This window comes from Duganella sp. BJB1802 (assembly GCF_013369445.1).
GTDB lineage: Bacteria > Pseudomonadota > Gammaproteobacteria > Burkholderiales > Burkholderiaceae_D > Rugamonas > Rugamonas vulcania_A.
On the sequence record NZ_JABWEF010000031.1, the window covers coordinates 1 to 48,051 of the forward strand.

Annotated in this window: 45 protein-coding genes and 1 pseudogene; 24 read left to right on the plus strand and 22 right to left on the minus strand. The window is 66.8% G+C overall.

All coding sequences use genetic code 11. The annotated features are described in order from the left end of the window. A partial coding sequence (locus HUX88_RS30615) for a pyridoxal-phosphate dependent enzyme (RefSeq protein WP_176364210.1) occupies nucleotides 1-1,197 on the minus strand: 1,197 nt, incomplete at its 3' end. Nucleotides 1,198-1,392: 195 nt separating this feature from the next. Between HUX88_RS30615 and HUX88_RS30620 the strand changes: the two genes are divergently transcribed. From HUX88_RS30620 to HUX88_RS33420, 3 genes are all read left to right on the plus strand, one after another. Beyond that, nucleotides 1,393-1,953, plus strand: coding sequence for a thymidine kinase (locus tag HUX88_RS30620; RefSeq protein WP_117010199.1), 561 nt, complete (start codon nucleotides 1,393-1,395; stop codon nucleotides 1,951-1,953). A gap of 131 nt (nucleotides 1,954-2,084) precedes the next feature. Beyond that, nucleotides 2,085-2,357 (plus strand): DUF1778 domain-containing protein, encoded by a 273-nt coding sequence (locus tag HUX88_RS30625; protein WP_176364211.1) that lies wholly within the window; start codon nucleotides 2,085-2,087, stop codon nucleotides 2,355-2,357. Nucleotides 2,358-2,596: 239 nt separating this feature from the next. Further along, nucleotides 2,597-2,821, plus strand: coding sequence for a GNAT family N-acetyltransferase (locus HUX88_RS33420; protein ID WP_373886605.1), 225 nt, complete (start codon nucleotides 2,597-2,599; stop codon nucleotides 2,819-2,821). 45 nt (nucleotides 2,822-2,866) lie between these two features. Here the strand turns inward: HUX88_RS33420 and HUX88_RS30635 are convergent, their stop codons facing one another. After that, a complete protein-coding gene (locus tag HUX88_RS30635) occupies nucleotides 2,867-4,258 on the minus strand; it encodes an MFS transporter (RefSeq protein WP_176364212.1) in 1,392 nt (463 codons plus the stop codon). Nucleotides 4,259-4,389: 131 nt separating this feature from the next. On the opposite strand from HUX88_RS30635, the gene HUX88_RS30640 reads away from it, so the two are divergent. From HUX88_RS30640 to HUX88_RS30670, 7 genes are all read left to right on the plus strand, one after another. Next, the gene (locus tag HUX88_RS30640; protein ID WP_176364213.1) at nucleotides 4,390-4,920 is read left to right on the plus strand and encodes a hypothetical protein; all 531 of its coding nucleotides are present in this window, start codon (nucleotides 4,390-4,392) and stop codon (nucleotides 4,918-4,920) included. A 137-nt stretch (nucleotides 4,921-5,057) separates the two neighbouring features. After that, nucleotides 5,058-6,392: a sensor histidine kinase gene (locus HUX88_RS30645; RefSeq protein WP_176364214.1), complete on the plus strand. Its 1,335-nt coding sequence runs from the start codon at nucleotides 5,058-5,060 to the stop codon at nucleotides 6,390-6,392. Then, a complete protein-coding gene (locus tag HUX88_RS30650) occupies nucleotides 6,392-7,132 on the plus strand; it encodes a LytTR family DNA-binding domain-containing protein (protein ID WP_176364215.1) in 741 nt (246 codons plus the stop codon). Before HUX88_RS30645 ends, HUX88_RS30650 begins: the two co-directional genes overlap by 1 nt. Nucleotides 7,133-7,182: 50 nt before the next feature. Continuing rightward, a complete protein-coding gene (locus tag HUX88_RS30655) occupies nucleotides 7,183-8,229 on the plus strand; it encodes a S41 family peptidase (RefSeq protein ID WP_176364216.1) in 1,047 nt (348 codons plus the stop codon). Nucleotides 8,230-8,231: 2 nt separating this feature from the next. Beyond that, nucleotides 8,232-8,957 carry a MotA/TolQ/ExbB proton channel family protein gene (locus HUX88_RS30660; RefSeq protein ID WP_176364217.1) on the plus strand — a complete coding sequence of 242 codons (726 nt, stop codon included), beginning with the start codon at nucleotides 8,232-8,234 and terminating at the stop codon, nucleotides 8,955-8,957. Then, nucleotides 8,947-9,375: a biopolymer transporter ExbD gene (locus HUX88_RS30665; RefSeq protein ID WP_176364218.1), complete on the plus strand. Its 429-nt coding sequence runs from the start codon at nucleotides 8,947-8,949 to the stop codon at nucleotides 9,373-9,375. The genes HUX88_RS30660 and HUX88_RS30665 overlap by 11 nt, the downstream gene beginning before the upstream one ends. Next, nucleotides 9,372-10,805 (plus strand): hypothetical protein, encoded by a 1,434-nt coding sequence (locus HUX88_RS30670; protein WP_176364219.1) that lies wholly within the window; start codon nucleotides 9,372-9,374, stop codon nucleotides 10,803-10,805. Before HUX88_RS30665 ends, HUX88_RS30670 begins: the two co-directional genes overlap by 4 nt. A 50-nt stretch (nucleotides 10,806-10,855) precedes the next feature. Here the strand turns inward: HUX88_RS30670 and HUX88_RS30675 are convergent, their stop codons facing one another. From HUX88_RS30675 to HUX88_RS30690, 4 genes are all read right to left on the minus strand, one after another. After that, nucleotides 10,856-11,284 carry a copper chaperone PCu(A)C gene (locus tag HUX88_RS30675; RefSeq protein ID WP_176364220.1) on the minus strand — a complete coding sequence of 143 codons (429 nt, stop codon included), beginning with the start codon at nucleotides 11,282-11,284 and terminating at the stop codon, nucleotides 10,856-10,858. After that, nucleotides 11,281-11,889: an SCO family protein gene (locus HUX88_RS30680; RefSeq protein ID WP_117010210.1), complete on the minus strand. Its 609-nt coding sequence runs from the start codon at nucleotides 11,887-11,889 to the stop codon at nucleotides 11,281-11,283. The genes HUX88_RS30675 and HUX88_RS30680 overlap by 4 nt, the downstream gene beginning before the upstream one ends. Before the next feature lie 80 nt (nucleotides 11,890-11,969). Next, entirely contained in the window at nucleotides 11,970-12,344 is a 375-nt protein-coding gene (locus HUX88_RS30685) for a DUF2946 domain-containing protein (RefSeq protein WP_176364221.1), read from the minus strand. 33 nt (nucleotides 12,345-12,377) lie between these two features. Next, nucleotides 12,378-14,366, minus strand: coding sequence for a methyl-accepting chemotaxis protein (locus HUX88_RS30690; RefSeq protein ID WP_176364237.1), 1,989 nt, complete (start codon nucleotides 14,364-14,366; stop codon nucleotides 12,378-12,380). Between the two features lie 354 nt (nucleotides 14,367-14,720). Between HUX88_RS30690 and HUX88_RS30695 the strand changes: the two genes are divergently transcribed. Continuing rightward, nucleotides 14,721-16,979, plus strand: a complete 2,259-nt coding sequence (locus tag HUX88_RS30695) for a carboxy terminal-processing peptidase (RefSeq protein ID WP_117010213.1) — start codon at nucleotides 14,721-14,723, stop codon at nucleotides 16,977-16,979. Between the two features lie 132 nt (nucleotides 16,980-17,111). Here HUX88_RS30695 and HUX88_RS30700 read toward each other — a convergent pair whose 3' ends face one another. Next, nucleotides 17,112-17,411, minus strand: coding sequence for a hypothetical protein (locus HUX88_RS30700; RefSeq protein ID WP_176364222.1), 300 nt, complete (start codon nucleotides 17,409-17,411; stop codon nucleotides 17,112-17,114). Nucleotides 17,412-17,685: 274 nt separating this feature from the next. Here HUX88_RS30700 and HUX88_RS30705 point away from each other — a divergent pair, with 274 nt between their 5' ends. From HUX88_RS30705 to HUX88_RS30720, 4 genes are all read left to right on the plus strand, one after another. Then, nucleotides 17,686-19,206 (plus strand): catalase, encoded by a 1,521-nt coding sequence (locus tag HUX88_RS30705; protein ID WP_176364223.1) that lies wholly within the window; start codon nucleotides 17,686-17,688, stop codon nucleotides 19,204-19,206. 86 nt (nucleotides 19,207-19,292) lie between these two features. After that, entirely contained in the window at nucleotides 19,293-21,431 is a 2,139-nt protein-coding gene (locus HUX88_RS30710) for a gluconolaconase (protein ID WP_373886860.1), read from the plus strand. A gap of 52 nt (nucleotides 21,432-21,483) precedes the next feature. Next, entirely contained in the window at nucleotides 21,484-22,368 is an 885-nt protein-coding gene (locus tag HUX88_RS30715; protein WP_176364224.1) for a phosphatidate cytidylyltransferase, read from the plus strand. A gap of 1 nt (nucleotide 22,369) precedes the next feature. Continuing rightward, nucleotides 22,370-24,163 carry a bifunctional alpha/beta hydrolase/class I SAM-dependent methyltransferase gene (locus HUX88_RS30720; RefSeq protein WP_176364225.1) on the plus strand — a complete coding sequence of 598 codons (1,794 nt, stop codon included), beginning with the start codon at nucleotides 22,370-22,372 and terminating at the stop codon, nucleotides 24,161-24,163. Here the strand turns inward: HUX88_RS30720 and HUX88_RS30725 are convergent. Together HUX88_RS30725 and HUX88_RS30730 are read right to left on the minus strand one after the other, a co-directional pair. Beyond that, nucleotides 24,114-24,725 carry a CDP-alcohol phosphatidyltransferase family protein gene (locus HUX88_RS30725; protein ID WP_176364226.1) on the minus strand — a complete coding sequence of 204 codons (612 nt, stop codon included), beginning with the start codon at nucleotides 24,723-24,725 and terminating at the stop codon, nucleotides 24,114-24,116. The two genes, HUX88_RS30720 and HUX88_RS30725, sit on opposite strands and share 50 nt — an antisense overlap. After that, nucleotides 24,722-25,885, minus strand: coding sequence for a phosphatase PAP2 family protein (locus HUX88_RS30730; RefSeq protein WP_176364227.1), 1,164 nt, complete (start codon nucleotides 25,883-25,885; stop codon nucleotides 24,722-24,724). Before HUX88_RS30730 ends, HUX88_RS30725 begins: the two co-directional genes overlap by 4 nt. A gap of 104 nt (nucleotides 25,886-25,989) precedes the next feature. Here HUX88_RS30730 and HUX88_RS30735 point away from each other — a divergent pair, with 104 nt between their 5' ends. The 4 genes from HUX88_RS30735 to HUX88_RS30750 all read left to right on the plus strand — a co-directional run bounded on the left by HUX88_RS30735 (nucleotide 25,990) and on the right by HUX88_RS30750 (nucleotide 30,435). Next, a complete protein-coding gene (locus HUX88_RS30735; protein ID WP_229219621.1) occupies nucleotides 25,990-27,051 on the plus strand; it encodes a patatin-like phospholipase family protein in 1,062 nt (353 codons plus the stop codon). Next, nucleotides 27,048-27,776: an SDR family oxidoreductase gene (locus tag HUX88_RS30740; protein WP_176364228.1), complete on the plus strand. Its 729-nt coding sequence runs from the start codon at nucleotides 27,048-27,050 to the stop codon at nucleotides 27,774-27,776. The genes HUX88_RS30735 and HUX88_RS30740 overlap by 4 nt, the downstream gene beginning before the upstream one ends. A gap of 216 nt (nucleotides 27,777-27,992) precedes the next feature. After that, the gene (locus HUX88_RS30745; RefSeq protein ID WP_176364229.1) at nucleotides 27,993-29,801 is read left to right on the plus strand and encodes a glycoside hydrolase family 16 protein; all 1,809 of its coding nucleotides are present in this window, start codon (nucleotides 27,993-27,995) and stop codon (nucleotides 29,799-29,801) included. A gap of 157 nt (nucleotides 29,802-29,958) precedes the next feature. Further along, nucleotides 29,959-30,435, plus strand: coding sequence for a hypothetical protein (locus HUX88_RS30750; protein ID WP_176364230.1), 477 nt, complete (start codon nucleotides 29,959-29,961; stop codon nucleotides 30,433-30,435). On the opposite strand, the gene HUX88_RS30755 is transcribed toward HUX88_RS30750, so the two are convergent. Beyond that, nucleotides 30,407-31,624 carry an MFS transporter gene (locus HUX88_RS30755; protein ID WP_117010563.1) on the minus strand — a complete coding sequence of 406 codons (1,218 nt, stop codon included), beginning with the start codon at nucleotides 31,622-31,624 and terminating at the stop codon, nucleotides 30,407-30,409. The genes HUX88_RS30750 and HUX88_RS30755 overlap by 29 nt on opposite strands. A 95-nt stretch (nucleotides 31,625-31,719) precedes the next feature. Between HUX88_RS30755 and HUX88_RS30760 the strand changes: the two genes are divergently transcribed. The 4 genes from HUX88_RS30760 to HUX88_RS30775 all read left to right on the plus strand — a co-directional run bounded on the left by HUX88_RS30760 (nucleotide 31,720) and on the right by HUX88_RS30775 (nucleotide 35,080). Beyond that, complete coding sequence (locus tag HUX88_RS30760) at nucleotides 31,720-32,172, plus strand: helix-turn-helix domain-containing protein (RefSeq protein WP_117010223.1); 453 nt, start codon at nucleotides 31,720-31,722, stop codon at nucleotides 32,170-32,172. Nucleotides 32,173-32,288: 116 nt separating this feature from the next. Further along, nucleotides 32,289-33,479 (plus strand): acyl-CoA dehydrogenase family protein, encoded by a 1,191-nt coding sequence (locus tag HUX88_RS30765; RefSeq protein ID WP_176364231.1) that lies wholly within the window; start codon nucleotides 32,289-32,291, stop codon nucleotides 33,477-33,479. 9 nt (nucleotides 33,480-33,488) lie between these two features. Further along, nucleotides 33,489-34,628: an acyl-CoA dehydrogenase family protein gene (locus HUX88_RS30770; RefSeq protein ID WP_117010225.1), complete on the plus strand. Its 1,140-nt coding sequence runs from the start codon at nucleotides 33,489-33,491 to the stop codon at nucleotides 34,626-34,628. After that, nucleotides 34,628-35,080, plus strand: coding sequence for a MaoC family dehydratase (locus HUX88_RS30775; RefSeq protein WP_117010226.1), 453 nt, complete (start codon nucleotides 34,628-34,630; stop codon nucleotides 35,078-35,080). The genes HUX88_RS30770 and HUX88_RS30775 overlap by 1 nt, the downstream gene beginning before the upstream one ends. 7 nt (nucleotides 35,081-35,087) lie before the next feature. Here the strand turns inward: HUX88_RS30775 and HUX88_RS30780 are convergent, their stop codons facing one another. From HUX88_RS30780 to HUX88_RS30795, 5 genes are all read right to left on the minus strand, one after another. Then, nucleotides 35,088-36,026: a diguanylate cyclase domain-containing protein gene (locus HUX88_RS30780; RefSeq protein ID WP_117010227.1), complete on the minus strand. Its 939-nt coding sequence runs from the start codon at nucleotides 36,024-36,026 to the stop codon at nucleotides 35,088-35,090. Further along, nucleotides 36,023-37,618, minus strand: coding sequence for a response regulator (locus tag HUX88_RS32860; RefSeq protein WP_229219623.1), 1,596 nt, complete (start codon nucleotides 37,616-37,618; stop codon nucleotides 36,023-36,025). Before HUX88_RS32860 ends, HUX88_RS30780 begins: the two co-directional genes overlap by 4 nt. After that, nucleotides 37,545-40,649: a PAS domain-containing protein gene (locus HUX88_RS32865; protein WP_373886861.1), complete on the minus strand. Its 3,105-nt coding sequence runs from the start codon at nucleotides 40,647-40,649 to the stop codon at nucleotides 37,545-37,547. The genes HUX88_RS32860 and HUX88_RS32865 overlap by 74 nt, the downstream gene beginning before the upstream one ends. 87 nt (nucleotides 40,650-40,736) lie before the next feature. Continuing rightward, nucleotides 40,737-41,804, minus strand: coding sequence for a phosphotransferase (locus HUX88_RS30790; protein WP_117010229.1), 1,068 nt, complete (start codon nucleotides 41,802-41,804; stop codon nucleotides 40,737-40,739). A gap of 67 nt (nucleotides 41,805-41,871) precedes the next feature. After that, entirely contained in the window at nucleotides 41,872-42,762 is an 891-nt protein-coding gene (locus tag HUX88_RS30795; protein ID WP_176364232.1) for a LysR substrate-binding domain-containing protein, read from the minus strand. Between the two features lie 81 nt (nucleotides 42,763-42,843). Here HUX88_RS30795 and HUX88_RS30800 point away from each other — a divergent pair, with 81 nt between their 5' ends. Further along, a complete protein-coding gene (locus HUX88_RS30800; RefSeq protein ID WP_176364233.1) occupies nucleotides 42,844-43,449 on the plus strand; it encodes a LysE family translocator in 606 nt (201 codons plus the stop codon). A 14-nt stretch (nucleotides 43,450-43,463) separates the two neighbouring features. On the opposite strand, the gene HUX88_RS30805 is transcribed toward HUX88_RS30800, so the two are convergent. The 7 genes and pseudogenes from HUX88_RS30805 to HUX88_RS30835 all read right to left on the minus strand — a co-directional run. Continuing rightward, nucleotides 43,464-44,018, minus strand: a complete 555-nt coding sequence (locus tag HUX88_RS30805) for a prepilin-type N-terminal cleavage/methylation domain-containing protein (protein WP_117010232.1) — start codon at nucleotides 44,016-44,018, stop codon at nucleotides 43,464-43,466. 83 nt (nucleotides 44,019-44,101) lie between these two features. After that, nucleotides 44,102-44,833, minus strand: a complete 732-nt coding sequence (locus HUX88_RS30810; protein WP_176364234.1) for a hypothetical protein — start codon at nucleotides 44,831-44,833, stop codon at nucleotides 44,102-44,104. Between the two features lie 67 nt (nucleotides 44,834-44,900). Beyond that, nucleotides 44,901-45,665 (minus strand): ABC transporter permease, encoded by a 765-nt coding sequence (locus HUX88_RS30815; protein ID WP_176364235.1) that lies wholly within the window; start codon nucleotides 45,663-45,665, stop codon nucleotides 44,901-44,903. Next, nucleotides 45,662-46,366 carry a type II secretion system protein gene (locus HUX88_RS30820; protein ID WP_117010235.1) on the minus strand — a complete coding sequence of 235 codons (705 nt, stop codon included), beginning with the start codon at nucleotides 46,364-46,366 and terminating at the stop codon, nucleotides 45,662-45,664. The genes HUX88_RS30815 and HUX88_RS30820 overlap by 4 nt, the downstream gene beginning before the upstream one ends. Nucleotides 46,367-46,398: 32 nt before the next feature. Further along, nucleotides 46,399-46,728, minus strand: a complete 330-nt coding sequence (locus tag HUX88_RS30825) for a hypothetical protein (protein WP_176364209.1) — start codon at nucleotides 46,726-46,728, stop codon at nucleotides 46,399-46,401. A 134-nt stretch (nucleotides 46,729-46,862) separates the two neighbouring features. Beyond that, nucleotides 46,863-47,111, minus strand: a pseudogene (locus HUX88_RS30830) (sodium:dicarboxylate symporter); the annotation flags it as partial. A 27-nt stretch (nucleotides 47,112-47,138) separates the two neighbouring features. Then, a partial coding sequence (locus HUX88_RS30835; protein WP_308937161.1) for a transporter substrate-binding domain-containing protein occupies nucleotides 47,139-48,051 on the minus strand: 913 nt, incomplete at its 5' end.

Consider the following 48,051-nt stretch of genomic DNA (forward strand, 5'->3'; position numbering starts at 1 on the left):
GACCAGGCTGGAGAATTGTTCGGCGTGGTTGTCGACCTTGAGCAGCAGGTCCGATTCGTCGATGATGCCGACCAGCCTGCCGTTCTCCAGCACCGGCAGCTGCGCCACGTCGGTGCTGCGCATGCGGTTGAAGGCGGTCAGCAGCGTGTCGCCGGGAGAGACGCTGACGACATCGCCCTCGTCGTGGCGGCGGCCGATCAGGTCGCGCAGGTCGTGCAGCGGTTCGCGCCGCAGCAGGCCCTGGTCGTGCATCCAGCCGTCGTTGTAGACCTTGGACAGGTAGCGCGTGCCGGTGTCGCACACGAAGGTGACCACGCGCTTGGGCGTGGTCTGCTCGCGGCAGTACTTGAGCGCGGCGGCCAGCAAGGTGCCGGTCGACGAGCCGCCCAGGATGCCCTCGGCGCGCAGCAGGCTGCGGGCGCTGTCGAAGCTTTCCTGGTCGGTGATGGTGTAGGCCTTGCGCACGCCGCTCAGGTCGGCGATCGCGGGGATGAAGTCCTCGCCTATGCCTTCCACCGCCCACGAGCCGCTGGTGTCGGACACGCGGCCGGTGTCGACGTATTCGGTGAGGATGGAGCCCTTGGGATCGGCTAGCACGAAGCCGACCTGCGGCGCGGCTTTGCGGAAGTAGCTGGTCAGCCCGGCCAGCGTGCCGCCCGAGCCGACGCCGACCACGATGGCGTCCAGCTCATGGCCCATCTGTTCCCAGATCTCCGGGCCGGTGGTGGTCTCGTGCGCCAGCGGGTTGGCCGGGTTGTTGAACTGGTCGGCGAAGAAGGCGCCGGGCAGTTCGCGCGCCAGGCGGGCGGCGTAGTCCTGGTAGTAGTCGGGATGGCCCTTGCCGACGTCGGAGCGGGTGGTGCGTACCTCGGCGCCGAGCGCCTTCAGGTGCAGCACTTTTTCGGTGGACATCTTGTCCGGCACCACCAGCAGCACGCGGTAGCCCTTGAGGCGGCCCACCAGCGCCAGGCCCAGGCCGGTGTTGCCGGCGGTGGCCTCGACGATGGTGCCGCCCGGCTTGAGTCGGCCGTCGGCCTCGGCCGCTTCGATGATGGACAGGCCGATGCGGTCCTTGATCGAGCCGCCGGGGTTCTGCGATTCGAGCTTGAGGAACAGCTGGCAGGGGCCGGTGTCGAGGCGGGTGACCTGGACCAGCGGGGTGTTGCCGATGAGTTTGAATAATGCGGGGGTGGGCATACGATTCTCCTTGCGAACTGTCGGCACGGGAGGATTGTGTCCGTCCGTGCTTTTTTGTAAAGAGCGGATGGTAGGCCGCTCGATAAGCGCTGGAAAGGAATGTTTTCGAGTTTCTATATGCGAAAAGCACAACGGCCAGTATGCGCCTTTTTCAAAGACGACGGTTTATAATCGCGCTCTTCAAAAGGGACAGTAGTGGCTAAACTTTATTTCCGATATTCTGCGATGAACGCAGGCAAATCCACCGCGATGCTGCAGGTGGCGCACAACTATGAAGAGCAGGGCCAGCAGGTGCGCCTGTTCACCGCCGCCATCGACAACCGCTACGGCGTGGGGCAGGTGACGTCGCGGCTGGGGCCGCAGCGTCAGACCGAGGTGTTCGACGCCGACACCAATTTCCTTGACGCGATCGACCGCAAGATCGCCTGCCTGCTGATCGACGAGGCGCAGTTCCTCAGCACGCGGCAGGTGCAGCAGCTGCACCAGCTGGCGCAGGTGCGCGGCATCCCCGTGATCACCTACGGCCTGCGCACGGACTTCCGCGGCGAGCCGTTCCCCGGCTCGGCCTACCTGCTGGCGCTGGCCGACGATATCGAAGAGCTCAAGAACATCTGCACCTGCGGCAAGAAGGCCACCATGAACATCCGCGTCGACGAGAACGGCAAGCGCCTGAAGGAAGGCGAGCAGATCAGCATCGGCGGCAATGAAAGCTACCGCCAGGCTTGCGGGCGGTGCTTCTACACGGACAGCTACTAGCCCAACAGCACTTTCACCACTCGCTGCCTTCCGGCGTGGCCGATCCCCGTCTACGCCCGACAGTCACTAAATCTTCATGTCTTGCCGATGCGTGGGGTGTGCAGTAAGATCCCATACAAAAGGAGTCTGCCATGACGTCTGCTACCGTTCGTCTTGATCTTCGCCTTGAGTCCCGCGAGAAGGATAGGATCGCCAAAGCCGCCGCGTTGCAAGGAATGGCCGTGTCGGCCTTCGCACGCGATGCCGTACTGCGCGAAGCGGATGCCACCATCGCGGCCGATGGCGTTGTCGTGCTGTCTGAGCAGGAGTCGCGCCGTTTCCTCGCCGCGTTGGATGAACCATTCCGCCCGAATGATCGTCTGAAAAAGGCAATGGATGGGGCGTCTGGTCTAAAGCGGCGCTGAACTATGGCGCTCGCCATCGCTGTCCTGGATACTTCCCACCATGACCGCGACGCTTTCACCTGTGGAGTCGCCGCGTTGGACGATTATTTGCGTCAACGCGCCGGGCAGCATCAGCGGGACGGTATCGCCACCACACATGTCCTGATCGACGATGCGCAACCAACTTGCATCCTGGCTTACTGCGCTTTGTCCGCCGAGATCGCAAGCGATTGCCCACCTACCCAATACCCGCCGTACGTGTGGGGCGCCTGGCTGTGTCTCAGTCCGAGCAAGGCAAAGGCTATGGGCAACTATTGTTGGGCCACGCAGTCAATCTGGCGCTGTCCGTACGGCGGACAATGGGCGTACGCGTATTGGTCGTGGATGCGAAGGACGCTCAGATAGCGGCATTTTACGAAGGATTTGGATTCCGTCCTACAGTAGATACCGCGTTGACTTTGTATTTGCCTCTTGGTCGTGCCTGATAACTGCGCGGCGGCGGACAAGTCCGCCGCCAAGCCAGTGCTGCATCAGTTGATGTTCGTCGAGGGAAGTGGAGCGCCTGCATCCGGCGCCGCGCCGCCGATGTGCTTCAGCACCGGCGTCTTGAACTCGAAGCGCTTGATCTCGCCGACCATCAGCACGTAGCACAGCACGGTGACGGCGGCGTTGGCGCCGACGAATACCAGCGCGCCGGCGAACGAGCCGGTCTCCTGCAGGATGTAGCCGATCACGATCGGCGTGGTGATGCCGGCCGTGTTGCCGAAGGTGTTGAACAGCGCGCCGCTCATGCCGCCGGCTTCCTTGGGCGAGGTGTCGGCCACCACCGCCCAGCCCAGCGCGCCGATGCCCTTGCCGAAGAAGGCCAGCGACATCACCAGCACCACCAGCCAGTCGGCGTCGACGTAGTTACAGACGATCATCGACATCGCCAGCAGCATGCCGCCGACGATGGGGGTCTTGCGCGCTATCGACAGCGACTTGCCGGACTTGATCAGGCGGTCCGAGATCAAGCCGCCCAGCACGCCGCCGAGGAAGCCCGCCACCGCCGGCAGCGCGGCCACGAAGCCGGCCTTCAGGATCGTCATGTGGCGCTCGCTCACCAGGTAGACCGGGAACCAGGTCAGGAAGAAGTAGGTCAGCGTGTTGATGCAGTACTGGCCGATGTACACGCCCAGCAGCATGCGGTTGCCCAGCAGCTGGCGGATGCAGGACCAGGTGTCGAGCCTGGTGGTGGCGACGGCCTTGTCCTTGCTCTCCAGGTCCACCAGCGCACCGCCCGCTTCGATGTAGGCCAGCTCGGCCGCGTTGATGGCCGGATGATCCTTGGGCCCGTAGACCGTCTTGCGCCAGATGAAGGACATGACGATGCCCAGCCCGCCCATCACGTAGAACACGCTTTCCCAGCCGAAGCTGTGGACCAGCCAGCCCATCAGCGGCGCGAACAGCACCGTGGCGAAATACTGGGCCGAGTTGAAGATGGCCGCCGCCGTGCCGCGTTCGGCCGTCGGGAACCAGGCCGAGGACAGCCGGCTGTTGCCGGGGAAGGAGGGGGCCTCGGCCGCGCCGATCAGCAGCCGCAGGCAGAACAGGGTCGAGACGGCGGCGGCGCCGGTCAGGAAGCCCACGGTGCCCATCAACATGGTGAAGCTGGACCACAGGAAGATGCTGAAGAAATACGTGCGCTTGGAACCGAAGCGGTCCAGCAGCCAGCCGCCCGGCAGCTGCGCCAGCACGTAGGACCAGGCGAAGGCCGAGAACACAAAGCCCATCTGCACCGGCGACAGGCCCAGCAGTTTCTTGAGCTCCGGCCCGGCGATGGCGATGGTGGCGCGGTCGGCGTAGTTGATGGTGGTGACGGCGAACAGGATGGCGAGTATCAGCCAGCGTACCCGGCTGGCCTTGGTCGGAAGAGGGGTCATGCGGTCTCCTTGCTATGGTGGTTTTGCAGCGATCATAACGCAGATGTCAGACATCGTACAACTTTAATCGGGACAATTGACGCGCTTTCGCCTCCGTGCGACGATGCGGCCATACCCGACAAGAGGCCAGAATGTTCTCGCTAAATCACCTGGGCCTGACGGTTGGCTCCATCCCATCCCTCGTTTTGATATTTGTGTGGTTCTGCTTGCTGCGCTGGGTGAGGTATTCGGGTTGGGGAATCGCGATCCTGACGTTGATAGGGACGATCAGTCACGAGGTCTTGCACGCGGCGGTGGGCTGGGTGGTGTATGCGAAGCCCACGTCGTTTTCCATCATTCCGAGACGGGGGAAAAACTATTGGATGCTGGGTTCCGTGGGCTTTAGAAACCTGAATATCTGGAACTCCGCGCCGGTGGCCTTTGCCCCGCTTCTGTTGGCTTGGGTGAGCTGGTTGATCTTTAACTATTGGACGCAGTCGGCTTTCCAGAACGGCGACTACATGAGCTGGATAGTGTCCGGCTATGTCGCGGCGGTCGCCTTGTTCTCCTGCCTTCCCTCCCATATCGACATCAAAATGGGGGCGCTGTCCGCCCTGATGTATGGCTGTATCGCTGGTTTGATTTGGCTGGGCGTTTTCCAGTTCAATCGATTGCTTGCGTAGCCGGTACGCATCTTCCCGCCGGCATTCATCCCGCCAGCACCGGTTTCCTCCCCGATTTGCGGGCATTCGTCGCATAGGCGAAAACACGCGCGCCCCTGCCGCTAGAATGGCGGTGCCAGTTCAACACGAGGAATGTAATGCGTTCTCCCCCATTTCTGCCATTTAACGCGCCTGCCGTACCGGAAGTCGGGCACGACCGCCGCCTGGTGCGCCGCTACCTGCTGCAGTCGGCGCTGCGCTTCAACGCCGGCTCACTGTTGTTCCTGTCGCTGGCGATCGCGCTGCTGCCGCTCTGGCTGAAACTCGGCCCGGCCGCGCCGGGAGACGTGGAGGCCCGCAAGCTGACGCCGTACATTATTGCCGGCGCGGTTGTGCTGGCGGTGATGATCTGGCTCGCGCTGATGTCCAGCGGGATCGCCCGCGGCTTTCTTGCGCGGCTGGTCGAGGAGGGCAAGGCACTGAGTGCGGAGGCCATGGCTTCCTCGGTGACGCGTCGCATCGATGCGCCGTTCAATCCCTTGACCACCTTTGACCTGTGCACCGAGTCCTTGTCGGGGCTGGCGCTCGGCACCGCGCTCGGCTATTCAGGCCCGCCGGCGTTCTTCCACGACCCTTTCAAGGGCCGGATCGTGCTGGGCCGCTGGCGTCCGTTGACGCTGGGGCGCCATGTCGAGGTGAGGGTATCGTCCGATCTGGGCCCCAGTTGCCACATCGATGTCCGCTGCCGCCCGGGCCTGGCCTGGTTCACGATCCAGCAGGGCGAGTCGCTCAAGACCGCCGAGCTGGTGTCTGCCCAACTGCGCCAGCACCTCGCGCGCCATGCAAGCGCACTGGACGCGGCCCGGCGCGAGCGCGAGCTGGAGCGCACCTCGCTGCAGGCGCGCCTCTCGGCCCTGCAGGCCCAGGTCGAGCCGCACTTCCTGTTCAACACCCTGGCCAATCTGAAGTACCTGATCCGCACCGACCAGCACGCCGCGCAGGACATGCTCGACCACCTGGTCGGCTACCTGCAGAACGCGATGCCGGATATGCGCTCGGTGTCCTCGACCCTGGGGCGCGAAATGGATCTGGTGAGCGACTACCTGGCGGTGATGCGCATCCGCATGGGCGCGCGCCTGCGCTTCGCGGTCGAAGTGGCCGAAGAATTGCGCGGCCTGCCGTTCCCGCCGGCGATGCTGATCTCGCTGGTGGAAAACGCCGTCAAGCACGGTTTGGAGCGGGCCAGCCGGCCGGGCCTGATCACCATCGGCGCAAGGCACGAGAGCGACGGGAAGGACGGGCTGCTGATCGTGTCCGTGGTCGACGACGGCGTCGGCTTGACCGAACAAGCCGGGCAAGGCACGGGGCTGGCGAATATCACGGAGCGCCTGCTGCTGCTCTACGGGCGGAAGGCCAGCCTCTTCGTGGAGCCGGGCGACGCACACGGAGTACGCGCCTTGTTGACCGTGCCTATTGTTGGGAGCCCCGCCTGATGCCGCGCGCCCTGATTGTCGAAGACGAACCCCTGCTGCGGGCGGAGCTGGCGGACCAGCTGCATGCCTTGTGGCCCGAACTGCACATCGCCGGCCAAGTCGAAAACGGCATCGAAGCGGTGGCGGCCATCGATGCACTGAAACCGGACATCGTATTCCTGGACATACAGATGCCCGGCCTCAACGGCATGGAGGTGGCGCGTCATATTCCCGAGTCGTGCCAGGTCGTGTTCGTGACGGCGCATGCGGAGTATGCCTTGGCCGCTTTCGACGCCGGCGCGTCCGACTATCTGGTCAAGCCGTTGACGACCGCTCGCCTGCTGCAGACGATCCGCCGCCTGAAGTCGCGCACCGCCGCCAGCCCGCCGCCGGCGGTGTGGGAACAGCTGTTCGAGCAGGAGAGCGCGCCGGTGTACCTCAAGTGGATCAAGGCTTCGAGCGGCAATTCGGTGCGGCTGGTGATGGTGAGCGAAGTGCTGTACTTCCAGTCGGACGAAAAGTATACGCGGGTGGTGACGGAGAACGGCGATTCGCTGATCCGGCTGCCTCTCAAGTCCCTGCTCGAGCAACTCGACCCGCAGCTGTTCGCGCAAATCCACCGCAGCACCATCGTCAATCTGCAGGCCATCGACCGGATCGAACGGAGCGAATACGGCGCCGGGCTGGAGGTCGTCCTGAAAGGGCGGACCGAGCGCCTGAGCGTTAGCGAAGGATTTACCAGGCAGTTCCGCCAGATGTAGCAGGGCTGTTAATCGTTTCCACAAATCGATGTGAGAGGAAAATAATGAACATGAAATGGATGATCGCACTGTCTTTGTTCTCGCTGACCGTGACGGCGGCAATCGCCGGCACGCCCCCGTCGCCGCCGACGGTGGAGGTCGATCGGGCGACCCGGCTGGAGGTCATCGATACGCTGATCGCCAAGCTGAATGCCAACTACGTTTTTCCAGACAAAGCCAAACAAGCCGAGGTCGTCTTGCGCCAGCACCAGCGCGAGGGCAAGTACGATGGGATCACGGACGGCAAACAGTTGGCCAGACAGCTGTCGGATGACATCGATGGCGTTGTGCACGACAAGCACATGCTAGTGGATGCCAGCGCCCGCCCGGTGCCGCCCGATGATGCCATGCCGCCGCCACCCCAGACGCGGGCGGAATGGGAAAAACAGGTGCCGCCCGCGGTGCTTGAAAGGGTCCTCGCATCCAACCTTGGCGTGGAAAAGGTCGATCACCTCAGCCCCAACATTGGCTATCTGCAGCTATCCTCCTTCGCGCCGGCTTTCCTCGTATCCGACAAGTTCGCCGCATCGATGAATGCGCTCGCCGACACCGATGGCCTCATCATCGATCTGCGCAACAACGGTGGCGGCGGGGGAGAATCGGTGGCGCTATTGATCAGCTATTTTTTTGACGAGCGCACCCGCCTCAACGACAGCTGGGAACGTGCTACCGGCATCGCCACGCAGTATTGGACGCAGGATAAGCTTGACGGCAAACGCTACGGTGGCAAGAAGCCGCTCCTGATCCTGGCAGGCCCCGATACGAAGTCCGCCGCCGAATCGTTCGCGTACCAACTGCAGGCGCTGAAACGCGCCACGGTGATCGGCGAACGCACCTGGGGCGGCGCCAACGCCTCGCGCCCCTATCGTCTCAGCGAGCACTTTGCCGCGTTTATACCAAGCAGGCGCTCGATCAGCCCGATCACCCATACCAACTGGGAGGGCGTGGGTGTCATCCCGGATGTTGCGGCGAAGGTGGATGATGCGCTTGTGGCGGCCAAGGACCTGATGCAGCGACAACTTGGTGGCGGCGCACCACCTGTCGCCACGGGGCGCTAAGTATGCGAAAACTCTACCGCACCGCGCCGTTGGTCGCCCTCGCGGCACATAACATCGCGCTCGGCGCCGACTTCAATATCATTGCGCAGGTCGCTGACGGCGGTGGAGCCATCGTGTTCACGCTTGGATTGTCGATTCTGTTCCTGGCGGTCACGATCGAGCGCCTGGTCAATTTCCGCGCGCGAAACATCGTGCCCGACGGGCTGATCGAGCGCGTCAAACCGCTGTGGGCGGCGCAGGAATTCGGCAAGCTGCAACAACTGTTGGCCGAGCAGGACAGCACGCTGGCCCGCGTGATCGCCTACATCGTCGCGCATCGGCACCACGGATACGCCGTCGTCAGCAGCGGCGCCGGCGACCTCGCCTCGATCGAATTGCGCCACCAGCAGCAAAAGGCCTATGCGTTGGCGATCGTGGCGACGGTTGCTCCCATTGTCGGCCTGCTTGGCACCGTGGTCGGCATGATTGAAGCATTCCATGTCATCGCCTTCTCCGAAGGCATGGGCAATCCGGCTTTGCTGGCCGGTGGCATATCGAAGGCCTTGATCAACACTGCCTGCGGCCTCGTCGTTGCGCTGCCGTCCCTGGCCATGCACCATTTCTTTAAGAATCGCCAGGCGTTCTTCGGGTTGGCGCTGGAAAAAAACGTCGGCGGACTGATCAACGAGTGGTTCCTTGGAAGCGAAGCGCCACCGCAGTCTTTGCATGTGGTGGCCCATGCGAATTAAGCTGGGCGAAGAGGAGCAGCCGGAAATCGGCCTGATCGCGCTGATCGACTGCATTTTCTTCCTGCTGATGTTCTTCATGGTGGCGACTTCGTTCAGGCAGCCAAGCAATCCGAAAAAGCAGGCCGAGCTGCCGATTTCCCTGCCCGCCGCCCAGGCCAGTCTTCAGGCCGATGAAGCGGGGGAGGCGTCGCTCGTCATCGGCGTGGACAAGAGCGGCCAGCTGTTTCTCGACGGCGCGCCTGTGTCCACCCAGGTTCTGCATGGCCGTCTCAAGATCGAGGCGGCGGCCAATCCCGGGCGCCGGGTCCGCATTGATGGCGACCAGCTGGCCAGGTATCAGGACATCGTGCATGTGCTCGACTTGTGCCAGTTCGAGCGGCTGACCAATATTTCCATGCACACGCGTGGCGCGCAATGAGGTTCGGCTCCGTTGATGTTTCGCGGCCGCTGCGCCGCCACATGGCAGCGCTGGGCAAACGGCACAGATTCATGCTGGTGTCGCTGTCCGTGCATGCCGCGTTGATTTCACTGTGCTACTACTTCGGCTCCTACCGTATCGAGCTGGTGCGGCAACAGGACCTTGTGCGCGCCGGCGCTGAATTGTCGAAGCAGTCGAGCACGGAGAAGCGCGTGCTGGACATGAAACAGATCCGCGACTTGCTGGAACAGAGCGGTCGCGCCACTGTCCCGGCCGATACAGCCGGGGACCAGCCGAGTTTCAGCGCCACGTCGCTCCCGAAGACACCGACCGAGTTGCTTGAGCAAGCCAGGCAGTTATCAAAATCCATCGCCGAGGTGGAACAGCGTCTCAAGGCCGGCGAACTGGCACGCATCGAAGGGATCTCGAAGGACCAGGCGCGTAAGCAACTTGACGCAACGGCACCCAAGCCGGCGCCGGCTTCAGCGCCGGCGGCGGACGCCAAGCCGGAACAGTTGGCGAAGGAGATCGAGCAGCTTGCGGCGCGCGCACGCGCCGCGCTCGTGCAACGGCAACAGGATCTGCGGCGCCGTGTCGATGGGGTTGCCGTGCAAAGCCCGGAGAGCACATCCGGCGACGCATACGGCGGCGGCCGGCATCCCGACGCGGTCCGAAAGGGCGCCGGCGGAGAACTGCCCAGCGATGGCCCGCTTAGCACCACCCCCGGCGGCAACGATAGCCTGGCCGTCGAACGGATCGGCAAGTTTATCAATCGCGATCTTGCGCTCCCCCGGCATGTCTCCGGATGGTATCGGCGTAGCGGAGAAAGCATCTTCAACCCTGGGACCGGCCAAATCCCGTCGGTCGATGCCGGCGCCATGCACAAAGGTGTCGGCCGCATGCTGGGGCGCGGCGGTGAATTCGCCGATCGCGTGTACATCAACAGTTGGTATCTGATCGGGCCGTTTGAAGGCAAACACGGCCGCGGACTATTTTCCAACTACCGCTATCCGCCGGAAGAGGGTGTCGTGTTGGACGCCGCCTATGCCGGCAAGGACAGTCGTGTGGTGAAGTGGCGCTACTTCAACGCCGACAGCTATCCGTTGGTGCCGCCCGATTTCGCCGAGGACGCCGTGTACTACGGCTATACCGAACTCATGCTCGACCGGGAGCAGGATCTGACGATGTGGATAGGGGCCGACGACGATGCCCAGGTATGGCTCAACGACGAGCAGGTTTGGGTCGGCGGCAACATCAACAAAATGTCGCTTTGGCGTGCCCTCTACGACACCCAGAATACCTATGCGCAGGACTTCAATATGACCGAGGGAAAACGCAGGGTGCGCTTCAAGAAAGGCCGCAACAAGGTGTTTTTCAAATTGGCGAACGGGCCCTTGCGCATGTATTTCTCATTGGTGTTGACGAAATAGAAGGGGCTGGTGGCCGCCACGGCAAGCGCTGTGACGGCCACCGTGCGCGCCTAGTGCGCGGCGTTCAGCGGCTTGACCACGGCATCCACCACGACCTTGCTGCGGACCTTGTGCGCGTCTTCAAACTCCAGCGTCAGCGGGATCTTCTCGCCGTTGGCCAGCGGCTGCTTCAGCTGCATCATCATCAAATGGTAGCCGCCCGGCGACAGCTGGACCGGCTGGCCGGCGGGCAGCGCCAGGCCGTCGATCTGGCGCATGCGCATGACGTCGTCGACCATCTTCATTTCGTGCACCTCGACCACGCCGGCCGCCGGCGAGCTGGCGCCGACCAGGCGGCTGTCCTGCGCCGAGGTCAGCGTCATGAAGGCGCCGGTGGCTTTTTGCGCGGCCACGGTGCCGCGCACCCAGGCCTCGCTGACGGTGACTTGCGCGAACGCGGGCAGGGCGGCGAGGAGCATCAGGTAGAGTATGCGTTTCATGAGAAGAGTCCTTTCAGGAAGCTGGTTTCTTTTTTAGGTTGCATCAGTTGGCGCAGATCGGCTGCGCATTGCTGGGCGGTTTGCTCGTGCTTGAAGGCCAGGCGTATCTTGCCGGTGGCGTCGAACACGTAGGTGATGGCCGTGTGGTCCATCGTGTACGAGCTGCCGCTGGGGACTTTTCGATAGAAGATCTTGAAGTCCTTGGCGGCCTTGGCGGTTTGCGCGGCGTCGCCGCGCAGGCCGATGAAGCCCGGGTCGAAGGCGCGCATGTATTCGGCCAGCAGCGCGGCGGTGTCGCGCTCGGGATCGACGGTGATGAACAGCACTTGCAGCTTGCCGCCATCGGCGCCCAGCAGTTTCTTGATTTCGACTGCGCGCGACAAGGCGGTCGGGCAGACGTCCGGGCATTGCGTGAAGCCGAAGAACAGCAGCACGTATTTGCCTTTGAAGTCCTGCAGCGAGGCGGGCTTGCCGTCGCCGTAGAACAGGCGGAAGTCGGGGCCGATGCTGCTGCCGGTGACGTCGATGCCGGTGTAGGCCGGCGGCGCGGCGTGCGCGGCCAGCGGCAGCGCGGCCAGCGCGGTGAGTAGGGTACGGCGTTGCATGATTGATCCTGTGATTCGTTGAACAGGCGCGGGCCGGCCGTCGCCGGTGCGGCGCGGTGGCTTGCGGACTTAACGGGATGTCAGGACAGGGCGGGCGGTCCGCGCGGCTGCGCGCTGGACCAGTTGAACAGCGGGGTGGGGGATTGGTAGTGCAGCGCAGGATAGGCGTCGTGGCCGCGCAGCACGGTCAGCGCGGACGACGGCGCGGGCGGCGGCGCGTAGGTGTCGGCATGGGTGGCGCACAGCGCGCAATGCTTGATCGCGTGCGTGGCCGGATCGCCCGGCGCCGGCTTGGTTGGCGCGCTGCTGCTACTGCTGCTGCAAATTTCCAGCACCAGCGGGTCGCCCGCCAGCGTGGCCATCGCGTGGCCGATCGCCGGGGCGAACAGGTTCAGCACGATCGCCATGCAGACGATCAGGCTGTAACCGCGCCGGTGCTTCAGAAATTTGCCCATGCCGCGATTATAGGACAAAGCCAGCGCCGCTGCTTACCTCAGCGCGAGGCGGGGCGCGGCCTGGGCATCGCCCAGCTTGAAGATACGCACCACCTGCTCCAGGTCGGACGCCTGGTCCTGCAGCGCGTGCGCCGCCGCAGCCGCTTGCTCGACCAGCGCGGCGTTCTGCTGCGTGACCTGGTCCATCTGCGCGATCGCCTCGTGCACCTGGCCGATGCCGGCGCGCTGCTCTTCGCTGGCGCTGCTGATCTCGGCCATGATGTCGGTCACGCGGCGCACGCTGACCACCACTTCCTGCATCGTCGTACCGGCCTGCGCCACCTGCTGGCTGCCGGTTTCGACCTTGCCGACCGAGTCGTCGATCAGCGCCTTGATTTCCTTGGCCGCCATGGCCGAGCGCTGCGCCAGGTTGCGCACTTCCGACGCCACCACCGCGAAGCCGCGCCCCTGTTCGCCGGCGCGCGCCGCTTCCACGGCCGCGTTCAGCGCCAGGATGTTGGTCTGGAAGGCGATGCCGTCGATGACCGAAATGATGTCGACGATCTTGCGCGACGACTGGTTGATCGAGCCCATGGTGTCGACCACCTGCGCCACCACATCGCCACCCCTGGCGGCGATGCTGGAGGCGGCCAGCGCCATCTGGTTGGCCTGGGCGGCGTTGTCGGCGTTCTGCTTGACGGCGCTGCTGAGCTGTTCCATCGAGGCGGCGGTTTCCTCCAGGCTGGAGGCCTGTTCCTCGGTGCGCGACGACAGGTCGAGGTTGCCGGCGGCGATCTCGTTGGAGGCGGTGGCGATCTGCTCGGCGCCCAGGCGCACCTGGCCGACCACGCCCGACAGGTTCTTGCTGATGCCGTTCAGGGCGCGCAGCACCAGGCCGATCTCGTCCTTGTTGTCGATGGCCAGTTGCACGTCCAGGTCGCCCTGGGCGATGCGGGTGGCGGCCGCTTCGGCGCGGGCCAGCGGGCGGGTGACGTTGGCGCGCACCAGCAGGAACAGCACCACGGCGAACAGCGCCAGCGACACCAGCCCCAGCAGGGCGTAGCGGTTGCGCAGCTGGCCCGCCTCGTGGGTGATCTCCTCGGTGTAGGTGCCGCCGACGATCAGCCAGTTCCACGGCTTGAAGGTGTGGAACTCGACCATCTTGTCGCGCGGCGCGGCGCCGGCGCTGTCGGACCAGGCGTAGGTCATCGCGCCTTTCTGCTGCGTCAGCATGTCCTTGATGAAGGCGCGGCCGTCGCTGCTCTGGCTGTCGATCAGGTTCTCGCCTTCCTTGGCCGGATGCACCAGCACCGTGCCCTGCGCCTTGCCGGGCGCAGCGTTGAGCACGTAGATGTAGCCGGTGTCGCCGATCTTGATGGCCTTGATCTTTTCCTTCAGCATGGCCATGTTCTTCGAGATGTCCAGGCCGATGAACAGCACGCCGATGACCTGGCCGCGCTCGTCCTTGATGGGATCGTACTGCGTGATGTACTGCTTGCCGAACAAGGTGGCCAGGCCGATGTAGCTGCCGCCGGCGCGCAGCGGCGCGTAGCTGGCGTGGGCGTGGTCGAGCTGGGTGCCGACCGCGCGCTCGCCGTTCTCCTTCTTCAGCGAGGTGCTCACGCGCACGAACTCGTCGCCGTTGGCGGCGAAGATGGTGGCGACCACGCCGGTGTCGGCGGTGAACTTGTCGGGGATGGAGAAGTCCAGGTTCAGCGGGCGGCCGTTGTGCTTGAGCGTGGGCGTGGGCTTGCCGCCGATGTCGACCGTGGCGGCGGTGTCCAGCGTGAACGTGCCTTCGCCGAAGCCGGACGCGAACAGGCGGGCAAAGCTCGACGCCTCGTTGGTCATGGCGGTGTTGAACACTTCGACCGTGTTGGCGATGCCGCCCAGCGTATTGGCGACGTTGGCCTTGGCGCGCTCGGTCAGCATGGCCGAAGTGCTCATGTTGATCAGGCTGAGCAGCATGGCCAGGATGACGGCGATCAGGCCGAAAGTGAAAACGGAAATCTTGGTGCCAACGCCCCAGTCACGGGGGGGCATCGTAAAGGTTTGCATGTATTTATCAGTTCAGGGTACTGCGGATTGAGGGCTCGAAGGCGAGCATGCTCCAGCGGAGCGACTGCGTGAGGACATCAGGGCGCCTCACGGGTCGAGGCGTATCGGCGCTGCCGGAGTAGTGCTTGGCGGGCCGTCAAAAAACAACAGACCGGCATGATATCACAGTTTTGCTGCATGGCAACATCGATGTTGACCGGGTATTTCAGGCCGGCTTAAGCCTGCGCGGGGACACTGCAAACTCCCGGAGCCTGTGCCAGGTGCTATCCTGTAGAATGGAACGGCAGGCAGGAGCGCTGCGCAGGACGATATTGATAACTATGTTTTCGGAGTAAGCCGATGAAGAAGCAAATGCTGTTGGTGGCCATATTAGCGGCGCTGTCGGCGCAGGCCGGCGCCGCCGTGCCGGAAAAAGCCGCGGCGGAGACCGTGCTCAAACCCCAGCCGGGCCAGGCCCAGGCGGCCGTGTGGGCCTCGCGGGTGCTGACCAAACTGCATTACAAGTCCATGCCGCTGGACGACGCCATGTCGGAAAAAATCTTCGACCGCTATTTTAAATCGCTGGATTCGGAAAAACTGTTCTTCACCCAGGCCGACCTCGACCAGTACGCCATCGTGCGTACCCGCCTGGACGACGCCATCAACGGCGAGAACCTCAGCGTGCCGTTCGCCATCTACAACCTGTACCAGCAGCGCTTCAACGAGCGCATCGCCTACGCGCGCGAGCTGCTCAAGACCAAGCCCGACTTCAGCCTCGACGACAGCTACCAGTACGACCGCGAGAAGGCCGACTGGGTCAAGACCGACGCTGAAATGAAGGAGCTGTGGCGCAAGCGCGTCAAGAACGACTGGCTGCGTCTCAAGCTGGCCGGCAAGGACGACAAGGGCATCCGCGAGACGCTCGACAAGCGCTACGAGAACTACATCAGCCGCTCGCGCAAGCTGACCAATGAGGACGTGTTCCAGATCTTCATGAACGCCTACGCCATGTCGATCGAGCCGCACACCAACTACCTGGGGCCGCGGGCGTCGGAGAACTTCGATATCGCCATGCGCCTGTCGCTTGAGGGCATCGGCTGCGTGCTGCAGACCCGCGACGAGTACACGGTGGTGCGCGAAGTGGTGCCGGGCAGCCCGGCCGGCTTGTCGGGCAAGATCAAGGTCGGCGACAAGATCCTCGGCGTGGCCAAGGACGACAGCTCGCCGATGACCGAAGTGCTGGGCTGGCGCATCGACGACGTGGTCGCGCTGATCCGCGGGCCGAAGGATTCCACCGTGCGGCTGGACATCCTGCCGGTCGACGCCGGCGTCGATGGCAAGCACACCCAGGTGTCGCTGGTGCGCAAGAAGATCAGCATGGAAGAGCAGTCGGCCAAGAAATCCATCCTGGAGGTCAAGGATGGCACGGCCAAGCGCCGCATCGGCGTGATCTCGCTGCCGACCTTCTACCAGGACTTCGAGGCCAGCCGCAAGGGCGACAAGGACTACAAGAGCGCCACCCGCGACGTGGCCCGCCTGCTGGGCGAGCTGAAGAAGGAAAAAGTCGACAACGTGCTGATCGACCTGCGCAACAACGGCGGCGGCTCGCTGGCCGAGGCGGTGCAGCTGACCGGCCTGTTCATCGACAAGGGCCCGGTGGTGCAGCAGCGTAACAGCGACAACAAGATCGAAGTCGAAAGCGACACCAACCCCGGCATGGCCTGGGACGGTCCTCTGGGCGTGTTGATCAACCGTGGCTCGGCCTCGGCCTCCGAGATCTTCGCGGCCGCGATCCAGGATTACGGCCGTGGCGTCATCATCGGCGAGCCGAGCTTCGGCAAGGGCACGGTGCAGACCATCTTCGGCCTGGACCGCTTCTCGCAGAACGCCCAGGTGCACTACGGCGAGCTGAAGATGACCATCGCCCAGTTCTTCCGCATCAACGGCGGCACCACGCAGCTGCGCGGCGTCACGCCCGACATCAAGCTGCCGACCATGGGCGATTCGGACACCTTCGGCGAGTCGAGCTACGACAATGCCTTGCCGTGGACCTCGATCAAGCCGGCGGTCTACATCCCGGCCGGCGAACTCAAGGAGATCCTGCCGCTGCTGGACAAGAAGCACGAGGCGCGCGTGGCCAAGGACAAGGACTTCCAGTACCTGGCCGAGGACATCGCGCTGGTCAAGAAGCAGCGCAAGGACAACCTGATCTCGCTCAACGAGGCGGTGCGCCGCAAGGAGCGCGACGCCCAGGAAGCGCGCGCCAAGCTGCGCGAGGCGCGCCTGCTGTCGACCACGCTGGGCGCGGACGATCCGGTGCTGATCCCGGATCCGAAGGACGCGCTGAACAAGGCGATCTCGGCCAAGCCGGCCAACGGCAAGCCTGCGCCATCGCCGAAAGTGGCGGCGGTCAAGGGCGCGCTGCGCACCGACGACGGCCTGCAGGGCGACGAGCGTTCGCTGACGGCCGAGCTGGATGCGGAAAAGGCCGCCAAGGCCGCCAAGGACGTGCTCCTGAACGAAGCGGTCCATATCCTGGCCGACGAGGTGGGCCTGTTGAAAACCGACACCCGCATGGCCTCGCGCGTGCTGCCTTACGCGGTGGACATCAATAAATAAGCGTGCAGGGCGGAGATATTCACGCCGAATATCTCTGCTATTGCCAATATAAATTGGACCTATATGCCGCGATGCAGCATCATTCACCTGTCTCCTCTATCTCCTCCAAGGAAATAGATTCAGCCCGCTAACTTAGCGGGCTTTTTTTTTATGCCAGGGTGTTAATAAGCAGATGGCGGCCATTTGCTTATTAAGACCCTTGCGCCAGCAACGCCTGTACTTGATGAAGTACTTCAGGCTCAAGCTGCTGATTTTGCTTGACCAGGTTAAGCTGCTTAGCGGTCGTTGCGACATCAACAGTACTTGGTCCACTTTGTAGCCCCCGCGCGGCAACATCCAGCGCAGAACATCTACGAGATGCCACAACGTGGAGCTTCCTTCATGTACCGGAGCTGGAAAGGTCGAAAAATTGGTGACCGCGAGTTTGCGCATGTTCTATCGAGTAACGCCACAAATAGGCCAGTTATTCACGCATCGTATTGCTGCTATTACCAATATAAATTAGATTTATATGTCGCGATGCAGCATCATTCACCTGTCTCCTCTATCTCCTCCAAGGAAATAGATTCAGCCCGCTAACTTAGCGGGCTTTTTTTTTGCTCTTTTTCGCTGAAATTGCTATCGATTTCATAGTTTTAATTATGTTTATTAATGATGGCGCGATGGCTATAGTGACTGAACATCAACTCAACCAGGAGACGTCACCATGAAACCATTGCAAACTTCGACCATCATACTGTTGCTGGCTCTACCCTTGATCGCCGGCGCCGGCACCACGCTGACGCGCGACAACGGCGCGCCGGTCGGCGACAACCAGAATTCGCAGACGGCCGGCCCCAACGGCCCGGTGCTGCTGCAGGACGTGCAGCTGATCCAGAAGCTGCAGCGCTTCGACCGCGAACGGCAGCCAGAGCGGGTGGTCCACGCGCGCGGCACCGGCGCCTACGGCGTGTTCGTGGCCGAGCAGGACCTGTCCGCGCTGACCCGTGCCGCCGTGTTCCGCCCCGGCACGCAGACGCCCGTGTTCGTGCGCTTCTCCAGCGTCATCCACGGCAACCATTCGCCGGAAACGCTGCGCGATCCGCGCGGCTTCGGCACCAAGTTCTACACCAGTGAGGGCAACTGGGACCTGGTCGGCAACAACCTGCCGATCTTCTTCATCCGCGACGCCATCAAGTTCCCGGACATGGTGCATTCGCTCAAGCCCGCGCCGGACAGCAACATCCAGGACCCGAACCGTTTCTTCGATTTCTTCTCGCACCAGCCGGAATCGACCCATATGTTGACGCGCGTGTATTCGGACTTCGGCACCCCGGCCAGCTACCGCGAGATGGACGGCAACAGCGTACATGCCTATAAATTCGTCAACGCCCAGGGGCAGATCCACTACGTGAAATTCCACTGGAAGAGCCTGCAAGGGCAGAAGACCCTGAGCGCCAAGGAAGCGTCGGCCATCCAGGCCACCGAGTTCAACCACATGACGCGCGACCTGATCGGCGCCATCCAGCAAGGCAATTTCCCGCGCTGGGATTTGTACATCCAGACGCTGACGCCGGCGCAACTGGCCGCGCTGGACTTCGACGGCCTCGACGCCACCAAGACCTGGCCCGGCGTGCCGGAAGTGAAGGTCGGCAGCATGACGCTGAACAAGAACCCGGACAACGTGTTCCTGGAAACCGAGCAGTCGGCGCTGGCGCCGTCCAACCTGGTGCCCGGCATCGAGGCCTCCGAGGACCGCCTGCTGCAAGGCCGCCTGTTCTCGTACGCCGACACCCAGCTGCACCGGATCGGCGCCAACGGCCTGCAACTGCCGGTCAACCGTCCGCGCAACGCGGCCGTCAACTACAACCAGGACGGCGCGCAGAACAGCGGCAGCCGCAAGGGCGACGTCAACTATCAGCCGAGCGAGCACGCGGCGCTGGCCGACGATGCGCAATACAAGTCCAGCCAGTTGCCGCTGAGCGGCGCCACGCAGCAGGCCCGCATCGTCAAGACGCAGAACTTCAAGCAGGCCGGCGACTTCTATCGCTCGCTGGACGCGCAGCAGCAGGCCAACCTGGTGAGCAACCTGGCGGGCGACCTGGGGCAGGTGAAGGATGACGGCGTGAAGTACACCATGCTGTCCTACTTCCAGAAGGCCGACGCCGGCTACGGCCGCGCGCTGGCAGCCGCCCTGAAGGCCGACGGCGCCCGTGTCGCACAGCTGGCGGCGAAGTTGTCCGATTGACGCGTAGGCCTTGAGTTGGCTGGTAGCTCTGGCCTGGAAGATCAGGTAGAATCTTTTCTTCTGATCAACTTTTAGGCTTCTGCAACGTGACTCCCAGCCAATTCAAGCTAATCGCCGTCGCCCTTGCCGTGGGCGGCGCCTTGGGTGGGGGCGGGGCGGCCTACATCCTGACGCATCGGCCGGGCGCCAGCCTGGCCAAGCCCGCCGTCCCGCAAGGCACGCAGCCGCACTGGCGCGCGCGCGTGACCAGCATTGCCGGCGACGGCATGCCGGGCGCTAACAACGGACGCGGTCGCAGCACGCGCTTCGCCGACCCGTTCGGCGTGGCGGTCGACGCCGCCGGCAATGTCTACGTGGCCGACGGCGGCGACAACAACCGCGTCCGCAAGATCGCCCCGGACGGCACCACCACCACGCTGGCCGGCGCGGTCGAGGGCTATGCGGAAGGGGCGGGCAAGGCGGCCGCGTTCAACACCCCGTCCGGCCTGGCGATCGACGCCGCCGGCAACCTGTACGTGGCCGACACCGGCAACAACGCCATCCGCAAGATCACGCCCGACGGCACGGTCAGCACGCTGGCCGGCGACGGCCTGGCGGGCGACAAGGACGGCCGTGGCGCGGCAGCCCAGTTCAACGGCCCGGTCGGCGTCGCGGTGGACGCGGCCGGCGTGGTCTACGTGGCCGACACCTACAACGACCGCATCCGCCGCATCGCGCCCAATGGCGACGTTACCACCGTGGCCGGTGGTAGCCGCGCGGGCGATGTGGACGGCCCCGGTGCGCAGGCGCTGTTCAACGGGCCCACCGGCCTGGCGCTCGGCGCCGCCGGCGAGCTGTACATCGCCGACACCGGCAACCACGCCATCCGCAAGCTGGGCAAGGACGGCAGCGTGAGCACCGTCGCCCAGGCCAAGGACGGCGACCGCTCGCCGCCGCTGGAATCGCCGATCGGGCTGGCCCGCACGGCGGACGGCTTCCTCTACGTGACCAGCAACGCCCACGGCCGCCTGGCGCAGATCACCCCGGCCGGCGAGGTGCTGGCGCTGGAGGACGTCGACCATCCGGCCCAGCCGGGCTATGGCGCCGACGGCGGCGTGCGCTTCTATGCGCCGCGCGGCCTGGCGCTGGCGCGCGACGGCTCGCTGTACGTGGCCGACAGCGCCACCTACCGCCTGCATCGCGTGGCGCTGGCGCGGGACGGCGAGGCGGCCGCGCCCGACGAGCCCCTGTCCGGCATCCCGGCGCACGACGCCACGATGCCGTGGCCGGTCAAGCCGCAGGACAAGCCGCACGAGGTGGTCGGCCTGATGGGCGAGGTGCGCGGCAACTTCGACGGCGAAAGCCGCGACCATTTCCACGCCGGCCTCGATGTGCAAGCCGCGATCGGCACGCCGGTGCTGGCCGTCACCTCCGGCAAGGTCAGCAGCCCGCTGGCCAGCTGGGGCTACGGCGAACTGTCGGAAGGGCTGGCGCTGGACGGCATGCGCTACATCCACATGCGCGTCGGGCGCGGCGCCAACGACAAGCCGCTCGACCCGCGCTTCCAGGTGCTGAAGGACGAGAAGGGCGTGCCGTCGGCGGTGCGTGTCAAGCGCGGCACCCGCTTCGTAGTGGGCGAAACGCTGGGCACCGTCAACCGCATGGCGCACGTGCACCTGGACTACCTGCCCAATGGCGACGTGCTCAATCCGTTGTCGCTGCCGTTCGTGGACCTGGAAGACACCATCGCCCCGCAGATCCAAAGCATCACGCTGGCCGACAGCAGCGGCAAGCCGCTCAAGGACAAGGTGGATGGCCGCCTGATGGTGCCGCGCAGCCTGGGCGAGGTGCAGATCATCGTCGACGCCTTCGACCAGATGAACGGCAACCAGGCGCGCCGCCGCCTCGGCCTGTACAAGCTGGGTTACCAGCTGCTGAACGCGGACGGCGAGATCATCCCCGGCATGGAGCAGCCGCTGATCACGCAACTCTACGACCGCCTGCCGCGCAACCGCGACGCCGTCAAGCTGGCCTACTCGACCACCAGCGGCATCACCGTGCACGGCGCGGCGGAGACGCGCTTCTCCTACGCCATCAACAACACTCTCATCCACGGCAAGCTGACGCCGGGCGGCTGGAAGGTCGGCGCCCTCGGCCCCGGCAACTACACGCTGCGCATCACCGCCGAGGACTACGCGGGCAACGCCGCCACCAAGGGCCGCGACGTCCTGATCACCGTAGACTGAGCCGCTTTCGGGAAAACGCTATACAATTGCCACAAAAATAATTGAGGCATTTATGCAATTGCTGTTTTCCCTGCTGGGCACCGAGATCCTGACCGCGCTCGGCATGCTGTACCTGATGCTGGGTATGGCGTCGCTGGGCGTGGGCGTCAAGCTGCGCGCGCGGCCGCACAGCCAGCTGCGCGACCAGGTCAACGCCTGGTGGTGGATCTTCCCGGTGGTGACCGTGAGCCTGCTGCTGCATCCGCTCGGGGCGACGCTGCTGGCGGTGCTGATCGGCGTACTGGCCTTGCGCGAGCTGGCGCCGTTCGCCGGGCGCGGCTTCGTGGTGCCGGCCGCCGTGGTGTTCGGCACGGCGCTGTTCCTGCCGGCGCCGGTGGCCATGGCCGCGCTGCCGCCGGCCGTCGCGCTGACGGCGGCGATCTACCTGCGCATGCGCGGCGCCGCCGCGCTGGCGTGGCTGCTATGGCTGGTATTGTGCTACAGCTGCCGCTTCCTTCCCCTGTACGACAGCCTGCCGCTGGATGCGCACGCGCGCCTGGCCTGGCTGTTCTACCTGTACGTGCTGACCGCGCTCAACGACGTCGCCCAGTTCATCAGCGGCACCATCTTCGGCCGCCACCGCATCGCGCCCGGCATCAGTCCGAACAAGACCTGGCAGGGACTGCTGGGCGGCGTGGCGGTGACCACCGCGTTGTCGCTGACGCTGGGCCGCTACCTGCACCTGGCCGGCGCCGCGCAACTGGCGATATGCGCGCTGCTGCTGTCGCTGGGCGGCTTCTGCGGCGACCTGATGTTCTCGGCCGCCAAGCGGGCGCTGGGCGTCAAGGATTTCTCGCAGCTCATTCCCGGCCACGGCGGCATCCTCGACCGGGTCGACAGCCTGGTGGTGACTGCGCCGCTGCTGTACTTCCTCATCACTCTTCTCCTGGACAAATAATATGAAAGCTGAACGCTCACTGGCATGGCGCACCACCGAATCCGGCTTCGACTGCAATGACGGCGTGCGCCTGTTCTACCGCGCCTGGCAGCCGCAGGCGCCGCGCCAGGACGGGCCGCAGCGCGCGCTGGTGTTCCTGCATCGCGGCCATGAACACTCGGGCCGCATCCAGCCGCTGGTCGAGCAGTTCGGCTACACGCAGGACTGGGCCTTCGCCTGGGACGCGCGCGGCCACGGCTACTCGCCCGGCGAGCGTGGCGACGCGCCCAGCTTCGAGGCGCTGGTCGAGGACTTCGACACCTTCATCGCCCACATCGCCGCCACCTACGGCATCGCGCCGGAGAACATCCTGGTGGTGGCCAACAGCGTCGGCGCGGTGATCGCTGCCACCTGGCTGCACGATTATGCACCGCGTGTGCGCGGCGTCATCATGGCCGCCGCCGCGTTCGACATCAACCTGTACGTGCCGCTGGCCAAACCCGCGCTGCGTTTCGCCCGCCGCTTCAAGCCGGAGCTGTTCGTGACCAGCTACATCCGTCCCGGCATGCTGACCCATTCGGCGCAGGAGGCGGCCGCCTACGCCGCCGATCCGCTGATCGCCAAGGCCATCTCCGCCTGCGTGCTGCTAGGCCTGGCCGATACCGCCAAGCGCATCGTGCAGGACGCCGCCGCCATCGACACGCCGGTGCTGATGCTCAGCGCCGGCAAGGACTACGTGGTCAAGGAAGGCCCGCAGCAGGACTTCTACCAGCGCCTGTCGTCGCCGCTGAAGCGCTACGTGCACCTGCCGGACGCCTTCCACGCGCTGTTCTACGAGCAGGACACCAGCGTGGCGCTGGCGGCCAGCCGCGAATTCATCGAGCAGTGCTTCGAGCGCGCGCCGCTGGCGCCGTCGCACTACCTGAGCGCGGACCGCGACAGCCACAGCGCCCGCCAGTACGCGGCGCTGCAGGCGGGCCGGAGCTGCGGCCCGGTGGCCAAGGCGTGGTTCGGCATGCAGCGTGTGATGCTGGGCATGATGGGGCCGGTCAGCAACGGCATGAAGATCGGTCTGCGGCACGGCTTCGATTCCGGCGCCTCGCTCGATTACGTGTACCGCAACCAGGCCGGCGGCCGTTTCCTGTTCGGCGGGATGATGGATCGCGGTTATCTGGACGCGGTGGGCTGGCGCGGCATCCGCCTGCGCAAGCGCCAGTTGCAGCAGATGCTGGGCGAACGCATCGCCGCGCATCGAGGCGAGGGGCCGCTGCGCATCCTGGACGTGGCGGCAGGTTCCGGGCGCTACGTGCTGGAGACCATCAAGCGCTTCCAGGATCGAGAGATCGAAGTCACGCTGCGCGACTTCACCCAGCATAACCTCGACGAGGCGCGCGTGCTGGCGGACCAGCTGCAACTGCGAGCCAGGATCGACTACCAACTGCGCGACGCCTTCAACGCCGGCAGCTACCGCGCGGAGGAGGGCGAGTACGACATCGTCATCGTCTCCGGCCTATATGAGCTGTTCAGCGAGAACGCGCCGGTGGCGGCATCGTTGCAGGGCATCGCCAGCGTGCTGCGCGCCGGCGGCTATTTGATCTACACCGGCCAGCCGTGGCACCCGCAGCTGGACATGATCGCGCTGACCCTGACCAGCCACCAGGGCAAGCCGTGGCAGATGCGTCCGCGCCCGCAGGCGGAGATGGATGGCCTGGTGGCGCATGCGGGCTGCCGCAAGATCGCCACCCGCATCGGACTGGAAGGAATCTTTACGGTGTCGCTGGCGCAGAAGCCCGCAGCGCCTGCCGCAGGCGGTTGACGACGGTCCACGCGGACAGGGCGATCACCAGCGCCAGGATGCCGTTCATCAGCAGCGGGGCGGCGCCGTAGGCGATCAGCAGGCCGAGAAGGCCGAACCAGAAGGCGCGGTCGCTCTTGCCCATCGGGCCGTCGAAGCGGCGCGCAGCGCCCACGCTGAGCGCCAGCACGCCGGCGAATTCGGCCAGCAGCGCGGCCGCCACGGCCAGCACCACCAGCGGCGCGTGCAGCGCCAGCATGAAGGGCAGGTACAGCGCCACGTCGGACACCTGGTCGCAGATTTCGTTGAGCAGCGTGCCGAGGCGCGTCTTCTGGCCGGTGGCGTTGGCCAGCATGCCGTCGATGGCGTTGAGCGCCATGCGCAGCAGCAGGAACAAGGCCAGGCCGGCCCACAGGCCCGCACGTTGCGGCTGCATGGCCAGCGCGGCGCCATAGGCCACCGACAGCAGCATGGTCGCCAGCGTGATCTGGTTGGGTGTGACGCGGCAGCGCACCAGCGCGCGCATCAACGGTTGCAGCAGTTGCTGGAATTGCGGTTTCAATTGGTAGATCGAAAAGCTCATTGCGGGTAGTGCTCCAGGTAGAGTTGGGCGATTTGGCGGCTGCGCCGGTAGCCCATGGCGCAGTGCAGGTAAATGGCGCGGCCTTGTGCCGCATGCGCGCGGATGGCGGCCAGGATGGGGCGGGCCGATTGCGCGTCCGGCGCGTGCAGGTCGAGCAGCGGGAAGTGATGATAGCTGCGATTGCGCAGCGTGCGCGTCTCGCTCAATTCGTTGGACAGGTCGATGACGGCGCAATCGGCCGGCAGTTGCGCGGCTTCGGCGTCGGTCAGGCGGCGGCCTACCCACAGGCCTTCGCTGTGGCGCGTGAACGGCGGACGGTGGCGCTCGCGCCAGCGCACCAGCTGCCATGTGAGCCGGTAGCCGCACAGGTAGGGCGCGTACATCGCCCATATCCACAGGGGATAGCGGCCGTCGCGCTTGTGCAGGAAGGCGGCGTGGCGGAGGTAGTAGGCGCGCGCCACCAGCAGCAGGCTGGCCGCCAGGTATAGCCACCACGGGCCGCCCAGTGCGAACCACGCCAGCAGCGACAGTCCCGCCAGCACGGTGTAGCAGAAGGCCACCGGCTTGCGCACGTCGCCGTCGGAGGGCAGCAGGTGCAGCGCCAGCGCGCCCAACGCGGCGCCGCCGGCCACGTCGAGCGCGTGGTGCTGATAGGTGAACACGGTGCTGAGCGCGACCAGCATCAGCCACGCGGCGAGTGCTGCGCGCAGGAGGGCCGATGTGGTGGCGGTGCGCAGCGCGGCCCAGAATATCAGGCAGTAGGCCACGTGCAGCGACGGCAACTGGTTGTAGGGCTGGTCCATCGCGGCCAGTTGTGCGAACAGCCAGGCGGGCAGCGCGTCGTCGACGGCGGGGCGGGGCAGGGAGAAGCGCAGCGGCCATGCGGCGAAGATCAGGCAGGCGGCGATGGTGGCGAACGCGGTGCGGCGGCTCAGCGCGGACAGGCCGGCGCGGTCGCGCACCAGCAGAAAACTCAGCACGAAGAACAGGCCGGACGTCATGTACGGCAGCACCATCCAGGGCAGGAAGGGCAGCGCCGCTTCCCACGCCATCGCGACGTTGCCGATGTCCGTCCGCAGCTGCGCCAGGTGGTTGGTCAGCGGGTAGCAGATGCCGAACAGCGCGCCGTTGAGCGCGAGCTGGGTAACGCGCTGTCGCATGCTTGGCCGGTTCATTGTCGGAATGTCCTTGTTGATAACGATGTAATTGAGGCATTATGTCACGCATGACCGACGCTGCGCGAGACCCACGATACGAACGATGCATGGTGCTGGCCGGAGGCGGCTTCCGCTTCGGCTACTACCTCGGCATGCACGCGGCGGCCGTCGATGCGGGGCAGGAGCCGGACCTGCTGCTCGCTACGTGCGGCGGCGCGGTGGCAGGCGCCATCATCCGCAACCTGCCCGACAACGCGGCGCGCAAGGAGTGGCTGGCATCGCCGCAGATGTACGAGTTTTTTCGCGGCCTGCGATCCGGCCCGCGCGCCACGCCGCTGCGCGCACTGGCCGGCATCGCGCTGCGGCGGATGAACGGGGCGCGGGCCGCGCGCATTCCGGATCTGTTCAACGACTACCTGTTCGAAATTCCGCCAGCGCTGCCGCTGCCGCCCGAGCCGGCGCCGACGCCCGGACCCGCGTTGGCCATCGTCGGCGGCCGGCTGCTGTTCGGCCCCGATGAAGCGGGCCAGCTGCGGCAAGGCCGCGCCATTTATCGCGTCACGCTGTTCGGCGACGAGCGCATTGCCGTGCTGGCGGCCGGCCAACCATCCGCCATCGGCCGCGACGGCTGGACCGACGCAGTCGCGCATGACCTGGCGATCGACACGACGATGCCGCTGGCCGATGCTGCCCGTATCTCGATTGCCGACATGGTCTACTTCCGCTGCCAGTCCGCCGGCGGCGCGGACTATACCGGCGGCGCCATCGACCTGTTCCCGATCGAGCTGGCGCGCTGCCTGGCGCGCCACGTCAGCATGGAAATGAAGCAGTCCTACGACCAGCAGACCGCCATTCCCGCACTGCGCGCGGCGTTCGGCATCGACGCCAATGCGCGTCTGCGCCATGTGCACGGCCAGCCTGCCGACGTGTGGATCGACACCTCCGACGTCAGTCGGGCCTTGCGCGGCACCGGCATCCAGAAGCGCATCGCATGGCGCGCCAACCGCGTGCAGCTGGTGGCACCGGCCACCTACGAACGCTACGTGGCCGACGTGGAAACCCAATGGCAATATGGCTACCGGCGCGCAAAGGAAGCCTACGCGCTGGCCGCGCAAGGCCGCAGCCCCGCGATGCGCAACGCAACCCGACATAACAAGGCAACAGCATGAACGTGATGATCATCGGCGGCACCAGCGGCATCGGCCTGGGACTGGCGCAGCACTATTGGCGGCAGGGCGCGCGTGTCGCCATCTGCGGGCGGCATCCAGCCAAGCTGGAAGGCTCGCCGCTGCTGGGGGAGGAGCGCATCAGCATACACGCCTGCGACATCGCCGACCGCGCGGCCGTCGCGCGCACCGTGGCCGCGTTTGCGGAGCTGGACCTGCTGATCGTCACCGCCGGCCAGTACACCGACGCTGCAGCCATCGCGCACGATCCCGCCAGCACCTTGCCGGTGTTGCGCGTGAACGTGGGCGGCCTCGATCACGCCTTCAGCGCCGCCGCCGAAGCGATGATGGGGCGCGGGCGAGGGCAACTGGTCGCGGTGGCGTCGATCGCCGGCCTGCAGCGGGACTATCCCGGCGGCTCGCTGTACAGTGCCAGCAAGCGCGCCGCCATCGCGATCTGCGACGCCTACCGCAAGGCGCTGGCGCCGTTCGGCATCGGCGTCACCGTGATCGTACCCGGCTACGTCGACACGGCCCGCCTGCGCGAATTGAACAACGGCGACGCCAGCGGCAAACCCTTCCTCATGTCCGAGCAGGAGGCGGTGCGGCGCATCGCCGCCGCCATCGAACGGCGCGACGAGCGCTGCGTCTTCCCGTGGCAGATGCATGCGGTGGTCCGCATCTTCAATTGCTTGCCAGCCTACCTCAAGCGCTTCCGCAAAAAGTAAGTCGCGCGCACGCTTGCGCATCTTCGTTGACAAAAAATATTAATCAGAATATATTTTGAAGACGAAATTGGAATCGTTTCCAATTTCGTTTGGCGACAGCTTTCGGGCAAGCGGACCGCGCATCGTCCCATGCTCCCTGACCACAAGCGGAATAGCGCGGACCGGACGCCCGTCCGGTTCGAAATGTGGAAGTTCGAATACGAGGAGACATGCATTGTGAAAAAACAGAAACTCGTTTTGTCCGCCGTGGCGGCCGGCATTCTGTCGGCGTACGGCCCGCAAGTGTTCGCCAGCGTCACCAGTCCCGTGATCGGGCCGCTGCTGTGGTCCGAGGAGTTCAACGGCGCCGCGCTCAACACCTCGCTGTGGACGGCGGTGGACGGCAACGGCTGCCAGATCAACCTGTGCGGCTACGGCAACCAGGAACTGGAATATTACAGCCCCAACAACGTCTCCATCGTCAACGTCCCGTTCGAGCCGAACACGCGGGCGCTGGCGCTCAAGGCGCAGAACCAGACGGTGGGCAGCAACGTCTTCACCTCAGGTAAGATCGGCTCCTTCGGCAAGGTGCAGGTGCAGTACGGCATGGTCGAGATCCGCATGTCCACGCCGCAGCTGGGCATCGGCCTGTGGCCTGCCGCGTGGATGCTGGGCGTGAGCCCGCAGGCGTGGCCGCGCAACGGCGAGATGGACATCGTCGAGATGGGCCACAAGGCCAGCAGCCGTGCGGCGGCCGGCAATCCGACGCCGGCGATCGACAACTTCGTCGGCTCCAACGTCATCACCTGGCAGCAGGCCGCCTGCGTGCCGGGCAACGAAAGCTGCGCCGCCTCCACCGCGTGGCAGACCAAGAACTGGTACACGCCAAGTCAGTCGCTGGCCAACCGCTTCGTCATCTACCGCCTGTACTGGACCGACACGCAGATGCGCTTCACGGTGGTGGACAACGGCGTCGAGCACGACCTGTACGACAATCCGCTGCCGGTCAACTCGACCGCGCTGCAGGCGCCGTTCTACCTGCTGTTCAACCTGGCCGTCGGCGGCAATTTCACCGACGCCGCCACGCCGGGGCAGGTGACGGCGCCGCTGCCGGGCACCATGTACGTGGACTACGTGCGCGTGTACCAGCTGGACGGCAAGGGCTCGGTCCAGCTGAGCAGCCAGGGCACGCCGGAGGTGGGCAAGTTCGGCGTCTTCACCGACAACACGCCGGTCAACAACAAGCTGGTGGCCGGCACCAGCTCCGACATCTTCGTGTGGAACAACGCCTCGGTCACGCAGGGCAACCTGCCGCCGTATGAGGGCAGCAATGTGATGGCGTGGAGCTTCAACACGCCGGGGCAGTGGTTCGGCGGCAGCGTCGAGTCGCGCCAGGCGCGGGACATGAGCAACTTCCGCAACGGCACCATGAAGTTGAAGATCAAGATTCCGGCCAACGTGGCTTTCACGGTGGGCGTGCAGGACACGTACACCAACCAGAACGCGGTCAGGTTCCCGGCCAACGCCACCACGTACGGCCTGGTGCGCAATGGCGATTGGGGTACGGCGACCATCCCGGTGGCCGATCTGGCGGGCAGCAAGATCGCCTTGCAATCGATGCTGGACCTGTTCCAGATCGCCAGCGACAGCGCCGCGTTGCCGGGCTCGGCGTTCCAGATGGCGATCGACGATATCGTCTGGGATACCGGCACGCCGACGCCGACACCCACGCCGACTCCAACGCCAACGCCGACGCCGACTCCGACTCCGACGCCAACTCCCACTCCGACACCGACGCCGGCCGCGCAGCAAACCAGCGCGACGATGCTGAAGTTCTCGCTCAACACCAGCAGTTGGGCGGACGTGCACTACACGGTCAACGGCGGCGGCCAGCTGAACGTGCGGATGACGCAGAACGCCGGCACCAACAGCTATACCGCCAGCGGCCTGAAGATCGGCGACGTGGTCAACTACAGCTTCACCTACTGGGACACGGCGCATAACTACGCCGTCGACACCGCGCTGCAAAGCTACACGATGAAGTAGTCTTCAGTGCTCCCCGGACGGCCGCCATTCCACAGGCGGCCGTTTTCATTTGCCACAAGCCTACCGTGCTCGGGTTAAGATCTGCGTTCGGCGCTACAGGCCGGCAGGTGGTGGGAATTGGGGCAGAATGGTTGGTATTTCCGATCAGGAGAACTGAATGCCAAATAGATTTATCGCAGTAGCGCAGTTCGACGGCGCGGTCAGTTTGTTGAAGATGGATTTGTCCAGTGGCGAAAGGGAGATCGTCCCGCTCGGGGCCGTAGCCGAGGATGATGTTGCCTTCGGACTGTTCGAGGCCGAACGTGGCAAGTCCGGGTTGGAATCCCTCGCTTTGGTGGCCACGCCTGATGGCCCGTTGCTGACGTATAGCGGCCAACTCTACTATCCGAAAATCGACAGGACCCATATTGAGATTGCCGGAGATGGCAACTACTCCCATTTCCGGCTCCTTGATGGTGCTGCTGTTGTTTTTGAACTCCCTTACGAAAACAAGTTCGGAACCGGTTTGCATCCGTATCTTCGCACTCGCGACGACATCGATTTCTACCACTGGCTGGGCGGCAGAATAAACAGCCCGGAATTCTATACGGCCTACACCAGGAATATCAGGTACATCGACGACGGCGGAATTTGAAAGATTCATCGAGCATGTTGGCGGCCCAAAACAGCAGCGCCGCCAGGCTGACTGCGGCGCCGAGCAGGCACACGCCGCTCCAGCCCGCCCGCGCGTACACCGTCGTCGCCGCAAGCGCGCCGGCGCCGCTGCCGGCCGCGTAGAACATCATGTAGCAGCCGACCAGCCGGCTGTGCGCAGCCTTGCTGCCGCTGAAGATCATCTGCTGGTTGGTCACCTGCAGCGCCTGCACGCCAAGGTCCAGCGCCAGGATGCCGACCACCAGCGCCGCCAGCGACAGCGGCCCGGTGCCGCGCGCGCCCAGCCACAGCGGCAGCCATGCCAGCAATATCAGCAGCAGCGCGGCCAGGGAGGTGCGCTGGCCCCAGCCCCGGTCGGCCCACTGGCCGGCGCGCGCGGCGGCCAGCGTTCCGGCACAACCGACCAGGCCGAAAGCGCCGATGGCGGTGTGCGAGTAGTGATGCGGCGGCGCGGCCAGCGGCAGCACCAGCGCGCTCCACAGGATGCCGAAGGCGACAAACATCAGCAAGGCGATCACGCCGCGCACTTGCAGCACGCGGTCGTGGCGCAGCAGGGCGAACATCGAGGCGATCAGCGCGAGGTAGGACAGCCGGGCGTTCGACGCGCCCAGGCTTTGCGCCGGCGGGCGCGGCAGCATATGCCACAGCAGGGCCGACATGGCCAGCATCGCCAGCGCCGAGCCGCCGTAGACCGCGCGCCAGCCCGCCATGTCCGCGACCCATCCGGCCAATGCGCGCGCCAGCAGCAGCCCGGCCACCACGCCGCTTTGCGCCGCGCCTACCACGCGGCCGCGTTCCGACTCCGCCGCCGCCACAGCCGCGTAGGCGATCAAGCCCTGCGTCATCGCAGTGCCCAGCAGCCCGATCGCCAGCATGCCCGCGACCAAAGCCGTCACGCTGCGCGCGCAGCTGACGCCCGCCAGCGCCGCCGCCAGCACAAGCAGTTGACCGAGCATCAGACGGCGCCGGTCGATGCGGTCGCCCAAGGGGACGAGCAACAGCAAGGCCAGCAAGCTGCCGACCTGGGTTGCGCTGATCACGCCGCCAACGGCCGCAGGACTGATGGCGAAGTCGGAGGCCAGCGCATCGAGCAGCGGCTGGGCGTAGTAGACGTTGGCGACACTGAGTCCGCTGGCGCAGGCAAACAGAGCCACCAGGGAGCGGGGCATGGGTATCTTCATCCTCAAACTGGTTGCAAAACAAAACCAGTTGAATTGTAGGCAGTCTGGTTTTAAAATGCAACCAATATTCAGGAGGCGCCGAGATGGCAAAACGGAAGACCATGCAGAACGATCCTTGTCCGGTGGCCCGCTCGCTGGACCTGGTGGGCGACCGCTGGTCGATGCTGCTGGTGCGCGACGCCTTCGACGGCATTCGCCGTTTCAGCGATTTCCAGCGCAACCTCGGCGTGGCCCGCAACATCCTGTCCGACCGCCTGGGCGCGCTGGTCGAGGAGGGCATCTTTGCCGTCCAGCCTGCTTCGGACGGCACCTCCTATCAGGAGTACGTTCTCACGCCGAAAGGCGAAGACCTGTTTCCGGTCGTGGTGGCGCTGCGTCAATGGGGCGAGCGCCAACTGTTTGGCAAGCACGATCCGCATTCGCTGCTGATCGAAGCGGCGACCGGCAAGCCGGTGGCCGCGATGTTGCCGCGCGACCATGCCGGCCACGTCCTCAAGCCGGCCCATGCCCAAGTGAAGAAAACCACTAAAAAGTGAACAAACAACGCCATTCTGTCGCCCTTTAAAAATGCCACAATGCGTGGGGGGATATCGGGTACAATTATTTGAACGATCGTGCTTTTTTAGCGGGATCATAAGAATACGGAGACAGCATGGATTTGAACTACACGGCGGCGGATCTGGCGTTCCGCGACGCGGCGCGCGCTTTCCTCGAGGCCAACCTGCCGGGCGATCTGCAGAAGAAGGTCCGCAACCATCTGCGCCTGAGCCGCCAGGATTATGTGCGCTGGCACCAGATCGTCGCCAAGCAGGGCTGGGCCGCGCCGGCCTGGCCGGTTGAATACGGCGGTCCGGGCTGGAGCGCCACCCAGCGCCATATCTGGGAAGAAGAGTGCGCCCGCGCCGGCACGCCGCCCATCCTGCCGTTCGGCGTCAACATGGTGGCGCCGGTCATCATGGCCTTCGGTAACGAGGCGCAGAAGGCCCACTATCTGCCGCGCATCCTCAGCTGCGAGGATTGGTGGTGCCAGGGTTACTCCGAACCGGGCTCGGGCTCCGACCTGGCCTCGCTCAAGACCACCGCCGAACGTTCCGGCGACCACTACATCGTCAACGGCCAGAAGACCTGGACCACGCTGGCCCAGCACGCGGACATGATCTTCTGCCTGGTCCGCACCGACACCACCGTGCGCAAGCAGGAGGGCATCTCCTTCCTGTTGATCGACATGAAGACGCCGGGCATCACCGTGCGCCCCATCATCATGCTCGACGAGGACCACGAGGTGAACGAGGTCTTCTTCGACAACGTCAAGGTGCCGGTGCAGAACCTGATCGGCCAGGAGAACAAGGGCTGGACCTACGCCAAGTACCTGCTGGGCCACGAGCGCACCGGCATCGCCGCCGTGGGCCGCTCCAAGCGCGAGCTGCTGTTCCTGAAGAAGATCGCCTCCGAACACTACAAGCACGGCAAGCCGCTGCTGCAGGATCCGGTCTTCGCGGCCAAGGTGGCCAGTCTCGAAATCGAACTGATGGCGCTGGAGACCACGGTGCTGCGCGTGATCACGCGCGAGTCGCACGCGCCCGGCCCGGAGGCCTCGCTGCTGAAGGTGCGCGGCTCGGAGATCCAGCAACTGCTCACCGAATTGATGGTCGAGGCCCTGGGCCCGGACGCGCTGCCCTTCGACACGGTCTACCTCGAAGGCAAGGCCGACCACGCTGTGACCGGCGACGACGCCGCCGCGCCGCTGGCCGGCTACTACTTCAATTTCCGCAAGACGTCGATCTACGGCGGCTCGAACGAGATTCAGAAAAACATCATCACCCAGATGATCCTGGGACTGTGAGGGGCAGCGATGGATTTTAATTTGAAAGAAGAACAGCAGCAGTTCGCCGACGCCCTGCGCCGCTGGATCGACAAGGACTACGGCTTCGATGTGCGCCACCGCATCGTGCATTCGCACAGCGGCGTCTCGGACGTGGCCTGGAACACGCTGGTCGAGCTGGGCATGACGGCGCTGCCGGTGCCCGAGGAGCAGGGCGGCTTCAACGGCAGCGCGGTCGACCTGTGGGTGGTGATGCAGGAGATCGGCCGCGGCCTGGTGGTCGAGCCGTATTTCGCCACCGTGTGGGGTGCGCAGTTCCTCAAGCTGGCCGGCAACCAGCACCGCCTGCTGGAGGAGGTGGCCAGCGGCGAGCTGAAGCTGGCTTGCGCGCTGGGCGAGAAGCACGCGCGCCATGAGCTGTCGGACGTCAAGACCATCGCCAGCATCAACGGCGAGGGCTATCGCATCGACGGCACCAAGACCGTGGTCATCCATGGCGCCCAGGCCGGCGCGCTGATCGTGTCGGCCCGCAGCGCCGGCGCCCAGCGCGACACCAACGGCATCAGCCTGTTCGTGGTGCCGGCCGACACGCCGGGCGTGATCGTGCGCGACTACCGCACCATCGACGGCCAGCGCGCCGCCACCGTGCAGTTCAGCCATGTGGCGGTGCCGGCTTCGGCGCTGCTGGGCAAGCTGGGCGGCGGCTGGGACATGCTCGACGAGGCGGCCGACTACGGCGCCAGCCTGCTGTGCGCGGAGGCGGTGGGCGCGATGGACGCGCTGTTCGCCGCCACGCTGGAGTACCTCAAAACCCGCAAGCAGTTCGGCACGCCGATCGGCGGCTTCCAGGCGCTGCAGCACCGCATGGCCGACATGTACATCCATCTGGAACAGGCCCGCTCGATGGCGATGCTGGCCGCGGCCCGCATGTCCTGCGGCGACGCCGAGGAGCGCCGGCGCGTGGTGTCGGCGGCCAAGGTGCGGGTGGGGCAGGCGTCCAAGTTTATCGGCCAGCAGGCGGTGCAGCTGCACGGCGGCATGGGCGTGACCGACGAGCTGCCGGCCGCGCACCACTTCAAGCGCATGGCCATGATCGAGCTGACGCTGGGCGACGTCGACCACCACCTGGAGCGGTTCATCGCCCAGCGCGGCTTCCAGCAGCACAGCTGATGCGCAGCTTCGCCAACCTGTCGGCCATGAAGGCCGAGATCGGCAACGAGGTGGCGGTGTCGGACTGGGTGGAGATCACCCAGGCCCGCATCGACCTGTTCGCCGACGCCACGGGCGACCACCAGTGGATCCACACCGACGCCGAACGGGCCGCGCGCGAGTCGCCGTACGGCGCGACGGTGGCGCACGGCTTCCTGACGCTGGCGCTGCTGCCGGCGCTGCTGGTGAACGCGCTGCACATGGTGGACATGAAGATGGGCCTGAACTACGGCCTGAACAAGGTGCGCTTTCCGGCACCGGTGCCGGTCGGCAGCCGGGTGCGGGCGCGGCTGACCATCGTCGCCATCGACGACATCGCCGACGGCGCGCAGATCCTGTGGGGCGTGGTGATCGAGCGGGAAGGCGGCGACAAGCCGGTCTGCGTCGCCGAGTTCGTGATGCGGCGCTACTGAGCCGGCGTCAGGCGGCGCCGCCGCCGATCTCGGCCTTGCAGTAACGGTTGCGGCCGTCCTGCTTGGCGCGGTACAGCTGGCTGTCGGCCATGCGGACCAGGGCGTTGCTGTCGACGCTGTCGAGCGGCGGCAGCGCCGTGCACACGCCCAGGCTGACCGTCACATACGGCACGGTCGGCGCGGCCGCGTGCGGGATGGCCAGGCCGCGCACCTCCTCGAGGATGCGGCGCGCCACCACCTCGGCGCCCAGCGCCGGCTCCTGCGGCAGCAGCAGGATGAATTCCTCGCCGCCGTAGCGGGCCAGCAGGTCCTGCGGCCGCGAGGCGCAGCGCGCCATCGCCAGGCTCACCTGCTGCAGGCACAGGTCGCCGGCCTGGTGGCCGTAGTGATCGTTGTAGAGCTTGAAGTGGTCGACGTCGATCATGATCACCGACAGCGGCAGGCCGGCGCGCGCGCAGCGCCGCCATTCGGCGTCGAGGGTGTCGTTGAAGCTGCGGCGGTTGGCCACGCCGGTCAGGCCGTCGGTCATGCTCAGTTCGCGCATGGCGTCGGCCTGGCGCTTGATGGTCAGCTGGCTGCGCACGCGCGCGCGCACCACGGCCACGTTGAACGGCTTGCTGATGAAGTCGACCGCGCCGGCCTCCAGCGCGCGGGTCTCGTCCTCCGGCTGGTTGAGCGCGGTGACGAAGATGACCGGGATGTCCTGCAGCCGGGGCGAGTTGCGCAGCGCGGCGCATACGGCGTAGCCGTCCATGCCGGGCATGACGGCGTCCAGCAGGATCAGGTCCGGCTGCTGTTCCAGCGCCAGCTCCAGCGCCTTTTCTCCGTCCAGCGCGAACAGCACCTCGTGCTCGTCGCGCAGCGCGTGGTGCAGGATCTGGATGTTCTCCATGGCGTCGTCGACCACGAGTATCCGTCCGTTCCTGGCCAGGTCGGTCCAAGTCATGCACTATCCTTTCGATGCAACATATCCGCCACGATGGCTTGCGCGGCGGTGAAATCGAGCGTCTCGACCGCCTCCGCCAGCGCGCTCCATCCGTTCGCGTCCGTGAGCGCCGGGCGCAGCTGGCGCAGCACGTCCAAGGCTTTCAAGTTGTTATTCTGAAGCAAACTATGTAACTCCGCCAGCTTTTGCGGCAAGTCGTGCGCGATCGGCTTGCCTTGGGGAAGCGAGTCTGTCGAGACTGACAACTGGCGGGCGTCGGCGGCCAGGCCTTGCAGGGCCTGGTCCAGCACGGTCAGCGCGGCATCCAGCGCGGCCGGGTCGGGGTGGTCGCGGTGCAGGATGGCTTCGGCTTCGGCGGTCAGGCCGGCCACCTGCGTCGCGCCCAGGTTGGCGGCCACGCCGCGCAGGCGGTGCAGGCTTTGCGCGGCCTGCTGGCGGTGGCCGGCCGCCAGCTGCGCCCGGACCTCGGTCACGGTGGCGCCCTGCGTTTGTTCGAAGCGCTTGAACAGCGCCACCAGCGCGTCGCTGTTGCCGCCCAGCCGGGCCAGCGCGGCCTTCGTGTCGACGCCGGGCAGCGCGAGCAGGCCGGCCGGCGCGAGTGCGGGGCCGGCGGCCGGCATGGCGCCAGGCACCACGCCCGGCGCGCCGGTTGGCATCGCCCCGGGCGGGGCGGATGGCCGGGGGGCATCCTGCGCCGCAGCTGGCGCGGCGAGCGGCATCGCGGCGAAAGTGGACGGGGCGGGCGCCGCCGGACGCGGCACCAGCCGGGTCAGCACGGCGATCATTTCCGCGACGTCGATCGGCTTGGCCACGTGGGCGTCCATGCCGGCCTGGTCGGCGCGGCGGCGGTCGTCCTCCATCACGTTGGCGGTCATGGCGACGATGGGCAGGCGCGCCAGCGGGCCCCCGGCGGCGCGGATCGCGGCCGTGGCGTCGTAGCCGTTGAGCACCGGCATCTGCACATCCATCAGCACCAGGTCGCAGCGTTGCGGGTCGGCGCGCAACAGGTCGACCGCCAGCTGGCCGTTGGCCACCGTCTCGACCGCGGCGCCGGCGTGCAGCAGCATCAGTTGCGCGACCTCCTGGTTGATCTCGTTGTCCTCGACCAGCAGGATGCGCAGGCCGTTCAACTGTCCGTCCAGCGGGCCGTGCGGGGCGGACGGCGCCGCGCCGGGGGCGCCGCTGAACAGGGCGGCCACCCGTTCCAGCAGGCGCGCCGGCAGGACCGGCTTGGACAGCACGCCGGCCACGCCCAGGCCCTCGGCCAGCCCGGCCTGGCCGGCGGCAACAGGTTCGGGCGCCATCAGCAGCACCGGCGGCAGCGCCATGCCGGCGCGCAGCCGGGCCAGCACGGTGGCGGCGTCGCCGTCCGGCATGTGGTAATCGAGCAACAGCAGGTCGTAGGGCCGGTGCCGGCGCTCGCGCAGCATGGCCAGCGCGGCGTCGGCGCCGGCGGCGCAGCTGGCGGCCCAGCCCAGGTCGTGATGCGAGTTGCAGACATTTCTGCGCGGCGCGGCGTTATTGCCGACGATGAGCAGCGCCAGGCCGGCCGCGGCGGGCGGCGGCACCGGCGCGCCAGCGGCGCGCCGCATTCGAACGGGCAGCTGAACAGGAACTCCGAGCCGCCGCCCGGCTCGCTGCTGACGCCAGATGGCGCCGCCCATCATGTCGGCCAGCTGGCGGCAGATCGCCAACCCTGCGCCGGCGCCGCCGAATCCGCATGGTGGCTGCCGCCGCCGTCGGCCTGCGAGAAGGCGTCGAAGATGCGGGCCTGCTGCGCGGCCGGGATGCCGACGCCGGTGTCGCGCACGCGGAACTCCAGCAGGATGGCGCCGGCTTGGCCAGGTCGGCGCCGGCCGCCGCCCGCCCCTGCAGCACCACCTCGCCGCGCTCGGTGAACTTGACGGCGTTGCCGACCAGGTTGAGCAGCACCTGCTCGAGCCGCATCGGATCGCCCGCCAGCTCGGCCGGCAGGCGCGGGTCGATGTCGTAGACCAGCTCGATGCCCTTGTCGCCGGCGGCGCCGCTCACCAGCAGGCCGACGCTGTCGAGGATGCGCTCCAGGCTGAAGCCGGCATGGTCGAGCACCAGCTGGCCGGCGTCGATGCGCGAGTAGTCCAGCACGTCGTTGACCAGGCCCAGCAGCGACTGCGTGGCCAGCTGGATCTTGTCCAGCTGCTCGCGCTCGCGCGGCGCCAGCGCGGCCTGCTCCAGCAGGCGGGCCAAGCCGATGATGGCGTTCATCGGGGTGCGGATCTCGTGGCTCATATTGGCCAGGAACTCGCTCTTGGCCCGGCTGGCGGCCTCGGCGCGGTCGCGCGCCAGCACCAGTTCCTCGTTGACCTCCTGCAGGTGCAGCTCGGCCTCCTTGAGCTCGGTGACGTCGGACACCAGCACGAAGAAGCCGCGCACGGCGCCGCGCTCGTCGATGTCCGGGATGTAGTTGACCCACGTGTGGCTGAGCTCGCCCGACGGCCAGCGCAGCCGGTCGGCGAACGCCTGCGGCTGGCCGGCCAGCGCGCCCTGCACGTAGGGCGCGCAGACCGCGTACTGGGCCTCGCCCATCACCTCGGGCATCAGCGCGTCGAGCATCTGCGCGCTGTCGCGGCCGTGCCAGTCGAGGAAGTAGCGGTTGGCGAAGCGGCAGCGCTGGCCGGCGTCCCAGTAGGCCACCATGCCGGGCAGGTTGTCGGCCACGGTGCGTACGAAATGCTCGCTCTGCGCCAGCTTGGCCACGGTGGCGCGCAGCGCCTCCTTGGCCTCCTTGCGCTCGGTGATGTCGATCGAGATGCCCAGCACGTGGGTGGGGGCGCCGTGCTCGTCGCGCAGCGCCACCTTGCGGGTGGTCATGTAGCGGGTGCGGCCGCCGGCGCCGGTGACCGGCTCCTCGGCGATCTCGGCCACCTCGCCGGGCGGCGCGGCCAGCACCCGGCGGTCGGCCTCGGCGAAGCTGTCGGCCTGCGCGGCCGGCACGAAGTCGTAGTCGCACTTGCCGATGAACTCCTCGCCGCCGGCGCGCCCGAACAGCTGGGCGCCGTAGCGGTTGAACATGTCGTAGCGCAGGTCGGCGGCGCGCTTGAGGAAGATCATCGCCGGCATGTTCTCCAGCACCGAACCCATCAGTTGGCGCGAGCGCCGCAGCTCCGCCTCCGTCCGCTTCAGCTCGCTGACGTCCATCAGCAGCGCGGTGATGCCGGCGATGCGGCCGTCGGTGCCGAACTGCGGGTAGTAGCTCAGCACCCAATGGCACAGCTGGTTCGGCGAGGCGGCCGGGTGGCCGGAGCGCTGCAGGCCGGTCAGCGGGCGGCCGCTGTCGAGCACGGTGCGGTAGTCGGCCAGCACGCCGCGCCGCACGGCTGCGTCCGGGATCATCTCGCCGACGTGGCGGCCCAGGTGGGCGCTGACCGGCTGGTCGTTGAGGGCGGCCAGGTAGTCGTTCAGGCGCACGAAGCGCAGCTGGCTGTCGACGTAGCTCAGGCCGACCGGCGCGGTGGCGTACAGGGTTTCAAGCTGGGCCCGGCTTTTTTCCAGCTGGGCGGTGCGCTCGGCCACCAGTTGTTCGAGCTGGGCCTGGTTGCGGCGCAGGTCGAGCTCGAGCGCGCGGAAGGCCTGGCCGACCTCGCCGGCCTCGCGGAAGGTGGCCGCGCCCAGCGTGAAGGGGCTGCCGCCGGCCAGCGCCTGGGCCGGGCCGACCAGCGCGCGCACCGAGCCGGCGATGCGGCCGCCGACCCACCAGGCCAGCGAGAAGCCGGCCAGCAGCAGCGCCGCCATGGCCAGCGAGATGGTGGTGACGGCGTTCAGCAGTTCGTGCAGCGCCTGGTCCTGCGGGGTGGCGATGGCGACGATGGCGCGGCTGACCGGCGAGCGGCTGAAGCCGAGGTAGATCGGCGTGCCGTCGGCCGCCGCCGTGGCCAGCAGGGCGTTGCCGTTGGCCTGCAGCCGGGCCCGCAGCGCGGCCTCGGCCGGCGCGCCCAGCAACTGGTGCGGGGCGCCGGCCTGGGTCACGATCACGCCCTCGCTGTCGAACAGCGACATGGCCTGGTGGCGGCCGATGTTTTCGTCGCGCAGGATGTAGGCCAGGCGTTCCGGCTTGAGCAGCGCGGTCAGCGCGTAGGCCAGGCGGCGCTCGACCCGCACCGGGACGTCGATCGCCAGCTGGGCGTTGGCGCCGCTGCCCACCAGCGACAGCTGCACGCGGTCGTGCGCGTACAGCGGCGCCAGGCGGCGGCGGTTGTCGGCGGCGGACAGCGCGGCCGGCAGCGGCGCGCCGACCTGCAGCGCGACCCTGCCGGAGGCGTCGCTGAGCAGGAACTGGGCGGCCGGGAATTGCGGACCGAGCAGGGCTGCGGCCTGGCTGCGCAATGCACCCAGGTCGCCGCTTTGCAGGCTGGGCGAGCCGGCCAGCGCGCGCGCCGCGCTCTCGCCCTGCAGCAGGTCGCGGTCGATGGCGGCGGCCACCAGGCGGGCCGCCTGGCCGGTGTCCTCCATCAGCGTGTCGCGCTCGCGCTGGTAGAACTGGGCCACCACGGCGCCGAAGCCGATCACCGTCGGCAGCGCGCACGCCAGCACCAGCAGCGCGATCTGCGAGCGGATGGATGGCAGGCGGCGTGACGGTGCTGGCACGTGGTGGGCCTCGGCGGTGATGCGGGTTCAGGCAGGCAGCACGATAGTAGCCGAGACTGGCCGTTTCAGAAAGCGATTTTGTCCATGTCAGAGCGGCTTGCCCAGGGCGTAGCTCCAGGCCAGCTCGGCCATCGGCCTGGCCATGCGGCCCGATTCCAGCGCCTGCGCGCTGGCCGCCGTGCCGTCCACGTGGCGCTTCATGATGCCTTGCATGATGCTGGCCAGGCGGAACATGTTGAAGGCCAGGTAGAAGTTGAAGTCCTCCAGCCGGATGGTCTTGCCGGTGCGCTCGGCGTAGCGGGCGATGTACTCCTGCTGCGACGGAATGCCCAGCGCCGCCAGGTCCAGCCCGGCGATGCCGCGGAACCGGCCGGGCTCGATGTGCCAGCTCATGCAGTGGTAGGAGAAGTCGGCGAACGGGTGGCCCAGCGTCGACAGCTCCCAGTCCAGCACGGCCAGGATGCGCGGCTCGGTCGGGTGGAACAGCAGGTTGTCGAGGCGGAAGTCGCCGTGCACGATGGAGGTGTCTTCGCCCGGCGGGATGTGGGCCGGCAGCCACGCGATCAGCTGGTCCATCGCCTCGATGGACTCGGTCTGCGAGGCCAGGTATTGCTTGCTCCAGCGCTCGATCTGGCGCGCGAAGTAGTTGCCCGGCTTGCCGTAGTCGGCCAGGCCGATGGCCGCGTAGTCCACCGTGTGCAGCTGGGCGATGACGCGGTTCATCTCGTCGTAGATGGCGGCGCGCTCGGCCGGCGTCATGCCGGGCAGGGCCTGGTCCCACAGCACCCGGCCCTCGACGAATTCCATCACGTAGAAGGCGCGGCCGATCACCGACTCGTCGGTGCACAGCGCGTACTGGCGCGCGGCCGGGAAGCCGTTCTTGCTGAGGGCGTCCATCACGCGGTACTCGCGCTCGATCGCGTGCGCGGACGGCAGCAGCTTGGCGGCCGGCGCCGGCTTGGTGCGCAGCACGTAGTGCCGGCCGCCGATGCTGAGCTTGTAAGTCGGGTTGGACTGGCCGCCCTTGAACTGCTCCACGCCCAACGTGCCTTCCGGATAGCCGGCCACGTGCTGGCGCAGATAGGCGTCCAGTGCCGCCACGTCGAACTGGTGGCGCGCCGACACCGCCTTGGTGCCAATGAATTCTTCGAACATGCTGTCTCCCGCTGTTGTGAGTAGCAGCTATTCTAGTCCAATAAAAGTACGTGCGTGCTTTTTATTTTCAACTGTCGGCGGCGGCGCCACGCAGCCAGTCCAGCACCGCCTGCTGGGGCGAGGCCTCCGCCAGCGGCGCGGCCGACAGCAGGTAGTAGCTGGTGCCGTCCGCGACGAAGCCGAGCGGCGCCGCCAGCAGGCCGGATGCCAGGTCGTCGCACACGAGGTGGCGCGGGCCGATGGCCACGCCCAGTCCGGCCACGGCCGCCTGCAGGCTGAAGTAGAAATGTTCGAAGGACTGGCCGGCGCCGCCTTGCCTGTGCCGGATGCCGGCGGCGCGGGCCCAGTCGCGCCAGGCGTCGGGACGGCTGCGCGCGTGCAGGCGCGGGGCGTCGGGGCGCAGCGTGGGCGCGAACCACTGCGCCGCCTTGTCCGGCCGGCAGACGGGGCCGACCTGTTCGGCGAACAGGGCGTGCGCGTGGAAGTGTTCCGGCCAGCCGAAGTCGCCGCGCCGGATGGCCAGGTCGATGCCGCCGTCGAAGGCGAACGGGCCACCGCCGGCCACCAGCAGGAAGTCGGCGTCGGGATGGGCGGCCTGGAACGCCGGCCAGCGCGGGATCAGCCAGCGCATCAGCAGCGTCGGTTCGCACGACAGCACCAGTTGCCGCCTGGGGCCGGCGCCGGCGCGCAGTTCGCCGACCGCCTGCTCGATCACGCCGAAGCCCGATTGCACCGCGCGCGCCAGCAGCCGGCCGGCGTCGGTGAGGAAGACCCGGCGGCTGCGCCGTTCGAACAGCGGCACGCCCAGGTCGTCCTCCAGCGCGCGCACGGCGCGGCTGATGGCGCCGTGGGTCAGGTGCAGGGCCTCGGCGGCACGGCCGAAATGCTCCAGCCGGGCGGCCGCCTCGAAGCAGCGCAACGCCGTCAGCGATGGCATTCTGTGAGCTGGAGTCACCATGATGGTCAGAATTGATCGTTATGTTGAGGCGATTGTAGCCTTTAGCATGGCCGCTGGTTCAATTCAATGAAGGGATGCGGTATGACCGAAATGATAGTTGTAATCACCATTACGCTGCTCGCGGTGATCAGCCCCGGGCCGGATTTCGCCATGGTCTCGCGCAACAGCCTGATGCTGTCGCGGCGCGCCGGCGTGCTGACCGCCGTCGGCATCGGGCTGGGCGTGGTGATCCATGTGGGCTACACGCTGCTGGGCCTGGGCCTGCTGATCCGCAATTCGCTGTGGCTGTTCAACGCGATCAAGCTGGCCGGCGCGGCCTACCTGGTCTGGCTGGGCCTGCGGATGCTGCGCGCGCGGCCCGGCGCGGCGGGCCAGGGGACGACGCCGGTGGCGTTGTCCGACCTGGCGGCGCTGCGCACCGGTTTCCTGACCAACCTGCTCAATCCCAAGACCACGGTGTTCATCGTCAGCCTGTTCATGCAGGCGGTGCGGCCGGAGACGCCGTTCGCCGTCCAGCTGGCCTATGGGGCCTATATCGTGGCGGCGCACGTGGTCTGGTTCTGCCTGGTGGCGCTGTGCTTTTCGGCCGGGACGGTGCGCGCCCGCCTGTTGCGGGCGCGGCACTGGATAGACCGCGTGTTCGGCGGCCTGCTGGTGGGGCTGGGCGCGCTGCTGGCCGCGCGCTGAGGCGCGGCGCGCGGTCAGAAGAACAGCGCGGTGCGCTGGATGACCGTGCCGTTGTTGGTGTAGGCGGCGGTGGCGCGCACCGAGCCGGTGTTGTATTTGCCATCGTCGAGCTTGCTGTCGACCTGTTCGGCGAACGAGTCCGGCAGGTTGTCGAGGCGGATGCCGTTGCCGCCGCGCCCGCCCACCACGTCGTTGTAGATGTAGACCGCGCCGCCCTGCGCGCTGGTCATGAAGTCGGTGGTGCCGTTGAACGAGCCGGTGATGAAGCCGGCCAGCGCCAGGTGCTGCGGCGCCAGCTGGTATTCGGTGATCTGGCCGTCGCCGTTGCCGTTGCCGGTGGCGCCGGGCGCGTGCGTGGTGGCCTGCGGATCGTCGCCGGGCAGGGCGTGGAACTTGTCCTGGTAGGAGTTGACCGCCGCCGACAGGGAGTTCGATTGCTGGATGATGTTCTTGACCTTGGCGCTGTCGATCAGCCCTTGTCCCTTCAGCACGCCGCCCAGCAGCAGGCCGATGATGACCAGGACAATCGCAATCTCAACCAGGGTGAAGCCGCGTTGGGCTCGCTGCATGGGGCATCCTTTCGTAACGGTGTCGGTGGCGCAAAGACTTCGCGCTCGGTAACCATCATGATAGACGGAAAGTGCCGTCCCGCCTAGCGTGGTTGATGAGCTGGCTGACGGGCCGGCGGCGGCAGGTTTTGCAGCCGCCGCTCCAGGAAGCGCAGTTCGTTGGCGTCGGTGATCTGGCCGCTCGACAGCAATGCGCCGATCAGCGCCCGCGTGGCCTCGGCCTGGTCCATGTCCTCCAGCACGAACAGCTCCAGTTCGCGCGCCCAGGCCGGCACCTGCGGGCCGGTGGCGTGCAGCCGGATCGCCTGCGCGTAGCGGCGCGCCAGCGGCAGGTCGTGCAGCCGGTGCTGTGCCACCACGGCCGCGTGCGCCAGCCATGGCCAGCGCCGGTCCGGGTCCTCGCCGAAGCGCTCGTAGACCAGCTCGAGCATCTGCCGCACCCGCGCCGGATCGCCGACCGCGCCGTACACCTCGCTGGCGGCCAGCAGCGGATACTGGCTGCGCGGATCGAGCTCCAGCACGCGCTCCAGCCACTGGCGGATGCGGCCGTAGTCGAGGTCGCGCCAGGCGATGGCGACGCCGGCCTGGTCGTCGTGGCCCTGCACGTACAGCATCAGCAGCCGCGCCAGCGCCAGCGGATCGCCCAAGCTGGTCAACCGCAGCGTGGCCGGCGACGGCGCCGGCGGCAGCGCCTCGGCCCGCGCGCGCGGCGGCGGCCGGCCGGCCTGCCAGCCCAGCTGCAGGGCCAGCGCCGCCGCCAGCAGCAGGCGCACGGCCAGCGGCACCGACGACAGCGGACGGGCCGGTGTGTTCATGGATAGTCCCGATGCAGGCCGAACGGCGCCGCCGGCGGCACCGATGATGGCGGGCGGGCCGGCGTGTTCACAGGTTCTTCCGGTACAGGTCGAACAGCGCGGCGGCCGTCAGCAGGCCGACCGCCAGCGCGGTCTGCGCCGCCACATTGGCCAGGTCGGCCAGGCCGCCGGTGTGGTACAGCAGCCATTCGGTGCGGGTGAAGCCGTCCAGGTGCGGCAGCAGCAGCGCCAGCGCGTCGATGCCGCGCGTCAGCCAGCGCTGGCCGGCGTCGGCCTGGGCGGCGCCGGCATGGCCCAGCAGTTGCAGCGTGCCCAGCACGCGCGCCAGCAGGTAGAAGGCGCCGGCCGCCGTCAGCGCCGGCAGGGTCTGGCTCAAGGTCAGCGAGCACAGCAGGCTGAAGGCGGCCACGATCCACAGCTCGCCCAGCAGCGAGGCGGCCCACAGCGCCGCCTGGTCGAATGGCGCGAAGGCCAGCGCCACCGCGCCGAACAGCAGCGCCGGCAGCAGCGCCAGCGCGGCGAAGCCGGCCAGCTTGCCGAGCACGTACACGGCGCGCGGCAGGGCCAGCGCCAGCAACAGCTCGGCGCCCTTGTCGGCCGCCTCGCGCGCCATGCTGCTGACCACGAAGGTGGCGACCAGGAACACCGCCGCCAGCCGCAGCACGGCCGCCAGCAGCGCCGCCTGCAACTGGCGGCTCTCGGTCAGCGCCAGCTGGCCGAGGAAGCCGCCGGCGCACACGGCCGCCGCCAGCACCAGCAACAGCAACCACAGCAGGCGGTTGCGCAGCGCCTCCAGCAGCGTGTAGCGGGCGATGACCAGCGCGGCCGTCATGGCAGCTTCTGCGCCGCGACCATGCGGTTGTACAGGATGTTGGGCGAGAGCCAGACCACGATGTCGTCGAACGCGCCGCCCGGTGCGGCGGCGGTGTCGGTGGCGTCGCGGCTGACGAACTGGGTGTCGGAGCCGGCGTTGATCTGCTCGTCGCTGTTGCCGGTGGCCGCGTTGGCGATCAGCCCGCCCAGCTCGTTGCTGGCGCCGTAGCCGTTCTTGCCGTGCGAGATGATCACCGCCGGGATGTCGTTGACGCCGGTGGCCGCCACCAGCTGGCCGGAGGCGTCGCGGGTGGCGACGGTGATGTCGCGCGGCGTGTGCAGGTTGAACAGCAGGCCGCTGTTGCTGAAGGCCGACGTGACGCTGTAGCGGAACAGATGATTCCACCCGTCGAGCTTGCCCAGGCCCAACGTGGCCCAGGGCAGATAGCCGCTGCGGCGGTCGCCGGCGCAGTGGTTGCCGTCGCGCGCCTCCAGGCCGTTGCTGGCCGAGATCGCCGGGCAGGGCAGGTAGCCGTTGCGGATCGCGAAGCCGATCAGCGCCTCGCGCGCGTCTTCCATCGATTTCTGGGTTTCCGCGATCTTGCGTTGCTCCAGCTGCATGCTCAACGGCGTGAGCAGGCCGCCTATCATCAGGCCGACGATGACCAGCACGATCGCGATTTCGACCAGCGTGAAGCCGGATTGTCTGTGTTTCTTCATGGCGTAGGGACCGATGGATGAGGGGGCGCCGGCTAGCGGCCGATTTCCTGCACGCTGCCGCTGTCGGGGTCGAAGCTCTGGCCGGGTTTCATGATCAGGCGGCGGCCGGACGACAGCCGCAGCGACACCGCCGTCCCCGGCCCGGCCTTGACGCCGCCGGTCTGCGGCACCTGGTTGAGCCAGACGGTGGTGCGCCCGCTGCTGCCGCGCAGCACGCCGCTCAGCTGGACGGCGGACGAGGCCGGTGGCGCGGGCGCGTCGGCGGCGCCGGCGGGCGGCGCCTCCGGTGGCGGCGTGGCGCCGGACGCGGCGTTGGCCACGATGTTCTGTACCGGGTCCGCCGCGCCGGGCATGGCGGGCACGGCGGCGGGGGGGGGCGCCCGCGCGGGGGGGGGGGGGCCCCCCGGGCGGGGGGGGGGGGGGGGGGCTGGGGGCCGCCCGGCCGCACCAGCAGCGACGACAGCGTCGCCGTCACCGCCACCACCATCGAGAAGGTGATGAATACCACCACCACCCGCTTGAAGATGCGCGCCGCGCCGCCGTCGCGGTACAGGTTCTGCAGGCTGAAAATGACGGCCGAGATCATGAACGGCAGCACGATCATCTTCAGCAGGTCGACATACACCACGCCCACCACGCCCAGGTAGCGCGACAGCGACGGCGTCGCCCAGCCCAGCGTTCCGCCGGCCAGCACGCAGCCGACCACGGTCCAGGGGTTCAGGGCCCATTGCTGGAAGCGTTGCATGCTGATGGGAGCGTCCACGTGGTTTCCTTATTTGAGGGCTCGGAGCACACTGTCGGCCGTGGGCTGCACGGGCCGCTGCGCGATCAACTCGTTGACGAAGGACAGCAGCGTCAGGTCGCGGATGCCGACGATGACGCTGAGCGGCGCCTCCAGGTCGCTGAAGGTGACGGTGCGCAGGGTCAGCGCCAGGCCCGGCTCCTCGCGCATCAGTTGCACCACTTCCATCTCGTCGCGGTAGGTCGCCGTCACCTCGCCTTTCTTGGTCGCCTCGATCAGGTCGGGCCAGGTGGGATACTTGACCAGCTTGGCCTTGGGGAAGTTGCGGCGGCCGAACTCCTCCCACGACGAGCCGGCCAGCACGCCCAGCGTGCCGGTGTAGTCGCGCACCACCTGCGGCAAGGTGCGGTCGCCGGCCAGCTGGGCGAAGCGCATGCGGTTGATCAGCATCGCGTGGCCCAGCTTGATGTAGGAGATGGAGAAATGCACCATCTGCGCCCGCTTGAGCGTACGGCCCAGCCGGCTGACGGCCACGTCGGCCTTGCCCACCGCCACCGCCTCGACCACGCTGTCGAAGGTCTTGTAGCTGCGGTCGAAACGCACCGATACGCCGAGTTCGGAGGCGATCGACTTCGCCAGGTCGATGTCGGTGCCGACCAGTTCGCCGTTCTTGACGGAGAAGAACGGCGGGTTGTCGGTGCTCAGCATGGCGACCAGCAATTCGCCGTGGTTGACGATGCGGGCGATGTCGGGCGCCAGCATGCGGCCGTCGGCGACCTTGACCAGCGGCGAGCGGTCCGGCTCGGGCGCGGCCGCCGCCGCAACGGCGCCTGCCGCGGCGGGACGCGCCTTCTGCGCGCCCTGCGCCCACACGGCGCCGCACAGGCCCAGCGCGGCCAGCGCCAGCGCCAAGCCGCGCAGGCGCTTCATCGGGCTGCAATGC

Excerpts from the sequence above, each read along its gene's own strand:
- HUX88_RS30660 (WP_176364217.1), top strand. The coding sequence starts at position 8,232 with ATGCGAAAACTCTACCGCACCGCGCCGTTGGTCGCCCTCGCGGCACAT.
- HUX88_RS30810 (WP_176364234.1), bottom strand. The coding sequence starts at position 44,833 with ATGAACACACCGGCCCGTCCGCTGTCGTCGGTGCCGCTGGCCGTGCGC.
- HUX88_RS32860 (WP_229219623.1), bottom strand. The coding sequence starts at position 37,618 with ATGCGGCGCGCCGCTGGCGCGCCGGTGCCGCCGCCCGCCGCGGCCGGC.
- HUX88_RS30740 (WP_176364228.1), top strand. The coding sequence starts at position 27,048 with ATGAACGTGATGATCATCGGCGGCACCAGCGGCATCGGCCTGGGACTG.
- HUX88_RS30760 (WP_117010223.1), top strand. The coding sequence starts at position 31,720 with ATGGCAAAACGGAAGACCATGCAGAACGATCCTTGTCCGGTGGCCCGC.
- HUX88_RS30795 (WP_176364232.1), bottom strand. The coding sequence starts at position 42,762 with ATGGTGACTCCAGCTCACAGAATGCCATCGCTGACGGCGTTGCGCTGC.
- HUX88_RS30805 (WP_117010232.1), bottom strand. The coding sequence starts at position 44,018 with ATGCAGCGAGCCCAACGCGGCTTCACCCTGGTTGAGATTGCGATTGTC.
- HUX88_RS30665 (WP_176364218.1), top strand. The coding sequence starts at position 8,947 with ATGCGAATTAAGCTGGGCGAAGAGGAGCAGCCGGAAATCGGCCTGATC.
- HUX88_RS30670 (WP_176364219.1), top strand. The coding sequence starts at position 9,372 with ATGAGGTTCGGCTCCGTTGATGTTTCGCGGCCGCTGCGCCGCCACATG.
- HUX88_RS30705 (WP_176364223.1), top strand. The coding sequence starts at position 17,686 with ATGAAACCATTGCAAACTTCGACCATCATACTGTTGCTGGCTCTACCC.
- HUX88_RS30640 (WP_176364213.1), top strand. The coding sequence starts at position 4,390 with ATGTTCTCGCTAAATCACCTGGGCCTGACGGTTGGCTCCATCCCATCC.
- HUX88_RS30765 (WP_176364231.1), top strand. The coding sequence starts at position 32,289 with ATGGATTTGAACTACACGGCGGCGGATCTGGCGTTCCGCGACGCGGCG.
- HUX88_RS30750 (WP_176364230.1), top strand. The coding sequence starts at position 29,959 with ATGCCAAATAGATTTATCGCAGTAGCGCAGTTCGACGGCGCGGTCAGT.
- HUX88_RS30780 (WP_117010227.1), bottom strand. The coding sequence starts at position 36,026 with ATGACTTGGACCGACCTGGCCAGGAACGGACGGATACTCGTGGTCGAC.
- HUX88_RS30790 (WP_117010229.1), bottom strand. The coding sequence starts at position 41,804 with ATGTTCGAAGAATTCATTGGCACCAAGGCGGTGTCGGCGCGCCACCAG.
- HUX88_RS30775 (WP_117010226.1), top strand. The coding sequence starts at position 34,628 with ATGCGCAGCTTCGCCAACCTGTCGGCCATGAAGGCCGAGATCGGCAAC.
- HUX88_RS30690 (WP_176364237.1), bottom strand. The coding sequence starts at position 14,366 with ATGCCCCCCCGTGACTGGGGCGTTGGCACCAAGATTTCCGTTTTCACT.
- HUX88_RS30735 (WP_229219621.1), top strand. The coding sequence starts at position 25,990 with ATGGTGCTGGCCGGAGGCGGCTTCCGCTTCGGCTACTACCTCGGCATG.
- HUX88_RS30800 (WP_176364233.1), top strand. The coding sequence starts at position 42,844 with ATGACCGAAATGATAGTTGTAATCACCATTACGCTGCTCGCGGTGATC.
- HUX88_RS30675 (WP_176364220.1), bottom strand. The coding sequence starts at position 11,284 with ATGAAACGCATACTCTACCTGATGCTCCTCGCCGCCCTGCCCGCGTTC.
- HUX88_RS30655 (WP_176364216.1), top strand. The coding sequence starts at position 7,183 with ATGAAATGGATGATCGCACTGTCTTTGTTCTCGCTGACCGTGACGGCG.
- HUX88_RS30685 (WP_176364221.1), bottom strand. The coding sequence starts at position 12,344 with ATGGGCAAATTTCTGAAGCACCGGCGCGGTTACAGCCTGATCGTCTGC.
- HUX88_RS30625 (WP_176364211.1), top strand. The coding sequence starts at position 2,085 with ATGACGTCTGCTACCGTTCGTCTTGATCTTCGCCTTGAGTCCCGCGAG.
- HUX88_RS30635 (WP_176364212.1), bottom strand. The coding sequence starts at position 4,258 with ATGACCCCTCTTCCGACCAAGGCCAGCCGGGTACGCTGGCTGATACTC.
- HUX88_RS30680 (WP_117010210.1), bottom strand. The coding sequence starts at position 11,889 with ATGCAACGCCGTACCCTACTCACCGCGCTGGCCGCGCTGCCGCTGGCC.
- HUX88_RS30695 (WP_117010213.1), top strand. The coding sequence starts at position 14,721 with ATGAAGAAGCAAATGCTGTTGGTGGCCATATTAGCGGCGCTGTCGGCG.
- HUX88_RS30820 (WP_117010235.1), bottom strand. The coding sequence starts at position 46,366 with ATGAAGAAACACAGACAATCCGGCTTCACGCTGGTCGAAATCGCGATC.
- HUX88_RS30720 (WP_176364225.1), top strand. The coding sequence starts at position 22,370 with ATGAAAGCTGAACGCTCACTGGCATGGCGCACCACCGAATCCGGCTTC.
- HUX88_RS30755 (WP_117010563.1), bottom strand. The coding sequence starts at position 31,624 with ATGCCCCGCTCCCTGGTGGCTCTGTTTGCCTGCGCCAGCGGACTCAGT.
- HUX88_RS30770 (WP_117010225.1), top strand. The coding sequence starts at position 33,489 with ATGGATTTTAATTTGAAAGAAGAACAGCAGCAGTTCGCCGACGCCCTG.
- HUX88_RS30725 (WP_176364226.1), bottom strand. The coding sequence starts at position 24,725 with ATGAGCTTTTCGATCTACCAATTGAAACCGCAATTCCAGCAACTGCTG.
- HUX88_RS30645 (WP_176364214.1), top strand. The coding sequence starts at position 5,058 with ATGCGTTCTCCCCCATTTCTGCCATTTAACGCGCCTGCCGTACCGGAA.
- HUX88_RS30730 (WP_176364227.1), bottom strand. The coding sequence starts at position 25,885 with ATGCGACAGCGCGTTACCCAGCTCGCGCTCAACGGCGCGCTGTTCGGC.
- HUX88_RS30815 (WP_176364235.1), bottom strand. The coding sequence starts at position 45,665 with ATGACGGCCGCGCTGGTCATCGCCCGCTACACGCTGCTGGAGGCGCTG.
- HUX88_RS30715 (WP_176364224.1), top strand. The coding sequence starts at position 21,484 with ATGCAATTGCTGTTTTCCCTGCTGGGCACCGAGATCCTGACCGCGCTC.
- HUX88_RS30700 (WP_176364222.1), bottom strand. The coding sequence starts at position 17,411 with ATGCGCAAACTCGCGGTCACCAATTTTTCGACCTTTCCAGCTCCGGTA.
- HUX88_RS30650 (WP_176364215.1), top strand. The coding sequence starts at position 6,392 with ATGCCGCGCGCCCTGATTGTCGAAGACGAACCCCTGCTGCGGGCGGAG.